At 42.5% G+C, this 57,671-nt stretch carries 49 protein-coding genes and 2 pseudogenes (1 of these 51 running past the window's edge); 7 read left to right on the forward strand and 44 right to left on the reverse strand.

Annotation, left to right across the window (positions count from 1 at the left end; all coding sequences use genetic code 11):
• Positions 1–199: 199 nt before the first annotated feature.
• On the reverse strand, positions 200–1,381 hold the full coding sequence (locus GFC28_RS04965) for a GNAT family N-acetyltransferase (protein ID WP_044745492.1): 1,182 nt from the start codon (positions 1,379–1,381) through the stop codon (positions 200–202).
• 501 nt (positions 1,382–1,882) lie between these two features.
• Here GFC28_RS04965 and GFC28_RS04970 point away from each other — a divergent pair.
• Complete coding sequence (locus tag GFC28_RS04970) at positions 1,883–3,016, forward strand: NAD(P)/FAD-dependent oxidoreductase (protein WP_044745473.1); 1,134 nt, start codon at positions 1,883–1,885, stop codon at positions 3,014–3,016.
• Between the two features lie 206 nt (positions 3,017–3,222).
• Here the strand turns inward: GFC28_RS04970 and GFC28_RS04975 are convergent, their stop codons facing one another.
• The 35 genes and pseudogenes from GFC28_RS04975 to GFC28_RS05145 all read right to left on the reverse strand — a co-directional run bounded on the left by GFC28_RS04975 (position 3,223) and on the right by GFC28_RS05145 (position 44,345).
• Positions 3,223–4,206, reverse strand: coding sequence for an MFS transporter (locus GFC28_RS04975; protein WP_052661015.1), 984 nt, complete (start codon positions 4,204–4,206; stop codon positions 3,223–3,225).
• Positions 4,207–4,223: 17 nt separating this feature from the next.
• Positions 4,224–4,334, reverse strand: a pseudogene (locus GFC28_RS18715) (MerR family DNA-binding transcriptional regulator); the annotation flags it as partial.
• A gap of 171 nt (positions 4,335–4,505) precedes the next feature.
• On the reverse strand, positions 4,506–5,501 hold the full coding sequence (locus GFC28_RS04980; protein ID WP_044745474.1) for a sugar kinase: 996 nt from the start codon (positions 5,499–5,501) through the stop codon (positions 4,506–4,508).
• Entirely contained in the window at positions 5,488–6,141 is a 654-nt protein-coding gene (locus GFC28_RS04985; protein WP_044745475.1) for a bifunctional 4-hydroxy-2-oxoglutarate aldolase/2-dehydro-3-deoxy-phosphogluconate aldolase, read from the reverse strand. The genes GFC28_RS04980 and GFC28_RS04985 overlap by 14 nt, the downstream gene beginning before the upstream one ends.
• Before the next feature lie 312 nt (positions 6,142–6,453).
• Entirely contained in the window at positions 6,454–7,422 is a 969-nt protein-coding gene (locus GFC28_RS04990) for a sugar phosphate isomerase/epimerase family protein (RefSeq protein WP_044745476.1), read from the reverse strand.
• Positions 7,419–8,477, reverse strand: coding sequence for a Gfo/Idh/MocA family protein (locus GFC28_RS04995; protein ID WP_044745477.1), 1,059 nt, complete (start codon positions 8,475–8,477; stop codon positions 7,419–7,421). Before GFC28_RS04995 ends, GFC28_RS04990 begins: the two co-directional genes overlap by 4 nt.
• 483 nt (positions 8,478–8,960) lie before the next feature.
• Positions 8,961–10,007 carry a Gfo/Idh/MocA family protein gene (locus GFC28_RS05005; protein WP_044745479.1) on the reverse strand — a complete coding sequence of 349 codons (1,047 nt, stop codon included), beginning with the start codon at positions 10,005–10,007 and terminating at the stop codon, positions 8,961–8,963.
• Entirely contained in the window at positions 9,961–10,434 is a 474-nt protein-coding gene (locus GFC28_RS05010; protein WP_044745480.1) for an LD-carboxypeptidase, read from the reverse strand. Before GFC28_RS05010 ends, GFC28_RS05005 begins: the two co-directional genes overlap by 47 nt.
• Before the next feature lie 230 nt (positions 10,435–10,664).
• Positions 10,665–10,991, reverse strand: coding sequence for a YnfA family protein (locus tag GFC28_RS05015; RefSeq protein ID WP_156487564.1), 327 nt, complete (start codon positions 10,989–10,991; stop codon positions 10,665–10,667).
• Between the two features lie 351 nt (positions 10,992–11,342).
• Positions 11,343–12,773 carry a sodium:solute symporter family protein gene (locus tag GFC28_RS05020; protein ID WP_044745482.1) on the reverse strand — a complete coding sequence of 477 codons (1,431 nt, stop codon included), beginning with the start codon at positions 12,771–12,773 and terminating at the stop codon, positions 11,343–11,345.
• A gap of 40 nt (positions 12,774–12,813) precedes the next feature.
• A complete protein-coding gene (locus GFC28_RS05025) occupies positions 12,814–14,160 on the reverse strand; it encodes an aspartate aminotransferase family protein (RefSeq protein WP_044745483.1) in 1,347 nt (448 codons plus the stop codon).
• A 296-nt stretch (positions 14,161–14,456) separates the two neighbouring features.
• Positions 14,457–15,410, reverse strand: coding sequence for an agmatinase (speB, locus tag GFC28_RS05030; protein ID WP_044745484.1), 954 nt, complete (start codon positions 15,408–15,410; stop codon positions 14,457–14,459).
• A 409-nt stretch (positions 15,411–15,819) separates the two neighbouring features.
• Positions 15,820–17,094: an IS110 family RNA-guided transposase gene (locus GFC28_RS05035; RefSeq protein ID WP_066329411.1), complete on the reverse strand. Its 1,275-nt coding sequence runs from the start codon at positions 17,092–17,094 to the stop codon at positions 15,820–15,822.
• A gap of 96 nt (positions 17,095–17,190) precedes the next feature.
• The gene (locus GFC28_RS05040; RefSeq protein WP_066329407.1) at positions 17,191–17,382 is read right to left on the reverse strand and encodes a hypothetical protein; all 192 of its coding nucleotides are present in this window, start codon (positions 17,380–17,382) and stop codon (positions 17,191–17,193) included.
• Between the two features lie 303 nt (positions 17,383–17,685).
• A complete protein-coding gene (locus GFC28_RS05045; RefSeq protein ID WP_044745233.1) occupies positions 17,686–18,906 on the reverse strand; it encodes an MFS transporter in 1,221 nt (406 codons plus the stop codon).
• A gap of 534 nt (positions 18,907–19,440) precedes the next feature.
• Positions 19,441–20,355 carry a proline dehydrogenase family protein gene (locus GFC28_RS05050; protein ID WP_044745234.1) on the reverse strand — a complete coding sequence of 305 codons (915 nt, stop codon included), beginning with the start codon at positions 20,353–20,355 and terminating at the stop codon, positions 19,441–19,443.
• Positions 20,356–20,366: 11 nt separating this feature from the next.
• Complete coding sequence (pruA, locus tag GFC28_RS05055) at positions 20,367–21,914, reverse strand: L-glutamate gamma-semialdehyde dehydrogenase (RefSeq protein ID WP_044745235.1); 1,548 nt, start codon at positions 21,912–21,914, stop codon at positions 20,367–20,369.
• A 91-nt stretch (positions 21,915–22,005) separates the two neighbouring features.
• Positions 22,006–23,265 (reverse strand): PucR family transcriptional regulator, encoded by a 1,260-nt coding sequence (locus GFC28_RS05060; RefSeq protein ID WP_044745236.1) that lies wholly within the window; start codon positions 23,263–23,265, stop codon positions 22,006–22,008.
• Positions 23,266–23,415: 150 nt separating this feature from the next.
• Complete coding sequence (locus tag GFC28_RS05065; protein WP_044745237.1) at positions 23,416–23,901, reverse strand: PaaI family thioesterase; 486 nt, start codon at positions 23,899–23,901, stop codon at positions 23,416–23,418.
• A gap of 281 nt (positions 23,902–24,182) precedes the next feature.
• Positions 24,183–25,445 (reverse strand): PTS ascorbate transporter subunit IIC, encoded by a 1,263-nt coding sequence (locus GFC28_RS05070; protein ID WP_044745238.1) that lies wholly within the window; start codon positions 25,443–25,445, stop codon positions 24,183–24,185.
• Positions 25,446–25,465: 20 nt separating this feature from the next.
• Positions 25,466–25,685, reverse strand: a pseudogene (locus GFC28_RS05075) (PTS lactose transporter subunit IIB).
• A 796-nt stretch (positions 25,686–26,481) separates the two neighbouring features.
• Positions 26,482–28,269, reverse strand: coding sequence for an oligopeptide ABC transporter substrate-binding protein (gene opp4A, locus GFC28_RS05080; RefSeq protein ID WP_044745239.1), 1,788 nt, complete (start codon positions 28,267–28,269; stop codon positions 26,482–26,484).
• Between the two features lie 15 nt (positions 28,270–28,284).
• Complete coding sequence (locus GFC28_RS05085) at positions 28,285–29,193, reverse strand: ABC transporter permease (RefSeq protein WP_044745240.1); 909 nt, start codon at positions 29,191–29,193, stop codon at positions 28,285–28,287.
• Positions 29,194–29,212: 19 nt separating this feature from the next.
• Positions 29,213–30,181 (reverse strand): oligopeptide ABC transporter permease, encoded by a 969-nt coding sequence (opp4B, locus tag GFC28_RS05090; protein ID WP_044745241.1) that lies wholly within the window; start codon positions 30,179–30,181, stop codon positions 29,213–29,215.
• A gap of 16 nt (positions 30,182–30,197) precedes the next feature.
• Positions 30,198–31,124, reverse strand: a complete 927-nt coding sequence (locus tag GFC28_RS05095; protein WP_044745242.1) for an ABC transporter ATP-binding protein — start codon at positions 31,122–31,124, stop codon at positions 30,198–30,200.
• Positions 31,111–32,133 carry an ABC transporter ATP-binding protein gene (locus tag GFC28_RS05100; protein ID WP_044745243.1) on the reverse strand — a complete coding sequence of 341 codons (1,023 nt, stop codon included), beginning with the start codon at positions 32,131–32,133 and terminating at the stop codon, positions 31,111–31,113. Before GFC28_RS05100 ends, GFC28_RS05095 begins: the two co-directional genes overlap by 14 nt.
• A gap of 168 nt (positions 32,134–32,301) precedes the next feature.
• The gene (locus tag GFC28_RS05105) at positions 32,302–32,487 is read right to left on the reverse strand and encodes a hypothetical protein (protein WP_066147452.1); all 186 of its coding nucleotides are present in this window, start codon (positions 32,485–32,487) and stop codon (positions 32,302–32,304) included.
• 119 nt (positions 32,488–32,606) lie between these two features.
• Entirely contained in the window at positions 32,607–34,712 is a 2,106-nt protein-coding gene (locus tag GFC28_RS05110) for a methyl-accepting chemotaxis protein (RefSeq protein WP_044745244.1), read from the reverse strand.
• A 480-nt stretch (positions 34,713–35,192) separates the two neighbouring features.
• A complete protein-coding gene (locus tag GFC28_RS05115) occupies positions 35,193–35,831 on the reverse strand; it encodes a hypothetical protein (protein ID WP_044745245.1) in 639 nt (212 codons plus the stop codon).
• A gap of 821 nt (positions 35,832–36,652) precedes the next feature.
• On the reverse strand, positions 36,653–37,837 hold the full coding sequence (locus GFC28_RS05120; RefSeq protein WP_044745246.1) for a sugar ABC transporter permease: 1,185 nt from the start codon (positions 37,835–37,837) through the stop codon (positions 36,653–36,655).
• A gap of 1 nt (position 37,838) precedes the next feature.
• Entirely contained in the window at positions 37,839–39,347 is a 1,509-nt protein-coding gene (locus tag GFC28_RS05125) for a xylose ABC transporter ATP-binding protein (RefSeq protein WP_044745247.1), read from the reverse strand.
• A gap of 78 nt (positions 39,348–39,425) precedes the next feature.
• Complete coding sequence (gene xylF / locus GFC28_RS05130) at positions 39,426–40,505, reverse strand: D-xylose ABC transporter substrate-binding protein (RefSeq protein ID WP_044745248.1); 1,080 nt, start codon at positions 40,503–40,505, stop codon at positions 39,426–39,428.
• A gap of 183 nt (positions 40,506–40,688) precedes the next feature.
• A complete protein-coding gene (locus tag GFC28_RS05135; RefSeq protein ID WP_044745249.1) occupies positions 40,689–41,933 on the reverse strand; it encodes a response regulator in 1,245 nt (414 codons plus the stop codon).
• A complete protein-coding gene (locus GFC28_RS05140; protein WP_044745250.1) occupies positions 41,911–43,362 on the reverse strand; it encodes a sensor histidine kinase in 1,452 nt (483 codons plus the stop codon). The genes GFC28_RS05135 and GFC28_RS05140 overlap by 23 nt, the downstream gene beginning before the upstream one ends.
• A complete protein-coding gene (locus tag GFC28_RS05145) occupies positions 43,359–44,345 on the reverse strand; it encodes a sugar-binding protein (RefSeq protein ID WP_044745251.1) in 987 nt (328 codons plus the stop codon). The genes GFC28_RS05140 and GFC28_RS05145 overlap by 4 nt, the downstream gene beginning before the upstream one ends.
• A 1,101-nt stretch (positions 44,346–45,446) precedes the next feature.
• Between GFC28_RS05145 and GFC28_RS05150 the strand changes: the two genes are divergently transcribed.
• On the forward strand, positions 45,447–48,011 hold the full coding sequence (locus tag GFC28_RS05150; protein WP_044745252.1) for an EAL domain-containing protein: 2,565 nt from the start codon (positions 45,447–45,449) through the stop codon (positions 48,009–48,011).
• A 424-nt stretch (positions 48,012–48,435) separates the two neighbouring features.
• Here GFC28_RS05150 and GFC28_RS05155 read toward each other — a convergent pair whose 3' ends face one another.
• Positions 48,436–48,834, reverse strand: coding sequence for a sporulation protein (locus tag GFC28_RS05155; protein WP_044745253.1), 399 nt, complete (start codon positions 48,832–48,834; stop codon positions 48,436–48,438).
• A gap of 754 nt (positions 48,835–49,588) precedes the next feature.
• Positions 49,589–49,840: a hypothetical protein gene (locus GFC28_RS05165; protein ID WP_044745255.1), complete on the reverse strand. Its 252-nt coding sequence runs from the start codon at positions 49,838–49,840 to the stop codon at positions 49,589–49,591.
• Between the two features lie 343 nt (positions 49,841–50,183).
• Here GFC28_RS05165 and cspD point away from each other — a divergent pair, with 343 nt between their 5' ends.
• Positions 50,184–50,384, forward strand: coding sequence for a cold-shock protein CspD (gene cspD / locus GFC28_RS05170; protein ID WP_044745256.1), 201 nt, complete (start codon positions 50,184–50,186; stop codon positions 50,382–50,384).
• A gap of 312 nt (positions 50,385–50,696) precedes the next feature.
• Here the strand turns inward: cspD and GFC28_RS05175 are convergent, their stop codons facing one another.
• Together GFC28_RS05175 and GFC28_RS05180 are read right to left on the reverse strand one after the other, a co-directional pair.
• A complete protein-coding gene (locus GFC28_RS05175; RefSeq protein WP_044745257.1) occupies positions 50,697–50,924 on the reverse strand; it encodes a zinc-finger domain-containing protein in 228 nt (75 codons plus the stop codon).
• Positions 50,917–51,597, reverse strand: coding sequence for a ribonuclease H family protein (locus GFC28_RS05180; protein ID WP_044745258.1), 681 nt, complete (start codon positions 51,595–51,597; stop codon positions 50,917–50,919). Before GFC28_RS05180 ends, GFC28_RS05175 begins: the two co-directional genes overlap by 8 nt.
• Before the next feature lie 342 nt (positions 51,598–51,939).
• Between GFC28_RS05180 and GFC28_RS05185 the strand changes: the two genes are divergently transcribed.
• Both GFC28_RS05185 and GFC28_RS05190 read left to right on the forward strand, forming a co-directional pair.
• A complete protein-coding gene (locus GFC28_RS05185) occupies positions 51,940–52,332 on the forward strand; it encodes an RNase H family protein (protein ID WP_044745259.1) in 393 nt (130 codons plus the stop codon).
• A gap of 16 nt (positions 52,333–52,348) precedes the next feature.
• Entirely contained in the window at positions 52,349–53,278 is a 930-nt protein-coding gene (locus GFC28_RS05190) for a DMT family transporter (protein ID WP_044745260.1), read from the forward strand.
• Positions 53,279–53,293: 15 nt separating this feature from the next.
• On the opposite strand, the gene GFC28_RS05195 is transcribed toward GFC28_RS05190, so the two are convergent.
• Entirely contained in the window at positions 53,294–53,566 is a 273-nt protein-coding gene (locus GFC28_RS05195) for a DUF6123 family protein (protein ID WP_044745261.1), read from the reverse strand.
• Between the two features lie 62 nt (positions 53,567–53,628).
• The gene (locus GFC28_RS05200) at positions 53,629–54,090 is read right to left on the reverse strand and encodes a divergent PAP2 family protein (RefSeq protein ID WP_044745262.1); all 462 of its coding nucleotides are present in this window, start codon (positions 54,088–54,090) and stop codon (positions 53,629–53,631) included.
• A 75-nt stretch (positions 54,091–54,165) separates the two neighbouring features.
• On the opposite strand from GFC28_RS05200, the gene sspL reads away from it, so the two are divergent.
• Entirely contained in the window at positions 54,166–54,303 is a 138-nt protein-coding gene (gene sspL, locus GFC28_RS05205; RefSeq protein WP_066329402.1) for a small, acid-soluble spore protein L, read from the forward strand.
• Between the two features lie 83 nt (positions 54,304–54,386).
• Here sspL and acnA read toward each other — a convergent pair whose 3' ends face one another.
• The gene (acnA, locus tag GFC28_RS05210; RefSeq protein ID WP_044745264.1) at positions 54,387–57,095 is read right to left on the reverse strand and encodes an aconitate hydratase AcnA; all 2,709 of its coding nucleotides are present in this window, start codon (positions 57,093–57,095) and stop codon (positions 54,387–54,389) included.
• A 206-nt stretch (positions 57,096–57,301) separates the two neighbouring features.
• Between acnA and sspO the strand changes: the two genes are divergently transcribed.
• Positions 57,302–57,451 carry a small acid-soluble spore protein SspO gene (sspO, locus tag GFC28_RS05215; RefSeq protein WP_044745265.1) on the forward strand — a complete coding sequence of 50 codons (150 nt, stop codon included), beginning with the start codon at positions 57,302–57,304 and terminating at the stop codon, positions 57,449–57,451.
• 64 nt (positions 57,452–57,515) lie between these two features.
• Here the strand turns inward: sspO and GFC28_RS05220 are convergent, their stop codons facing one another.
• Positions 57,516–57,671, reverse strand: the 3' portion of a protein-coding gene (locus GFC28_RS05220) for a hypothetical protein (RefSeq protein WP_044745266.1). 105 nt of this gene lie beyond the right edge of the window; the window shows 156 of its 261 coding nt (coding positions 106–261); the start codon falls outside the window, past its right edge; the stop codon is at positions 57,516–57,518.

Raw genomic sequence — 57,671 nt, forward strand, 5'->3', positions numbered from 1 at the left:
ATCGATGGAATTAGGGATAATTTTCCAAATAAAAAAGACATCCTTAAAGATGGCGCTCCCAATCAACGAAATTCTCTGTTCTCTTTATCAATGCTTTTCTGCTCACCTTCATTATTTTCAGGCGAGGAGGCTCCCACTTTAATGGCGAGCAAGCGGACATGGGGGAGAGTTGACATGATGGCGATGCAGCAATCCTCCCTTAAAAGAAATCAGCAAAAAACGTCGTTTTTGGCGAAATCATCGCCTCCAGCTGTTTGACTTCGGCTTCTGTTCCCTTCAGCTTGCCCATCTGATATAATGACCAAGGTCGCACATACCCCAGCAGCAGGGCAGCCGCCGTATTGATATCGAGCAAAAGCCCCCGTTTGGGTGGATGCAGACAAGCGGATTCTTCTTTTGTTGTCTTGCGAAATACCTTCACTCCCTTCTCATCCAGTTGGTAAATAGCTGAATTCCACGGCGCCACTTCATCATGCACATGCCAAAACAGCGGATTCTCTTGTTTCACAAAAGGATACGCTTGCAAAAAGCGTTCTAGATCAACGATTCGCGCCATAAAGTACGGATGAATTTCTTGGACGATTCTCGGCTCTTTCAACAAATAAGGAAGCGGATCGTCAACAGTGGTCACAATCGTCACCTGGTCTGCCATTGAATCATGCTGGCAAATAAAGTTCCATAGCCCTCTTTTTGCTTCTTCATGAACAGCCACCATTTCTTTCACATGCATTTGCCGGTTTTGCATGTCATACAACAAATACCCTGCTGCTTGATGCTCCTTATCTATGTACAATACCGCATGCTCTGCTTTGGAGAACACAAAATGCTCCCACCAAAAATGATCGCGCTTTAATCCGCCGTTATATGAACGAATATAGCCTTCATACACGCTGTTTAACAGATCCACATTCTGAAAGGAGGCTCTCACCATTCGTCCTGCTGCTTCTGGTAATGGGATGAGCTGCTTATTCTCAATGATTAATTTCTTATAAGAAGCAAAAAGCTCCCAGCCAAATCTTCTGTAAAAATTCACTTGAAACGGATGGAGGAATGATATACTTTTCCCGCTCTCCCTCATTCGTTCCAACGATTTTGTTAACAGCTTGGCCACCTTTCGCTTCCGGCGATGCTCAGGCCATGTCGCTACGCCGGCTACCCCTCCCATTTCCCATTCTTGTTCGTGAATAAAAACCGTAAATGGCAGCAAATGCACTTTTGCAGCAAGTTGGCCATTCTCAAAATCTCCCAAAATCTCTTGTTTATCCATCCATTGTTTGCGAACCATCTTTTGCTGCTCTGTAAGCTTATATTGAAAGGCATATTCTGATAGACGAAAAACCTCTTCATAATCAGCTTCCGTCAATAAACGGACAGATTCCATAATAGCTTCCTCCCTCTTCTCGATATCCTTTTCCCTTATTTCGCTTTTTTTTCTATAAAATCCTTTTTCCAGCAAAAATAAAAACCTTATAACGATAGATGCATTTTCTGGTTTGCTCGTTTTTTGGTCGACTTTCATCTCCTGTTGATGCCAGCTTTCTCATCAGAAGATTCAACTCACAGCAGATTTCCATTTTTTGTAATAAAGGGCCAGTAATCGACTGTCGAAATCGGTTATCACCTGTTCATTTGGAGACCACTGTTGATGCATCAGCAAGAAAGCCCTCTTAATCTCAATTGAATAGAGAGCTCAGCCAAACCTAGTTTTTTAATATCATCCACCGAGAAATCTCCCACCTCTAAGCGAAGTGGAGGTGGAGGAGGTTCATCGCGGAGAGCTTCTTAGGACGAAACTGCCCAGCATATAAAGGGAGTGTTACGAAAATCGTCTGATTTATGCTATTCTAATAGTGCGAAAAAATAAACAGAAAAGGTGTTTTTCATGAAATCATACATCGTTGTAGGAGCCGGCATTTTAGGAGCATCAACCGCCTACCATTTAGCAAGAGAGGGAGCAGCCGTCACCATCATCGATCGCGGCGACAAAGGCCAAGCCACCGCCGCAGCCGCCGGCATTGTCTGTCCATGGGTATCCCAGCGCCGCAACCAAGTTTGGTACCGCTTAGCCAGAGGCGGAGCCAAATTTTATCCTTCGTTCATTCAAGAACTTCAATCGCATGGAGAAACAGAAACAGGCTATGAACGAGTAGGGGCCCTTTGTTTGCATACAGATAAAGAAAAACTTGAAAAGATGATGGATCGCACACTGCAGCGCCGCCAAGAAGCGCCGGAAATCGGAGAAGTGACGAAGCTATCCTTTACACAAGCAAAACAGCTATTTCCAGCGCTGGCTGAAGGCTACGAGGCTGTTTACGTCAGCGGAGCAGCGCGCGTCAATGGCAAAGCATTACGCGATGCGTTAGTGAGAGCCGCCCAAAAGCTGGGGGCTACCTATATAAAAGGAAACGCCAAGATTGTTCATCAACACTCGCATGTGAACGGTGTGGAAGTCGCTGGCACTTATTATCAGGCTGACGCGGTCGTCATCACAGCCGGCGCATGGGCAAAAGAATTGCTGCTGCCACTCGGCATCGAATTTTTAGTCACGCCGCAACGCGCGCAAATCATTCATCTTGAAAAACCAGAACAAGATACAGATTTATGGCCTGTCGTCATGCCCCCAAGCAACCAATACTTGCTTGCTTTTCGAAACGGGCGAATCGTTGTCGGAGCGACCCATGAAGACGGTGTCGGTTTCGACTGTCGAGCAACCGCAGGGGGAGTGTATGAAATATTACATAAAGCGTTAGCAATCGCACCCGGATTATCGGATTGCACACATAGCGAAATAAGAGTCGGATTTCGCCCATATACCCCAGGGTTCCTTCCTGTCTTTGGAGCGCTTCCCGGCTTTACCGGCATTTATGTGGCCAACGGCTTAGGGGCGTCCGGTCTAACGGCCGGCCCTTATTTAGGATGTGAACTCGCCAAACTCGTCCTTGGGCAACCAACCGAATTAGATCCTTTTGATTACAATGTAGCCGGTGCGATTAAAAAAATAGAGGAGCGCGGTTAAAGCCTCCGCGCCCTCTAACCTAACCAATGGAAACACACAAGCTTTTTACAAATATGAACCTTTCCCACCTACACTCGATTTAGAGGTGAGGGACTTCTCAGTAAATATGTTAAATAGCAAAAACAAAAGTGTTCCTATCTTCTAACTTTGATGAACAAACACCCCCATTTTGCAATAAATTTTTCCTTATTGCACCGTGCTTTCTACTAACAACATTCTCTACCTTCTCGCTTTGCTATCGTAAAAATAGGGATCGTTAGGATCAACGCAATCATAAATAGCGATGCAGAAATAGAATAAATACTTGCAAGCGAAACTTGTGTTTTCCATTGTCCTGCTAATCCCATCATCACAACCATTGTGCCTGTCATAAGCAATGTGCGAACGCCCATTACTCGTCCAATCCACGCCTCTTCTGTACATTGCATGGTTAACGTAGTAATACCAATAAAAATACAAGGCTGCGTCAAACCAATTAAAAATTGCAGCAGCATCGTCAACACTAAATTTGTCGAATGGCCTACTCCCCAAATTCCAAATCCATTAACAAGAAGTCCGATTGCTAAAAGAAGTTGCGGGGAAAGCTGTGTCGCTGCAGCTATTGTTATAAATCCTCCTATAATTTCGCCCGCGCCGTACGGAATCGTCAGCCATTGCAGCTTTTCCGCCGCCAAGCCCAGCTTCTCCGTCACAACAAAAAGGCTAAGCGGCGAAATCAGTCCGACGCCGCAGCCAACTGCGGCAACGCAACCCGACAATAATGTCAATACTTTGTTAGAAAATATATGGCGAATCCCTGCCAGCATATCTTTCATTACGCTAGGAGACGCCATTTGCGGATGATGATTCTGATCAGCCGGAATAAACATAAGAGCAAAACTAGAAAATACAAACATTATAAAAGCAATAAAAAGCGTCATATAAATACCAAACGTCTGATAGACAAACGTTCCAATGCTCGGTCCTAAAACCGTAAAAATCGCGAATAAACTTTGCAGCAATGCCACACCACTCTGTGCTTGCTCGGAAGGAACATGCTTTTTGTATAATTTCATCCCTGCCGGCTGCGATAGTTGTGATAACATGGCGGAAAAGAATGTGGCCAAAAATATGATGTGCCACGTTCCCAGTAAAAGCGCGAGGTAAACTAATAAAAGAGAAGCAGCGCTTGCCCATTCACACCAAATCACCGTTTTTCTTGGAGCTAGCCTGTCTGCGCATCCACTTTGATCGGCTTTAACAGGCCAATTTCATCATAATAGCGCAAAGTTTGGACCGACACTTTATTTAACTTGGCAAATTCCCCTATTTTGAACATCGCCATCTTCCTCCTTCATGAACTTACTCATATCATAAAATCTCCTGTAACGATAGAGTCAATTCCTTAGCGATAATTTTGTTGCTATTTCCTCATTGTTGATTTTTTCCTTCGCTGTTGCTTCGCAAAAATAAAAGCGGAAGATTTTTACGCATCTTCCGCCGTTTCTTTTTATCTTGTGATTATTTCCTGTCCCTCTATATATTGTTCCACTTCACGAATAGAAGGCAGCCCTTCCCAGTCTCCTTTAAATTGTGTAGCTAGGGCGCCTAATAAATTCGCCCGCTTTAATGCTTTAGGTAAACAAATGTTTAAAACATCCTCATCGAGCGGCTGATCTTCATCTAACAGCACAGACAGCAAGCCCGCGGCAAACGCATCTCCGGCCCCTACTGGATCAACAACCTTATCCATACGAAAAGCGGGGGATTGGATCGCTTCATTTTGATAAAAGCCAATAGATCCCTCTTGTCCAAGCTTCATAACAACCAGCTTGGGGCCCATTTGCAAAAACTGCTTTCCATACTCTGCGACTGGTTGCTCACCAATTAAAAATTTTGCTTCTTCTAATCCAGGTAAAAAAATATCGCACAACGGCATTAATGACAATAAAACGCACCGCGCCTGCTCCTCGCTCCATAGCTTTCGGCGTAAGTTCGGGTCAAATGAGACAGTTAATCCTCTTGCTTTCGCTTGCTCCATCACTTTTTTAATAAAATCTGCCGTCCGTTCGCCTAGTGCGGGCGTAATTCCGGTTACATGCAGATGACGGGCGTTGGCCAACCACTCAGGTTGGATATCTGCTTCGGAAAATTTACTTGCTGCTGAATATTTTCTATAGTAATATATCATTGGGTCGCCGTAACCTTTAAATTCTTTAAAATAAATGGCGGTCGGCGCCTTCTTATCACGAATAACGCAGGAGACATCGACTCCCTCCCCGGCAAGCGTGCTAACAATCAAATCGCCGAACGGATCGCATCCAACACGGCTGATCCATCTTACTTTTTTGCCGAGCCGCGTAAGCCCGATGGCCACATTGGATTCAGCGCCTGCTATCGATTTGGTAAATAAAGGAGAGTACCTTAAGGAGCCGTCTGTCATTGGTTGAAAAAGAATCATACTTTCCCCAATTGTCACCACATCAACATCATTATTTTGCTGCATCGCTGCCAACCCCTTTAGCAAGCTCAACAAACATACGCGCCCGCTTTGTGAGTTCATCGTAGTTTTTTTGTTGCACAAGCTGTTTGTCGACTAAATTTCCTCCTAATCCGACGGCAATGGCCCCATTATTTAATATTGTCATCATATTTTTTGTATTGACGCCTCCTGTTGCAATCATTTCAATAAAAGGAAGAGGAGCTTTTACCTCTTTAATATAGTTCGCTCCTAAAGTTCCGATCGGAAACACTTTCACAGCGCTCGCCCCTAGCTGATAGGCCCTGTACATCTCGGAAGGTGTCATCGTACCAGGCCATACGTCGATCCCTTGTTCGACACAATAAGCAACTACTTGTTCATTTAGATGAGGAGAAATAATATATTGCGCTCCCGCCCGAACCGCTTCTTTCGCCATTTCAAGCTCCAGCACCGTCCCCGCACCAATATAAAGGCGGTTTTCATATGTTTCTCTTAGCTTCGCAATAGCGGCTAAAGCTCTATCGGTATTCATTGTGATTTCCAAAAATTTCATTCCTCCCGACCATAAAGCCTCGGCAATTGGTTGTATGGAATCTTGTGAAACTCCTCTAATGATCGCGATGATTTTTTCCTCTTTCAATAATGGGAGCAAACGAGACGTCATCAGTATCATGCCTCCATTCTTATCATTTTATAGTGTAATCCCTGTTTTCCAAATGGCCATGTCGTGAACATGATGATTTCTTATGATTGACTGCTTTGCCACTTGCTATTTCGATAATATACGATATAAAATCACGCAATACCTCTTCCCATGAATTTCCTTCTAGTAAACGTCCAGCAATGAACCTCTCCCACCTCTTAACGGAGTGGAGGTAGGAGAGGTTCATGAATTAGAAAATATTTGCTGCTCATTAAAGTATGCGCCATCCATTATTTTGCAAAAGCCTTCATAAAAGAGGTCCACCCTCCCCCATTACACCCACCACATATTGGTCGGTTGGTCTTCGATTAAGACTTGTTTTAAGTTGCTGACAGCGCGTTTAAATCCCTCTTCAATCGACATGAGTGGATCTTCGTGTTCGATGCTGACGACGTAATCATATCCGTATGTGCGAAGGGCACTCATCATATCAGACCATTCTTGAAGGTTATGACCGCATCCAACAGACCGGAATGTCCAGGCCCTTGTTTGAACATTACCGTATGGCTGCATGTCCGTTAAACCATACATATTGACATTGTCTGGATCAATATAGGTGTCTTTTGCATGAAAATGGTGAATAGCCTTTTCTTTTCCTAAAATTTTAATCGCAGCTACCGGGTCAATCCCTTGCCACCAAAGGTGACTTGGGTCAAGGTTTGCGCCTACTGCTTCACATGTTTCCTCACGAAGCTTTAACATCGTATATGGTGAATGAACTAAAAAGCCACCATGCAATTCTAGACCAATCTTGACGTTATGATCTTGAGCAAATTTCCCCCACTCTTTCCAATATGGAATAAGCTTTTCTTCCCATTGCCACTTTAAAATATCATTGTATTCATTGGGCCAAGGGGCAACCGGCCAGTTTGGATATTTCGCCTTTTCATGGTCACCACTAACGCCAGAGAAACAGTTCACAACAGGAACCTCCATCATCTCCGCAAGCTGAATGGTTTTAACAAACGTTTCATGGGATTGCTTCGCAAATTTTTGGTCGGGAGAAAGGGGATTTCCATGACAGCTAAATGCACTGATCATGAGCCCACGAGATGCTACTTCCTTAAGGTAGCGCTCGCGCTTTTCTTTGCTTTCTAATAATTCATCAAGGTTGCAGTGAGCAGAACCTGGATAGTTTCCTGTTCCAATTTCGACTGCGTGTAATCCTGCTTCTTTCACGTAATCGAGCATGTCTGTAAACGATTTATTAGAAAAAAGCACTGTAAATACGCCTAGTTTCATGACAAACTTCCTCCCATCTCCGTTCGTAATATGCTTTTACTTTTTTCACTACTTTCATAAATCACATCAATTATATGTGAAACTTGCATCGCTTCTTCTGGTTTCACTAAAGGTTCTTTTAATCCAAGACACGCCTCCACAAATGCTTTTGCCTGTAAAAACCCTTCCTCTTTTTCCTCGGGAATATAGACAGCCACACTATTAAACAGCATCCCATGTTTCGCATAGTTTAAGGTAAAAGGAAAAACGTCTAAGCCGCCTTTTTCGCCAGAAATGGAAAGAGTATCTTCATCTTTCGAAATGTTAGCAGACCATGATGTTTCAAAAAGGAGGCTTGTTCCATTTTGAAAACGAAGGTAGGCTGTCGCATGATCTTCAACATTGAATGTTTCATGATTAAAGCTGCCCCATTCATTTACTTGATTTGGTATTTTACTAAGTACGTTATAGGTGGCACCTGTGACTTCTTTCACTTTTGGATTTCCCATCAACCAAAGAGCAAGGTCTAATAGATGACATCCGTAATCGATGAGGCAACCTCCACCCTGCAAGTCCTTATTGGTAAAACCCCCCCATCCTGGAACCTTTCTCCGCCGTAATGCTTTGACACGGACAACAAGCGGATGACCAATTTCACCTTCATCGATCACTTTTTTTGCTGCTTGTGCTTCTTTCATAAAGCGATAGTGGTAGGCGATCCATAATATTTTCCCGGACTTTTCTTTCGCTTTTATCATTTCCGCACATTCACTCGCATTCATCGCCATTGGCTTTTCACAAAGAACATGAACGCCGGCTTCCAGTGCCGCAATAGTCATTTCCTTATGAAATTTATTCGGGGTACAAATGACAACGGCATCGACATGTGGCAGCATATCTTTATAATTCTCGTAAACTTGTGGAATATGAAATTGGTTTTGTACTTGTTTTGCTTTATCGATGTTTACATTGCAAACAGCCGTGACGGCTGCTTCATTTAATTGCTGAAATGCTGGAATATGGCGAAATGTAGCGATTCCCCCTGCTCCAATCATACCGACTCTTAATTTTTTCATGGTGACACCTCTTCGCCGTTGGTCTCGTTTCATGAATTGTTCGGTTAAGCTCGACAACTAAGCAAACAAACCTGTTCTCAAATAAAAAGGACAGCACTCATGTTTTATATGTTGGTGCTTTATTTCTAAGTTCATATCTTTTGGGGCTAGTTTGTATGAGGTTGAAGCGCTGCTATTCGGCTTCGAATTGACATTTTTTGATAATGAAGCTCCTTGACTACGGATCTGGACTTTCCTTTCAGCTTTGCGGCTTTGATCGCGGTTTAGCACTAGTTTTCGTGTTTTTAGCACCCTTTTTCACGATTTTCGAATAATGCTATCCGCCACTTTGAGTGCTTGATCCAAAGCTTGATCCCTTTTATTCGAGGGTGAGGTTCTTTTTTCCGCAGCTTCATGCCTTGATCCTGCTGTTTTGTGATTTCCCTCCTGAAATAAGTCCAACACATGGATTTTTCCCGCCCAAAGATTTAATCCCCACATCTTTTATTGTTTGACTCTTTCCAATGTTAGCGGTACGACTTTTTTTGCTTGGGCTGCTTCGAACGCAGCAAGAATGACTAGCAAAGATTTCATTCCTTCCTCTCCCGATATCGGCGGTTCTTGGTCGTTTAGAATGCTTTCAACAAATTGGTCAATGACGTGTGATGTTGTTTGCCCGCCTTCTTCATTGGATTGAATGGCACTAAGCTTGTAATTGACCACTTCTCCATTTTTGTATTGGACTACTAAAGAATAGTCTGGGTCGTCTTCTAAACGTAAAATTCCTTTTTCACCATAAATGATGGTTGAGTTGTCTTCTTTTCCGTTGTATGACCAGCTAGCAGCTAGGGTTTCGATAATGCCGCTCTCTGTTTTTAAGAGGCAAACGGCGTTGTCATCGACATCTGTTTGTTCCTTTGCTATTGTTTCGACAAATGCGGCTACCTCGATAATTTCTTCACCAAGTAAAAAGCGAATTAAGTCTGCTTTATGGACACCTAAATCGCCCATTGCTCCCATTGCCGCCTGCTCCTTTTTAAAGAACCAGCTGTCCCTTCCATCAGCGCTCCATCCTTCAGGTCCGGGGTGCCCGAAAGCTGTGCGGAAACTGTAGATTTTTCCGATTTCTCCTTTTTCAATTAACTCTTTGGCTTTCACATGGGAGCTTACAAAGCGTTGATTATGGGCAATCATTAATTTCTTTCCAGTTTGTTTGGAAGCTTCAATCATTTCCTCAGCTTCTTCTTTTGTTGTCGCCATTGGCTTTTCACATAGGACGTGTTTCCCTGCTTTTAGGGCAGCAATGGAGATAGGGGCATGTAAATAGTTGGGCGTACAGACACTAACGGCATCAATTTCTTCATTTGACAAAAGGTCCTCATAATTTGTATAAGGTGTTACATGATATTTTTTAGCTATTTCGACTGCGCGTTCTTTATTACTATCACATACAGCGACAATGTTTACGTGTTCATTTTCCGAAAATTCCGGCAAATAGCGGTGTTTAGCAATACTTCCACAACCAATTACTCCGACTTTCAATTTTTTCATCACAAATATTCCTCCTTAAAACATCGGTGTTGTTTAGGACCTCTTCCGTTAAGATTGGATTGTGCTTTATAAGAGTATAATCCAGCTCCTCAAGCAGTTGATGAGAGCAAGTGCCGCCAATAGTAGTCATAATGGCATGAATACGCGGATTGGCAAACATATCATGTAAATCTTCTAGACGCTCTTCCACTGTACCTGCCATATACTCATTTTGTTTTTGAGCATGCTTGCCAACGGCAGCGTTAAATCCTAGTCTCTCTAATTCGGCGATCCCTCTTTGCAACCGTCTTCGACATAAAGCCGCAACCCCCGATGAAGGGGAAATAATGCCAATGGTATCTCCAGGACGCAATCGGTTAGGACGCAACGCCATTTTTTTCTCCCTATTTGTAAAAATACACATACAAACAGATAAACTCCAATCCATTTTATCCAGCCTCATCTTGAGTGCTATGGGCAAAACCACTGGCTCTATCGAGATATTCTCCGTCTATGTTAATAGCACATTACCAAATGGCTTTGATTCTTGTTCTATTTCTATTATTTGTAAAAAATAACTAAATTGATAACAACACATAAAGCAGCTGATCTTTGAAGCTGTGCCTTTCACAAAGTGAGTTCGGCAAACAAAAACCGAGTAATGTCATCAAAAAACGGTCACTGTCTTGGTGCCCATAACATGACAGCTACGCCAGCTAAACAAAGAAGCATACCCATCCAGTCATAGGAATCAGGCACTTTTCGATCCATTCCCCATCCCCAAAGAACAGCAAGTACAACAAAAATGCCCCCATAAGCCGCATAAACTCTACCGAAATTCGGAAATTGCTGTAAGGTGGGAATAATCCCATAAAGAACAAGAAGTAGGCCTCCCAGCATTCCATGTATCATTGGCTTGTCTTCACGAAGCCACAGCCAAACTAAATATCCTCCGCCAATTTCCGCTAATCCTGCCAGAACAAATAGAACGATCGCTACAAATATATACATTTCCTTTATTTTCCATCCCTAAAATTCAAAAAGCACAGCGATATCTTCTCTCCCAAAGACAGCAAGATGCCCTGTTCTCTATTTTCTTTTTATAGACAATGTCTTCATTCCTCATTTATATCATTATAAACGATCAAACGTTTATTTATATGATCGCTTGATAAAATACAGAGAATCGACGATCGTCGATTTCCTTTGCCTCTCGAAAACATTTCCACTTTCTTTTGCCGATGATCAATATGGACAATAAAATAAAAAGATGCTAAATCTCAGCATCTTTTTTCAAACAGAGAGCCGGGCACATAGCTTCCATAAAAGCCGGCTTGTTTTATACGGTTTGCCTTCTCATAGCACTCTTTGCTCGTCTTCCCATTCTTCGATGACCATTTGATGATCGGACTGAAGATGAGAAGCCGGGCGCCAATAGGAAAATAGAATCATCGATACGATGCTGGCTACGATGCCATACATAATCGGTTTCGTCGAGCTGAGGCCTTCCAACGCTAAACCAGCAAATACGACAAGTGAGCTAATGACCATCGAATACAGCCCTGCTTTCGCTGTTGCCTTTTTCCAAAAGAAACCAAGAATAACAGGGACGAAAATGGCACCTGATAAAATCGCATAAGCCACGTCAAGAGCAACGAGCACATCTTGAATCCAAATGGCAAAGATTATGGCGATCACACCGACCACAAGGGTAATGATCCGCGATAATCGTACAACATGCTGGTCGCTCATATTTTTTAGCCAATATTGCTTCAAAATATCGTGTGAGATCAGTGTCGAGGAAGCGAGCAGCGTTCCTGAGGCGGTAGACATGAGCGCAGAACACACGCTTGCTAAAATGAGACCTAATAACCCATGTGGAAGAATAGCGAGCGACATGCTGGCAAATACGTTTTGCGGATCACTGATGGTTGGAAAGACAATCACTGCACACATGCCAATGATACTTAAAGCTAACGCATACGCAATGCTGTACACCCCGGCATACACCGCTCCGCCTCGAGCGATTTTCGTGGTTCGTGCTGTAAATACTCGCTGCCAAATATCTTGAGAAACGATCATTCCTAATGTATATAAGAGAAAGTATTGAAAAATGCTGGACCATCCGATAGAGGTAAAATCAAAATAAGAAGCCGAAAGCTGTTGAGAGAGCGCCTCCCATCCGCCGACGCGAGATAAGCTCATCGGCAGCATAATGAAAAAGATGCCGATAGTCATCACAAGAAACTGAATAATATCTGTCATCGTTACACTCCACATTCCGCCGAGGATCGTATAAAATAGGACGATGCCGCCTCCCACAAGCATGGAGGTCGTCATAGACCAACCGAGCACCGCGTGTATAATGCTGCCCATTCCGATCACCTGCGTAACAGAAACCATTAAGGTATAAATCGCCGCCACAATCGCGCTGATTAAACGAGCTTCTTGATTGTAGCGCCTTCCTAGCAATTCACTTATCGTCGTAACGTTCGCTCCGTAAATCTGCCTAATAAAAAACAAGCCTAATAGAGTGATGCCCAGACCAATCATAAAGACAAACCACATGCCTGAAAGCCCGAATTGATACCCCAATTTGGCCGTACCAATCGTTGAAGCGCCGCCAAGAATGACGGCGGATAAACAACCAAGGTAAATAAACAAACCAAGATTTCTGCCTGCAAGCGCGTAATCTTCCGCCGTTTTCGCTTTTTTCGCTCCTAAAATCCCCACGACGATTAAAAGGAGAAAATAAACCAAAATAACACCTGTATCAAGCACGCTCATCCCGATTCCCCCATTCTTGTTTTCATCAAGAAACCCGCCGCTATCTGCCTGTCATTTTAGCTTCAAATGAACGAAAGCCCATTTCGTTTTCATACTCCGCTAACGCCTCCGCCAGCATGCGCAAGCCATCATCAATCTGCTCCTTCGTCACAGTCAGCGGTGGAATCATGCGAATAACTTCTCCTTGATTTCCGCATAAATAGAAAAGAACCCCTTTTTGCAGACAGCGGTTTAAAATATTCATCACCCCCTCTCCATTTGGTTCCCCTGTCATTGGATCAATGATTTCAATGCCAATCATCAATCCGATCGAGCGCACCTCGCCAATCACAGCGTGTTTTTCTTTGAGCTCATCCAACCGTTCACGAGCATATAGGCCAACAGTCCGGCAATTTTCCAGCACGTTTTCTTCCTTGAATACTTCTAATGTCGCCAGCGCTGCCGCGCAGGCAATCGGATTGCCGCCAAATGTTGTTCCGTGACTTCCTAGCGGCCATTGCTGCATCAGCTCTTTAGAAGCCACCGTTGCACTTAGCGGAAGACCTGAAGCGATTCCTTTCGCAATAGCCATAATATCTGGAACAACGTCAAATGTTTGTGCGGCAAACCATTCCCCCGTGCGTCCAAATCCTGTTTGCACTTCGTCAAAAATAAGCAACATTCCATGTCGGTCACAAATTTCTCTTACTTTATGCAGCCATCCTTTTGGGGGAACAATATATCCTCCCTCTCCCAATACCGGTTCTAAAATCATGCACGCTACTTCTTCCGGGGTCACTTGATGAGCAAATAAAGCCGAAGCTTCTTTTTCTAGTTGATGAGCAAAATAAACATCCGGATCTTCACCGTCTGGACACGTTTTCGGATTCGCGTATGGCAGCTGATACGTCAATCCGTTTGGCTGCAAATATTGGCGATATTTGCTTTTGGAGGTGCTGACGCTAAGCGATCCTAAGGAACGCCCGTGGAAACAGCCCGTAAACGATATCACATACGGACGTCTCGTAACATGCTTGGCCAGCTTCATCGCTCCTTCAATCGCTTCCGTTCCGCTATTAGCAAAAAAGAAACAGTTTAATCCTTCAGGCATAATCGGTGTGAGCTCTTTGGCCAAACGAAGAATGGACTCATACATGATGACCCCGCTCGGTCCATGCAGCAGACGGTCTGCCGCATCTTTAATCGCCTGTACTACTTTCGGGTGACGGTGACCAATGTTTGTTACGGCGATCCCGGAAGTAAAATCAAGATATTTTTTTCCATCCACCCCGTAATAATAGCAGCCTTCCTCCTTTACAACTGGCAAATTCGGATGATCTTTTGCCATCGTTGGCGCAAGCAAATCCGGCATTTGTTGAAATAGATGAATCCAATTGCTTTCTCTCATCTTTTTTCTCCCCTTGTGCGAATGAAATTTGTTTATTCATACCCCGCTATGATGATACCAGTACACAGCGCGGAAAGAATGTTCTCAGCCACATTTGCAGGATGCTGATCCACCCTGCTGCTTTCAAGCGAAAAGGCCGATGATCCGCCATCCCTTCAACCGTTCACTTTAGATGTTGGCTGAATACACGTTTTTCCTAGGTTTCAAGCTCATTTTTGCCGACCACTCAAAATCAGGCGCCCCAGCTAAAGGTCTGTTTTCTGTTCCGCATCCTTTCATTGTCTAGCAACGCCAGATCACCTCTCTTGATATGACCGCCTTTTCTTTAAAGCGATGAGTGTGATCATTTCATAAATAATGGCGGAGGCCAGCACAGCCGTAATTTCACCCGGATCGTATGAAGGCAATACTTCAACTAGATCAAAACCAACGATGTTTAAACCATCAAGTCCTCTCACATATTCGAGCGCTTCATAACTTGTAGGCCCTCCTACCTCCGGTGTACCGGTTCCAGGAGCAAATGCCGGATCAACAAAATCAATGTCATAAGAAACAAAAACAGGCCGATCTCCCACTCGTTGATGAATGCGATCCATCACTTCAGAAAAGCCTGTTTTCCGAACCTCCTTCATCGGAATCACTTCAAAGCCGAGACGGCGTGCATCCTCGATATCATCTGCGCTATAGAGCGGTCCGCGCATACCGACTTGAATGGAGTGATCCACATCGAGCAATCCCTCTTCTACAGCCCGGCGAAACGGCGTACCATGCATATACTTCTCTCCATAGTAATGGTCCCATGTGTCTCCATGCGAATCAAAATGAACAAGCGCGATCGGCCCAAAACGTTCATAAAATGCCCGCAAATGTCCTAATGTGATGGAATGATCTCCGCCCATCATAATGGGAATAATATTTTTTTGCAAAAGAGGACGCAATTCCTTGACAATCCGATCATATGTCTGCAGCGCATTTCCAGGAACAACATCTATATCACCATAATCGATTCCAGAGCAGTATTGAAAAATATCAATCTCCATATCTGGATTATACGGACGAAGCAGTACTGAGAAATTTCGAATGTGTTGCGGACCGTATCGCTGTCCCGTTCGATTAGAAGCAGCCGTATCAAACGGAACACCAAGTACCGCAAAATCAACGTTATCCGTTGTGCGAATATGCTCTAGCCGCATAAATGTGCGAACGCCACAAAAGCGTGGCGATTGCGATGAATCTTTTGGTTGATACACACAAACCCCTCCCTCTATAAAATATCAATTTTCTCGTTTTTTCTTTGAATTTCTTCGATTTTCATGAACATAGACGTTTCGTAGACATCAGAAATAAGGATAGATATTGAATATCTATAAATTTTTGGATAGATAGAATGTAGGGGGACAAGCTCCATCATCCAATTTTTTAAAAATGGAGGTCATTTCCTTATGATCGCACCAATGGATCTCCACTTGTCTCATGGCGGTGTACCCTCCCATGTCTCACGGAGTCCTTCGCTCCTACATTCCTTCGTTCAACCTATCCATGAGGTGGAGGTCGGAATATGCTCACTTGCTGGGTCTATGCCCGAATGGGGATTTACGACCGACTTCTCCGTGCTTCTAATGTCTATCTTCGATACATTGTTTGAGATTAGGCGATTTCCTATAATGTCTTTAAGTGTGGAATATCTTGTATCATTTTCTCTTCACTGAACGAAATTTGACGTCGACCAATGACGAATAAGATTCGAATGAGTTTACTACATAAAGCGACAAGAGACTGCTTACCGGTTAATGGATTATGAGTCCGTGTGCGATAGTATTCATGTAAGGCTTTAAACCCTTTGTTTTTCGTTGATAAAGGCATCACCACTCGGAATAAGAGGGCGCGCAGTCGTTTTCGTCCTCGCTTACTAATCGTTGTTTTTCCTCGATGTTTCCCTGATTCATTCTTTTTTAAGTTCAGCCCCGCCAATTTAATGATTTGGCGTGGATGCTGATATTGGTGGAGGTTGCCCACTTCAGCGAAAAAACCAACCACGGTCATTTCTCCGATGCCTTTGATCTCACACATCTCTTTGGCCCCCGGAATCGTTTGAACCATTTCACTTAACTGCTTTTCCAATTCGTCTAGACGATGGGTTAAATACTCGTATTTCTCGAGTAAATAACGTAACTCTTCTTTGGCCATTTGAGTGCCCGGTTGAAGTCCAATGGAGACTTTGGCAGCCTCTTTGAACTGTTCCATTCGCTTCATTCCAACAGCTCGTTTCGCCACTTTCTTGACTTCTACAAGAAGCCGTTCGGATGGAATCTTTGCGATTTCGTTTGGCAGATATCCCAATTTCAAAAGCTGTAGCGCTGCTTTTCCTGTCCAATCTTTAAACACCGTAAGAAACTCAGGAAAATATCGATCCAGCCAATTGTGTACTTGAGCTTGAACCGCATATAGATCCTGTGTCATCATATCGTGAAGTTTCACGCCTTCACGTAATTCTGCGTAGATTCCCTCTGGAAGAATCGGGATGGAATATCGGCCATCCTTGACGAGTTGGGCAATGACCTTCGCATCTTTCACGTCGTTTTTCGTAGGAGAGTTGTCATCCAGCTCTTTACTTCGTTTCACATGCATCGGATTGACTGTCACACATAGGATGTCATGTGAAGTTAAAAAATAAGCGAGATTCAACCAGTAGTGTCCGGTTGGCTCCATTCCTACGATGACATCTCTTTTTTCATGTTGGTTCATCAAGGTGTGTACCCAATTTAAAAACGTTTGAAACCCTATTCTTGAGTTTTCAAATACAACGGCCTTTGATAAGTCCATTCCCCGATAATCTTGAGCTCTTGCCACATGTTTGTGTTTTGCGATATCAACGCCAATGATTAACGTTTGTTCAGTGATTTGTCTAATTTTCGAATTTCGGTTATAATTCATATCGAGTCCTCCTTGGTTTATTAGTTAGGGGTCATGGCCATGACACCCTGTATCATACCAAGGGGACTTTTTTGTTTCAAACCTCATTTTTCCTCATTACAGGAATGCTCCCTTTATAAAAATATATAAATGCAGCTTGGAAATAGAACGAACGAGCTGTGGAAAATGGACGGTCGCGGCAAGGCTAATGGAAATATTTTGACCCGCTACCCTCATTTTGTTATCGTTATAGACAAACGTTACAAAATCAAGCGGGGGGATAATCGATGCCACTTGATATGTAAGCATTTGCATCCATATGAAGCTTGGCCTTTTTCAACGTCTTTTGTCACACCCATGCTCAGTCTTTTGGTTGTAGACATGATTCGTTCCGTCTTGCCATGACGTTTAGATACCATGGGCATTCGATCGAGATTTGTGAATAATTAAAATCAGCCATACTGGATTTGCGCCGCTAAAACGGAAAGAGCGAAAGATGGCATGAAACGAGCAGCAAACAGCAAAAGGCGGCTCGCAAGCAGAAGCTTACGAACCGCCTTTATTGACTATGATTCTTCCTCACCCTTCAGCTTTTTCACAACTTTCCTGCTCTTAATGCCCCAAAGCTGCCGACCGGTCTTTATCTTTCGGCAGCCAATAAGTCAACACTCCGAGCAGTGGTAAAAAGCTGCACATCCACATCAACGATTTAAGCGTGTATGTATCGGCAATTTTACCAAGTACGACCGCGCCTAACGCTCCCATTCCAAACGCAAGACCAACAATTAATCCAGAGGCCATTCCGACATTTCCTGGAAGCAGCTCTTGTGCATACACGACAAAAGTTGAGAAGCTAAGCGATAAAATAAAACCAGCTAAAAAGAGCACAGGCAGCGCCCATCCGAGCGGAAGATGCGGAAGCAACAAGGCGAACGGAGCGGTACCGACTGTAGAAAACAGCATTAAATTCTTCTTTCCAAATCGATCGGCAAGCGGGCCGCCAACAAACGTGCCAATCGCTCCAGCGATCATAAAAATAAATAAGTACAGCTGCGCTTCTCGTATTGAAATATGGTAATATTGAGTCAAATAAAACTGATAATAGTTGGAAATACCGGCCGAATACCAAGAGCGAGTAAACACTAAAAAGATTAATAGAATTAAAGCAAAGAGAACGCGTTGCCGCCTTTGCCCTTCCAATTTTACCGCTGTTTTTTGGGCACGGTCTTTCTCTCGCTGTTCTAGTTTATGAGAATACCACCGTGATACGCGAGATAATATCATAATGCCCAGCAGTGCCACCACTGTAAACCATCCAGCCCCTTTTTGGCCAAACGGTACAAAAACAAGAGCCGTAAACAACGGAGCAAGAGCATTTCCTGTATTTCCTCCTACCTGATAAATCGATTGGGCAAACCCTCGTCTCTCTCCTGCTGCAAAATAAACCACCCTTGCTCCCTCCGGATGGAACACGGCAGAACCAAGCCCTACTAATAATACCGATAATAAAACAAAGAGAAAGCTAGGCGCCAGCGCCAAACCGACCATTCCCAACAGGCTCGCAGCCATTCCCAGCGGCAGAAAGCATGGGGAAGGACGCCGATCCGTAAATAAGCCAACAACAGGCTGAAGAACCGAAGAGGTCATATTCAAGGTAAACGCAATCCAACCAATTTGCATATACGATAAATTCATCGATGATTCCAAAATCGGAAACAGCGCAGGGACAACGGCCTGCATGGCATCATTAAGCAAATGGCCCATGCTGATGGCAAACAAAATAGGATAGACTGTCATCCGAACAGAAGCAGCCTGCTGAGCACCTGTATACATCTTTTCTCTCCCTTTCTATTAACTTTAAGCATTTCCCTAAGAAGTCTCCCTGACCAATGGCAGAGAGGCATCAGCTACCATTATACCCCTTTTAACAAAAGTTTCAATTATTTAGCATTTCCTTTCCAAATTAACATCTAGGCATGAAGCTTTAGAAACCTTCTATGATGTTCCTCTCGTCATTATCGTGATGATATACATATACAAAAATGCTTATGTATACAAAATGATAGCTGGCACTACTTCTTTGAAGAAGCATACCATGCTTAAGTGCCGCCGCTGCGCTTAGCTTGTTTGGGAAAGGGATCGCTTTTTTGTCATTCCCTGAGAAATGACAGGCAAAATGGTGTGAACAGCGATCGAACACATGCAACAGCCAGTGTGAGAAAAAGCAAGGATGCTCTAGCTGAGTCTCATGAAATCCATGTTAACTAAATACCATACACAAAAAACGGCTGTCATCCGCCATGACTAGGCATGGCGCAGCAGCCGTTTTTTGGATTTTCCCTGTTTCGAAAAGCGATGATTCACGATTTACTTGCCAAAAAACCCTTTTAACGCAAACGCGACATTTTGTGGTCGTTCCGCTAGGCGGCGCATAAAGTAGCCGAACCAGTCGTTGCCAAACGGAATATACACACGCATTTTATATCCTTCAGCCGCAAGCTGTTGCTGCATGTCGGTGCGGAATCCGTACAACATTTGAAATTCGAATTGGTCGCGCGGAATATTGTTCTCTTTAGCAAATTGCTTCACTTTCGCAATAATGTTATGGTCATGTGAAGCAATGGCCGTGTAGCTTCCGCTTAATAAATGCTGTTGAATAATGTTCATGTAATTGGCATCTACTTCCTGTTTATCCTGATAAGCCACCTCAGGTGGTTCTTTGTAAGCGCCTTTTACTAAGCGAAGAGAGACTCCTTTTAAATCTTTGACATCTTGCTCCGCGCGATATAAATAGGCTTGAATGACTGTCCCTACATTGTCATACGTTTTGCGCAATTCATGCAAAATATCTAATGTTGCCTGACAATGGGCGGAATCTTCCATGTCAATGCGCACAAAGTTATTGCACCGCTTAGCGGTTTCCATAATTTTTTTCATATTGTCAAGGCAAAAATGCCAATCAATATCAAGCCCCAGTTGTGTCAGTTTAACAGAGAGATTGCTGTTGACCCCCGCTTTATGAATGGCCTCTAGCGTTCTCACATTATATTCTGTCGCCTCAATCGCCTCTTCCCGGCTCGAAACAAACTCGCCTAAATGGTCAAGCGTACAAACAAGCCCTTTTTCATTCAGCTCTTTCACTTTAGCAATAGCGCTTTCAATCGTCTCACCAGCGACAACCTGGGAAGCTCCAAACCGGAGCCCCCATTTTTTAGCTGCTTTATTTAATGCTTTGCTTTGCGAAGCATATAGAAACATATTTTTTGAGATTTGTGCTAACATCGTCTGTCCTCCTAAAACGCCTCACTTACGGTTTTTGCTTGCATATGAAGAATTAAATAATCAGGGCCCCCTGCTTTTGAATCGGTTCCTGACATATTAAAGCCGCCAAACGGCTGATAACCGACAATCGCACCTGTACAGCCGCGATTAAAGTAAAGATTGCCAACATGGAACTCCTCATGAGCTTTTTCAAGATGGGCACGATTTCTCGAGATGACAGCTCCTGTTAATCCATATTCCGTATGATTTGCCATTTCAAGCGCATGGTCAAAGTCCTTTGCCTTCGTAAAAGCGACAACTGGACCGAAAATTTCTTCCTGCATAATCCGTGCGCTTGGATGGACATCGGCAAAAATCGTTGGCTGGATAAAAAATCCTGTTGAATCGTCTCCTTCTCCTCCAGCCATCAGTCTGCCTTCTTGCTTGCCAATCTCGATATATCCCATAATTTTGTCAAATGACGCTTGATCGATAACCGGCCCCATAAATGTGCTCCGTTCTTCTGGATTCCCCACCTTTAGCTGTTTTGTCAGCTCGACGACGCGGTTTAACACTTGTTCGTACACATCTTCAACGATAATCGCCCGTGAACAGGCTGAACATTTTTGTCCAGAAAAGCCAAAAGCCGATGCAACAATAGATTGTGCCGCTAATTCAAGATCGGCTTCTCGATCCACAATGATCGCATCTTTTCCACCCATCTCGGCAATCACTCGCTTAAGCCATTTCTGTCCAGGCTGAACGATCGCTGCTCGTTCGTAAATGCGGCAACCAACAGCTCGTGAACCAGTAAACGAAATAAAACGCATCTTTGGATGCTCGACTAAATATTCGCCAACCTCCGCTTCGCCGCCTGGCAAATAGTTTAGTACCCCAGCTGGCAGCCCTGCTTCCTCCATCATTTCGACAAATTTCGCAGCCACGACAGGCGCACGGTCCGACGGGCGCAAAATAACCGTATTTCCTGTTACGATAGCCGCTACAGTCGTGCCAGCCATAATCGCCAACGGGAAATTAAATGGAGAGATAATAAGCCCGACCCCTAACGGAATATAATGAAACGTATTGTGCTCACCAGGACGACTCTCCACAGGGATGCCGCGCTGTAAATTCATCATTTGGCGCGCGTAATACTCGAGAAAATCAATCGCTTCTGCCGTATCAGCATCCGCCTCTTTCCAAGGCTTTCCCACTTCTTTTACTAAAAGTGCGGAAAACTCATGCTTTCTTCTGCGTAAAATAGCCGCTGCTCGAAATAAAATGTGCGCACGTGCTTCAACAGGTTCATTTCGCCATGTTTCAAACGCTTGGAGCGCTGCTTCCATCGCTTCATCCGCCCATTGCTTCGTCGCCTTTGATACCATGCCGACAATCTCTGCCTTGTTCGCCGGATTGCGCGAAATCATTTTTTCTTCTGTAGTTACGCGTTGCGTCCCAATCACAAGCGGATATTCTTGTCCAAGCTTCGATTGAACATCGGTTAATGCTGCTTGAAATGCTTGCCGATTTTGCTCAACAGAAAAATCGGTAAACGGCTCATGCTTATACGGTACAGCCATTCTCATCGTCCCCTTCTTGATCAGCTTATATGATTCATTATAATGGATACATTCAGAAGATTCTTTGTTTCTCCGGTATAATGATCAAGCCTTATATTTGTGTGTCGAACACAATATCATCCTTATATTGGAGAAGGAGGAGATCAATGTATAACATCATTCGTTGTTCAAAATCAGCAAAATCAATGCCAGTAATCGCTTGAATGCGCTTGATTCGATAATGCAATGTGTTAGGATGTATGTATAAGTCCTCTGCTGTTTCTTTAATTTTTCCATCATTTTTAAGATACTGCTTCAATGTTTCGACAAGCGTCGTTTGATTTTCCATATCATATCTTTTCAATTTCTGCAATTGTTCGTTTTGATAGCGCTGCCGCTTATGCTGCGCATATATGGCCGGAAGCAGCCGATAAATCCCTAACTCCTCATAAAAATGGCCAAGCGGTTCATGAAGTCGCGTTTTAATATGTATCACCTCAGTTGCTTCTGTATAGCTTTGTCTCAGATCCTTTAATCTGCGATACTCTTTACCGATTCCTACAAGGACATCCCGCTGTAAATCACAGTGAAACTCCTTCTCTAATTTTTCAAGCAGCAGCCGAGCTTGGTCCAAAGCGGTATGAGAGGAAACAGAGGAATTTCCAATGATGCAAATCAACTGCTCATGATTTTCGATCAAAAAGGTGGAGCCACTTAACGCATTCATGCTAAAAATAATATAATGGCGAATGATTTCTTTCCTATCGGACCGCAAAACCCGAAACAGAACGACAGCAAACTCCTTTGGCAGTTTGATTCCTCTCAGTTCTGCTTCAATCTTTACAGCTTGGTCACTTGGGGCTCCTTCTCGAATGAAGCTCATCAATATCCGTTCCATTTCCTTCTGCCGCTTACGAGTCACACTCATTTGTTGTTCAAACCATTCCGCCGCTTTCTTCGCCGCCTTCAACAAAAAAGATTGATGTTCCTCCGCAAATGCGTCACTGGCTTCCTGAACCCATAAATATCCATAAATTTTTTTTCCGCTTTTGATGCAGGCGACCGTGCGAGGGCCAAGTCCAATTTCTGTCAATGTTGGGATTTTAACGACTCCACTCGCCTCTTCAATGCGCTGAAGCCAACCACTTTCATGCAAATAATGGACAACATGAGCCGCTGCCCGTTTGCTTAAAATGGTATTCATGCGCACCGCATCCGGTTCGTTGTGATTTCCGCTATAAGCCATCAGTTCCAAATCACGTGATTCAATGGTCACTGGACATTGAACATGCGCGGAGACAAAATCAGCTAATTCATGAAGAGAAGCAAACTCTTTTTCATTCCATTGTGACTCTTGTTTGGATCCATCCATACAGACGATTCTCCCTTCATTAAAACCCCTTTTGATAGTATGTACACTTTCATTGATTTACAATATACACTTGCATGCTTGCGACATTTGTGTTAGCAGTAAAAAACGCCTGTTCTAGTGAAACAGCAGGCGTTTTTGCATTCGTTGGCATCACGAAGACGGCAAAAATGTCTTTGGCATGACGACCGCAATCACTTCTCCTTGCGCGCAAAGAACATCATTTGCATAAACTTCTGTCTGCACTCTCCATTTTTTCGGATGTATTTCCTCCACCGTGCCAATCGCTTTGAGCGGTACCCCCTGTGGAGTGGGCTTCAGAAATTGCACATTTAAAGAAGCGGTTACAAACCGCGGCGGGGCTGTGCCATCTCCGGGCTCATAGCCATTTTTACGATGCAGGGCCAATGCTGCTGAACCGGTCCCGTGGCAATCAATTAAGGACGCGAGCAGCCCGCCATATACAAATCCCGGAATTGCTGTATGCTCTGGACGCGGTGTATAAATAGTCACTGTTTGCTCCCCTTGCCATCCCGTCCGAAAATGATGGCCTTTTTCATTAAGACGACCGCAGCCATAACACCAAGCAAAATCATCCGGATATTCATCTTGAATCGCGTTTACAACCTTTTCTTCCATCTTCTCTCCCCCTTTCCATTAAGTATAGCCGAGCGGCTATAGACAGAGCAATCTCCATTCATCTTTAGACGTACATTTTTCGTTTGTCAGCTGCTCCTATGGGAAGTCATCTTCTTTGTTCCCAAAAATGGGCCCATTCTGCTCACGTTGAATGAAATCTGCTACACGCATTTTTTATCAAAGTTCACAAAGTTGTAAGTCTTGCAGAGCAAACGGCTAATAAAAGGGCTGGCTTACGTTGATACATAACGTAAGCCAGCCCTTTAACCGATTGATATTTTTTACGAAAACCATTTAATCAAATAGCTCAATAAAATACCAACAATACCAAAGTCTGAATCACCAAATGTCGTGTTTTCAAACCCTAGCGACCCAAGAACTGGCAAAAGAAGGGCCGGCAAGAACGAAATGAGAAGTCCGTTGACAAAAGCCCCCAAAATAGCTCCGCGTCTGCCTCCTGTAGCATTTCCGAAGACACCTGCTGCTGCTCCTGTGAAAAAGTGCGGAATCAGTCCCGGCACGATTACCTTTAAACCGACAGCCGGCAAAATAAGCATGGAAACCATTCCAGCAACAAAGCTTGATAAAAAGCCAATAATGACGGCATTGGGTGCATAAGGAAATACAGTCGGACAATCGAGAGCAGGCTTGGCATTGTTCACGACTTTATCGGCAATCCCTTTAAAAGCGGGAACAATCTCGGCAATTAACATCCGCACTCCAGCAAGCACCACATATACGCCAGCAGCAAATGTAATTCCTTGCATTAACGAGAAAACAAGAAAATTGACACCGCCGCTTAACTGTGTTTCAACGAACTCTTTGCCCGCCAATGGTGCAACAATCAGAAATAAGATCGTCATCGTCAGCGACATCGCTACGGACGTATCACGCAAAAAGCTCAACGATCTTGGTACGCGCAAATCCTCAGTAGAGCGCGCTTTATTGCCAAAGCGCTTGCCGATCCATGCAGACGCAAAATATCCGACAGATCCAAAATGCCCTAAAGCAACTTGATCTGTCCCGGTCACTTGACGCATATATGGCTGAAGCAGGGCCGGCATGAATACCATCAAGGCGCCGAGAATAATCGAACCGGTCACGACAAGAGGAGCTCCAGCAACACCGCTTGTTGCCAACACTGCTGAAATTAAGCAAGCCATAAATAACGTATGATGTCCAGTTAAAAAAATGTATTTAAAACGGGTAAACCGTGCAAGAAGCAGGTTGACAATCATCCCAAACAGCATAATGAGCGCCGTTTCTTTGCCAAATGTTTGCTGGGCAATTGCGACAATCGCTTCATTATTCGGAATGACCCCTTGAATCGCAAAAGCTTTTTCAAATAATTTGCCAAACGCATCAAGTGATTGGATCAGAATCGCGGCACCGCCGTTGAGAAGAATAAATCCCATAATGGTTTTTAACGTTCCTGAAATAATGTCAGGAACACGCTTTTTTTGCAGCACAAGTCCCAAAAACGCGAACAACCCCACTAAAATGGCTGGTGATCCCAAAATATCCTTCATTAATAAATCTAACATCCGCCTCTCCCCCTTGTTGTTTATACATACTGCTGTAAGACGGATTTCAACTCTTGCATGTCGAAAATATTGGCTAGTTTAGCGACTGCCCTTGTTCCGTCGTCAAGGACATCCATTAAATCCTTCGCACCGACGTACAGATCCGCTTTTTCGATTTTGCTTGCAGCTAAATCTGTATGGGACACATCGACCTCAATTCCCAGATCCTGTAAAGTGTTTTTTCACATTTAACTCGATCATAAAGCTGCTGCCAAGCCTATTGCCGCAGACCACCAAAATTTTTTTTCATCCTTTTCACCTCCTTTCGTCTGCTAAAGACGCAACGGGACTTCGCCTTTTCACATTCGAAACTGAAACTCGATGGTTAGGGTTAAGCGTTTCATTGATCGATTGCTAGAAGCGGCGGTTGTTCAGACCTGGCCGCATAAACGGGCCATAAAGCAAGCTGCAAACTGCTGACCTTCCCAAAATTATTCTTGTATTTTATCTACCATACATTTCAAAAGTCACATACCTAGTGCGCGTGATCCACTGCAAATAAACGGATAAGATCGCCTTTATTTCCTAACAGCGCCGCCTATTATGAAAGCGCTTTTAAATAGAGACGGGAAGTTACTGCTGCTCAAATGATGACCTTACGTACGTGATGTTTTTGTTAGATCCCCCGGCCGATTGCTTTTTTTGATGATGGTTTGTCATGTAACCGTTATGCAATTACATGCAGCCATATCCATCGTCGCTTTTCAATATGCAACACAATCCATAAAATGAATGTGGGTTAAAGAAAGCGAGTCAGTCAGCAGAGAACGCTCTTCTCCTCTTGCCTAAGAAAACAGAAAGAGGGACATGCCATAAAAATCGGCTTGAGCTATTTTCTTATTTTCATATGTATGACATGATGGTGAAAATATTAATCTTAATAGAAATCCCCTTCGTATCCACAGCATTTTATATCCATACAGAAGCCGAAAACCCAAACAGAAAAAGGGCGTTCCCACAAAATTATGGGCCCCCCTTTTCCTTCAGCGGTTCTATTTTATTCGGTTTCCGGTTTTTCCGCTGTTACTCCTACTTCTTTCCATTTCCAGTTGAATGGATCGATATCAGCCGTAAAGTTTTTCACGCGATTATTCACAGCAAATATTTGTGAACGATATAAGGTTGGAATCACCGGCACTTCTTCATTCATTAATTCTTGCCATTGGTTATAAATATCTTTCCGGTATTGTTTATCGAAGGCTTGTTCAGAATGGCCTTTTTCAAGCAATTCATCATTTTTTTCGTTCACCCACCGAGAATAGTTGAACATAACATTGCGGCCGTATAGCCCGTACGGGTCGACATCGGTCCCTGTTCCCCATGCCGCTGCAAAGATATCCACTTTTGGATCGTCTTTTTCAACCATATCGTAAAATGAATTAAACTCTGCTAAACGGCCATCCACAAGCTGCACATCCAAACCGACATCCTTCCAGCATTGGATATAAAACTTAGCAAGCGGTTCCGCAATATCTCCTCCACTCATTGAAAGGAAATTGATTGTAAATTTCTTTCCATCTGGATCTTCGCGAAGACCATCGCCATCTTTATCTTTATAGCCCGCTTCATCTAACAGTTTTTTCGCTTTCTCAGGATTATATGAATATCCTTTTGCATTTTCGTCATGATAGCCTGGAAATGATGGCGGAATGAGTGTAGTGGCCGGGAAGCGGAGCCCATGATATAGTTTGTCGGCAACCGCCTGATTGTCAATGGCGTACGCCATTGCTTGGCGCAACTTTTTATTTTGGAATTTCGGATTATCCATGACATTTTCTTGTTTTTCTGCATCCCAATGCCCCAGCTTAAATCCAATATAATTATAGGCTAACTCAATGTTGCCAACGAATTGAATATTTTTTGTTCCTTTTGCGCTGACATATTGATCAGTTGGAAATTGCGCAACATCGATTTCTCCTTTTTTTAATGCCTGCAGCACAACTTTTGGATTGACAACTTTAACGATAACGCCTTTTAAGTTCGGCTTTCCGCCGTAATAATCATCATTGCGCACAAGTTCAACCGACTCACCCGGAACGATCTTTTTCACTTTGAATGGCCCGAAACCGATCGGGTTTTTGCGGATTTTATCGGATTGCGCCATTTGTTTGATTGGAATATCTTTTAAATAATGCTTGGGCAATGGATATGCCCAAATGCCTGTTAAGATGGACGGGTTTGCATGCTTATATGTGATGGATAATGTTTTGTCATCGATCACTTTAATTCCGGAAATATTTGCTGCTTTTCCCGCATGATATTCATCCATGCCAACAATGTCTTGAATGAGTGCGTCTCCGTAGCGGACACCTGTATAATCCTTATGGCCAATGACTAAATAGGCATACTCTAAATCTTCTGCTTTAACAGGTTCTCCATCATGCCAGTTGACATTGTCTTTAATTTTAATCGTGATCGTTTTTTTATCATCAGAAAGCTCATACGTTGCGGCACCGTCATTCGTAATTTCATAATCCCCGTTTGCGTGGAACAGTGACTCATCAAAAAAATGTAAAATTTCCGCATCTGGCTGGCCTTGATAAAATGCATAATTCAGCGTTCCTTCAAAAGGCGTGTCGTAAACAAGCCCATACGTCAACACCCCGTCAACAATCTTGCCATCGTTTTTGACCGCCATCGGGAAGTTTCCGATCGTTTCTTTTTGCGCTGTCTGCGTGTTTTTGCTATTCTTTCCATCGCTGCTTGTTGTGCTGTTTGTGCAAGCCGCTAGCAAAATCGAAAAACCGACTAACAAGCTTAAAAGCTTCCCATACCTTTTTTTCAATGTTCATTTCCCCCTTTATCCTAGCCGCTGTCTCGCGTCAGCTGCTCTTTTTAATGCTTGACCAATAAAATTTATGCACAGCATGATCACTAAGATTAGCAATGATGCCGGAAGCCATACCCACCATTTATTTTGTAAAACATCCGGATTTGTCGCATAGCTTACTAACGTGCCAAGGCTCGGTGTGCTTTCGGGCAGCCCAAATCCTAAGTAGCTCAATCCGGATTCGATGCCAATATTCCCAGCGAGATTTAGCGTTAAATTCACAATGATGATCGAACTTAAATTGGGCAAGATTTCGCGTATCATAATTTTCCAATCCGGAGTGCCGAGTGTTTTTGAAGCACTGACATAATCCAGCTCCCTTTCAGCCAATGTTTTAGCTCTAATCAACCGCGCTTTCCCAGTCCACAAAAAAGCGCTCATGATTAAAATAAATGTAAAGACATTATACTTTGGTACAATCGCTACAAAAACGATGACAAGCATTAAAAAAGGCAAAACCAAAATAAAATCAATGATACGCATAATCACATTGTCAATGATCCCGCCATAGTATCCAGCAATTAACCCTATGGTAAGGCCAATGAAGCCGGTCAAAAGTGTAATGAGCAAACCAATTGTAAAGGAATTTCGGGCGCCAATAATCAATTGGCCCAAAATATCTCGTCCTCCATAATCGGTGCCTAACCAATGTTCCGCAGAAGGCGGTGCGTAGATAGACAGTAAATCCACTTTCACAATTTTGTCTTGATCTAAAAAAAGCGCAGATCCATAGACGATAAGAAGAATGCACGAAAGAACAACGAGAGAAATAAGCGCTAGCTTATCCTTTATCATTTCGCGCCATAATATGAAGAGGCTTGAAGGACTTTGGCTAACATCCTTCGCTATTTGCTGAGAATCATTCAAATTTGCCCTCATAATCGTTCCTCCATTTGTACTATTCAATTCTAATGCGCGGATCTACAGCACTTAAAATGATGTCGGATAACAAAGTTCCTATTAATGTCGCCAAACCTGAAATCATGACAAGTGCTGTGACTACGCTATAATCGCGCTGCATAATGGATTGAAGGAACAGCTGTCCTAGCCCCGGATAGCTATAAATAGATTCTAAAAATATGGAACCGCCAATAAGCCCCGTAATTTCATACCCTAAAAAAGCGGCAATCGGTAAAAATGAATTGCGTAAAATATGATGAGAGTAAATTTTCGATTCCGGTATTCCTTTGGCTCGCGCTGTTTTCACAAAATCTTTAACCTTCGTGTCGATAATCTCACTTCGCAAATATTGAATAATACCAACCGTGCCAATAAGAGCACCAGACAAAGCTGGCAGAAGGAGATGATAAAATTTATTGATATAATAGTCCAATGTCCCCTTCTCTACTTGAATATCGACACTTCCTCCCGTTGGAAACCACCCTAGCTTAAATCCAAATACAAACAGCATAACTAAGGCAAAAATAAATAATGGCGTAGCAAAACTAACATAGCTATAACCAACAATGAGCTTGTCCGCCCAAGAATCTTGCCAACGCCCGGAAACCAATCCTAATGGTATGGCAATAAGATAGGTAAGCAATAGAACGCACGCGGATAATAAAAGAGTATTGGCCAATCTGCCGGATAGAAGATCTGTTACGGGCTGTTGATGAATATACGAAAGACCAAGATCTCCATGCAAAAGATTTTTCACCCATCTTACGTATTGAATATGGACAGGATCGTTTAATCCGAGCTTTTCCCGCATTTCCATTAACGTATTGGCATCCATCTTTGGAGATTGGGCCAACTGTCCAGTAAGCGCGTCACCCGGCATTGCTTTAGCTAATGCAAAAACAAGAATACTCAAAATCAATAATTGAGGAATCATCATCATGATTCGTCGCAATATAAACTTCAGCATGTTTCGACTTCCTCTCTCACAAAATAGCAACAGAATGTGTGTCCGAGATGCGCTTTAACGGATAAGCCTTCCCTTCCGCATTAAAATAGCGCTGCCAAGAAAGCTTATATTCTTTTTCAACGTGCTGGCGAAGCTTTATTTGTTCTTGTCTTTTTCGAGGATCGACATTAGGAATCGCCGAAATCAGCCGTTTTGTGTAAATATGCTGCGGATTGTTGAATATCTCCTGGCTTGCGCCTTCTTCAACAAATTGTCCTCTATACATAATCCCGATACGGTCACACATGTGACGGATAATCCCTAAATCATGACTAATAAACAAATATGTCAGCTGAAATTCTGTTTGAATGTCTTTCATAAAATTTAACACTTGAGCTTGTACAGATACATCTAAAGCTGACACAGGTTCATCTGCAATAATCAGTTTGGGATGAAGTGTTAAAGCGCGCGCAATGCCGATGCGCTGCCGCTGTCCTCCAGAAAACTCATGCGGATATTTATAGATAGAATCTGGATGAAGGCCTACCCTCTCGATTAGATACTGGACTTTTCGTTTTTCTTCTTGAGGAGATAGCTTTTCAAAATTGCGTATCGGTTCGGCAATAATATCAAGAACTCGTTTTTTAGGGTTAAGCGATGAATATGGATCCTGAAAAATCATTTGAATGTCTTTGCGATGATATGACCGTTCACGGCGATTCAGTTTTGCAAGATCCTTGCCCTCTAGTAAAATCTCCCCCGCTGTTGCTTTGATTAAGCCAATTAACGTTCGCCCTGTTGTCGTTTTGCCACATCCCGATTCGCCGACTAATCCGTATGTCTCTCCTCGGTTCAATTGAAAGCTTATATCATCGACCGCTTTTACATGGTCGACTACTCTGCGAAAAAAACCACTACGAATCGGATAATATACTTTTAAATGATTGACTTTAAGAAATTCCATATTTCATGTCCCCTATATGGTCATGTGGAAAGTGAAAGTTTTTATAGCAAATGCAACGTACAAAATGCCCCGGTTCCACTTCTCGCAAAATCGGCTGCTCTTCATGATCTGATTCATCGATCCATCCAATTCTTGAGCGAAATCGGCATCCCGTTCTTGGCAATTTTTGAAGCGGCGGAACGATGCCTTGGATGACATGAAGCCTTTCTTTTGGATGTTGGGCAGATGGGATGGACTGGAGCAATGAACGTGTATACGGGTGCAAAGGACGATCAAATAGCGTATAAACATCCGCCATTTCAACAATTTCACCTGCATACATCACCGCTACACGATCCGCCATTTCCGCTACCACTCCTAAATCATGCGTAATTAAAACAATGCCTGTATTCATCTGCTGCTGGAGTTCTCTTAATAGATCCATAATCTGTGACTGAATCGTGACATCTAATGCTGTTGTCGGCTCATCCGCAATGATTAATGAAGGGTGACAAGCAATCGCCATCGCAATGACAATTCTCTGTCTCATTCCCCCCGACAGCTCATGCGGGTACCGATGATATACTTGATTTGGATTAGGAATGCCAACACGTTCTAACAACTCTATCGTACGGCCTCTTTTTTCTAGCGAAGAAAGAGACAGATGAAAATCCATTCCTTCTTCAATTTGTCTTCCTACCGTCATGAGCGGATTGAGAGCGGTAAGCGGATCTTGAAAAATCATCCCTATATCCTTTCCGCGAATTTTATTTAGTTCATGGACAGATAATGATAACAAATCGGTTCCATGAAACAGAATCTTTCCTTCTAATTTCGTTTTTGCAGGCGGATGCAACCCCATAATGGATAGAGCCAAGGCACTTTTGCCGCAGCCTGACTCGCCCACAACAGCAAGCACCTCATTTTTGTGAACATTGAGCGATACCCCATCAACTGCAGCATAATAGGCATCATGAACCCGAAAGGAAACTCGTAAGTTTTCGATTTGTAAAACTGGCTGGTTAGACAAATCATCACCTCCATATCAGAGATTAAAAAGTCTTTTTTTTCTGAATATTTTTATTGATATATTATTACATTAATATAAAAAATCAAATATTTTTTAGTAAATATTCCTTAATTTCTCAATATATCTAAATATAATCTATTTCATTGCACCTAAATCCCTGTTTATTTCTCAACATGTTAAAAGATGACGTCCTCCATAAAAGCGAACTTCGATATAGATACAAGCGGCTCTCCAAGCATCTGTAAATGTTTTTCGTCGTTCTTTCCGTTCATAAGCCGGATGACTAAACCACACCTCTTCACAAAACAAAATCAGAAATAGAGCTGAAAGTGGCGTTGCTCCAACCTTGTTCACGCAGCTGCATCCCCAAAAAAGATCAGTCACTAAGATTCTTCTGAACGTGGAATTCGTTTCATTTTTAATGATGTAAATAAAGCAACAATCCCCCTTTCGTGATCGAAAGGGGGAACAGGTTATAAATGAAACCGCTCAATGGTTTCAAATAAGTCTTGTGCTTTGCTATTCAGCGACTGGACCGATGAGGAGATTTCCTGCATGGAAGCGAGAAGCTGTTCGGCCGCGGCTGCCACCATTTGTGTTTGCTGTCCGGATTCTTTAGAGATATGCTCCGTCTCTTGAATCGTTTCTGAGAGCTGCTGCAGTGATGACTCCATCATGGAAAGCTTGGCAGACACCCCGTTAATTTGTTCAGTCACAGCATCGGTTGAGGATAAAATCTTTTCAAAAATGGTTCCTGTGCGATTGGCTACTTCTACTCCTTTTTCCGCTTCTCGCAGCACATGTTCCATAGCTTTCATCGATTGGGACGTATCATCCTGAATCTCACTCAGCAGTTCATGAATTTGCTTAGCCGATTGCGAGGACTGTTCAGCGAGCTTGCGAACTTCCTCGGCCACGACAGCAAAGCCTCTTCCCTGCTCTCCAGCACGCGCCGCTTCAATCGCTGCATTGAGGGCCAGCAAATTCGTTTGCTCAGCAATAGCTGTGATCATTTGTGTCATCTGTCCAATATTATTTGAACGCTCATAAAGTGTTTGAATGAACCGCGAAGATTGCGAGACTAGTTCGTTGACGCTGGACATTTGCTGCATCATTTGCCGAACGGATTCACTTCCGCTCTTTGCCTCGTTTGTCATTTCAAATGAAGAAGTTGCTACTTGCTTTGCCCGATCCGCGATAAAGTGCGTATCGCGTAAAAGCTCATGAATCGAGTGCGTATTTTGTTCCGCATATTTCAATTGCTGTTCAGCACCCACAGCAACATTTTCAATCGTTGTCGCCACTTGTCCTGCCGCTTGTGCCGTCTCCTCGGTAATGGCTGTCAATTCTTCTGATGCAGCAGATACCTCTTCCGTCATTTGCTGGTTGACAGAAATGATCGAACGAAATGAATCGACTAATTCATTAAACGAATGGGCGATATGAGAAAACTCATCATTTGTTCGAATATTCATTCGTCCTGTCAAATCTCCAGTAGCCGCCTGTTTAATCGCCATCTCTGTTGCTGAAATATGATAACGAACAGAAAAATAAAAAGCGATAAACAGATAAATCATAATAATCGATGCAGCTAACATGACGGAAATAGTCAGCCATTTATTCATATTTACCGATTGAGAGCGTTCATGAATTCGATCTTCCAAGAGTTTGACGCTGAATGTGGATAACTCATATAGCCGCTCATTCGCCTGGCTTGTCTTTTCATATATTTCCTTCGGTTGAATAGACACTTGTCCAACCATTAAAAAATCCTTATCCATCATTCCTGACATGCTGATGACTTCGGTCATAGCCATGTCTTTATGTTGGTCAAACTGATTCTGCAACGCTTTATGATTAGCAAACATCAGCGAAGCAGATCGGTTCAGCGCATTTAACGAATTATCAATGGCATTTAAAAAATAAGTCATTTTCGATTGATCGATCTCATATATTTGCGTGCTGAGCGACATTTTCACCCCAAGTGCCTGCGCCGAGCTAATGAGCTCCGTTAAAGTAGGAATTTTTTCAACGATGACATCGGCAAGATAGTTATTATCAATATCATCATCCAACGCTAAATTAGAACGGTCTGTCACATTCATCATCATATCTATAAAATTATTAATCATAATGTTATGGCGTGAAACCGTTTCGTCCATTGTATAGGATGTCCACCCTTTTTTCATTTGTTCCCAGGATTCATAAATTTCCTTCCATTGCTTGTCTACTTTGAATACATCCTCATATGTTTTTTGCATAGCCTGTATTCTCTTAAAAACTTGATCCAGCTTGTTTTCATCGGCTTGAATGCTTTGTTCGCTTGATTGATCCCCAGATAGGTAAAGGGTGGTATGCTCGCGGTGGTCTTGGAGCGCTCTTAGCCCGGTTAAAAAGTCTTGGACATACAACAGGCCCATCTTTTCTTTTTCTATAAAATTCGATTTCGTTTCTAGTTCACGAATGTAAAATATTCCAATCGTTGCAAGCGAAAAAATAAAAACAATAAATAAGAGCATAAATTTTTTTCCAAATTTTAATTGGTTTAACAATTGCGCTCCTGGCTGAAATAGTTGCATCTTCGTCCGTCACTCCTTGTTTGAAAAAATATTATTTAGAAAATTATGATTAATTTTTATTTTATCAAAAAAGCAACAAAATGAAAAAGATTATTTGAACGGAATCTAGGGCTTTTTTCTCACTGACCGCATAGCTTTATCACATTTTTTATTTCCAAATTCATAGATGCCATTTCACCGGTCGAGCGACCGAACAACTCCCATACTAACAAATGAATTTGTCTGTAAGCGTCGATTGTCCCATGCTCTCTCTGCCATCTTTCCATATGTATAGAGGAAAATGATCAGGACGTGCTTAAGGGAGTCTATCGTTCCCTTCGCTCTGTTTTCAAACCGTTATATTTAAGAAATTTGCCAAAGAAGGAAAAGAGGAATCTCATACTTATAAGAATGTTAAGGAGAGACTTCTCGGTAGGTAGGTTAAATAAAAATCACAGGGAACCCTCAAAGGGTTTCCCTGTTTTGTTAAATTAAAAACCGTTAATCATCATATGATTCTACGTTATGGTTGTATCGTTTATTTTGCAAAACCTCTTTGTTTTTTGATATTACTTCAATTTCATACGTTTCATCGTTTTTAAGAAGAGAAGGTAGATTTTGAGAAACAATAACGTTATTCGTTAACTCCATCCAATCTTTTATTTCTTTCTCAGCAAAATCGGACTCAGAATAAGAGGATTTTAGAATGTATGTAATGGATTGGGGATTAAAGCCAATGGCAATGCCTATATATTTGTTACTTTCTCTTTTTAATTTCTTATCAATTTTCGATACGACGGACATCCATTTTCTTTCCCTTTCTGCTTGTTCAACATCGATTATTTTCACTTGAATGGATACATTGTGATCTTCCAACTCATTTTGGATGTAATTTTTTATAGCTTCTTTTGTATGGGACAGATTAGGCTCTTTGTTTGATAATTGTACGATCATTTCTTTATTTCTGGGGCTATACGAAATCACTCCAATATGATAGCCTTTCCTATCTAATTCTTGTGAGAGCTTAGCTAGATCAATATCTTCCTGCTCATTTTGATGTAAGCGAGATAAAAGATAGATTATTCCGACAATAAATAATAGAGATAATGCAGTAAAGCCAAATAATTGCTTTTTATTCATCTTATGTCTCTCCGTTTCTCATCACAAGTGTTGGTGATCCATTTTTTACTAAAAATACGGAATGATATCGCTAGGCATCAAGCAATATCCATTAGTTTTTATTGGATCATCAACACACCTGTTTTCTCATAATAAAAATTCTCGTAGCGCTAGAAAAAATAGATTCACTGATGACCCTCGTAATGAATGGTATCTGTCAAAACTCACGGTTAGAAGCGGATCATTGCTCACATGAAGACCAATATTGGGGGATCGAATTTTCGATCATGATGGCAAGCGCCACCGGTTAAAAATTCCCTCGCCCCATTGCCAAAGCCAATCAATCGTTACCTGCACAACTAATGAGAAGAAGGAAAAGCTGCATGGCTTTATTTACATTTCATTTTCGTTTTTTCTTACAACAAAGATCGCTACAGCCTTGCCCCCATCCAAATCCAAGAAAGCACTTGCACAGATTCGTACCGCTTCATATAGGTTTTATTTTAACGATATTTCCATGCATCAACATTGTACCCTAACAGAACTATTCTAACAAGAGAGATTTATAAATTTACGCATATATGGAACAAACATCCTTTTTCATTGTTGTATAGCCGAGCAAAACCACTTTACGAACCATGAAGGGGCTCAATTGCGTTCCGACCGTGAGTTTTTACAGACATCGTTCGTTCCATCTTTATAAACATACTATAATCCCCTCGGCTATTGGGCACGAGAACCGCTTTGATCGCCGAGGGGAAGCTAAAAACGTGATATTTATCATTCCATTCTACCAAAAGGTTTGTTTTCCCAATTGTTGAAGATTGATGATCTGGCTCATTTTATGAACGAGCCTGTTTTTTTCGGCTAGCAATATCAATCCATACCGCGAGAACAAGAATGCTTCCTTTCACTATATACTGCCAAAATGTTTCCATTCCTAATAACGACATGCCATTATCAAGCGAGGTCATGACCATCGCCCCAATAATTGCTCCAATGATCGTACCTGATCCACCAACAAGCGAGGTTCCACCGATGACACACGCAGCAATGGCGTCAAGCTCATACATTTGCCCTGCTGAAATGGTGGCTGATGAAAGACGAGCAGTGAGTACGATAGCAGCAATGGCTGACAGCAAACCCGTAAAAACAAATAGAATCATCGTATGACGTTGAATATGAATTCCGGATAAACGCGCCGCCTCCGCATTGCCGCCAATCGCGTACACATGGCGGCCAAACGTTGTTTTATTCGCAATAAACGAAAAAATAAGCGCCAAGCCAATAACAAAGATAATCGGAAACGGAATACCTTTATAGCTGTTCATTGTGAATACAAATGCTACAATAAGGGCACTGATCGCCATTACTTTTGCCATTTCAAGAGAGAGGGGAGCTACAGAAAAACCGTAACGCTGCCGCGACCGCCGTTTTTGTATCGTTGAAATCACAAGAGCTGCAATCGCCACCACTGCTAAAACGACTCCAAAGCCATTGGTGAAATAAGCGCTCCCTAACGCAATAAAATTAGCGTCTGAAATAGGAACAGTCGTCGATTTCGTAATTCCCATGAGCACACCACGAAACACCATCATTCCACCCAGTGTTACAATAAAGGCTGGAATCGCTCGGTAGGCAACGAGCCATCCTTGCAGCATTCCAATCAACGCACCGGCTACGAGTGTACCTAAAATGACGACACTTGTGGGCATGCCCATCCAGTTGCTCAAAATAGCGGCAAGTCCTCCTGTTAAACCGACAATGGAACCAACGGAAAGATCAATATGTCCCGCCACAATGACAAATACCATACCAATCGCTAAAATGGCAGTAACAGACATTTGCGTAAATAAGTTAGAAAGATTTCGCGCACTTAAAAACGTATCATTTAAAAAGCCAAAAAAAATCCAAATCACCACTAACGCGCCAATCATCGTATAGGCGCGAATGTCTATTTTCCCCCATATCGGATCCCGTTTCTTTTCCACTGTATGTTCGTTATGGATGACCGTTTTTGCTTCCATACTATTTCCCTCCTGTCGCTGCCATCATAATATTTTCTTGCGTTGCTTCCTCGTGAGTAAACTGCTTAACGATCCGGCCTTCGCGCATAACGAGAATACGATCGCTCATTCCCAGGATTTCCGGGAGCTCTGATGAAATCATGATAATGGCTACACCTTCCTCAGCAAGCTTGTTCATTAAATGATAAATTTCATATTTAGCTCCAACATCAATCCCCCGCGTCGGTTCATCCAAAATCAAGATCTTCGGTTTAGCCATCAGCCATTTCGCCAAAACGACCTTTTGCTGGTTTCCTCCTGACAGCGTTCCGACTGGTGTTTCCAATGAAGTGGTTTTTGTTCTAAGCTCCTGGACATAATTTTGGCTCCACTTTAATTCTTCATTTTGATTAATGACGCCGAATTTACTCATATTTTTTAAGCTTGCAAGAGTTGTATTAGCTTTGACATCCATCCCGAGCACAAGTCCGAGACGTTTTCGATCCTCGGTAACAAGCGCGATCCCTTCACGAATCGCATCCTGCACAGTACGGATGCGCACTTTCTTTCCTTCAATCCATACTTCTCCTTCTACTTTTCCTTCATAAGCGCCAAATAAACTCATTGCCAGTTCTGTACGACCGGCTCCCATCAGCCCTGCAATACCGACAATTTCCCCTTTCCTTACGGATAAATCAATATCGTGATTGACTTTCATTGGCTTGTCTTTATGCCAAACTGAATAATGTTTAACTTCTAATACCACTTCTTGGGGATTCCGTTTCATATATGGATAACGCTCCGTCAATTCACGGCCAACCATTAATGAAACGATTTGATCCTCATTCGTTTTTGTTCTAGATAATGTGGCGATGGATTTGCCATCGCGCAAAACGGTAATCGAATCGGCTAAGCGAAACACTTCCGGCATTTTATGAGAAATATAAATGCAAGCGACCCCTTGACTCCGCAACTGTTCCAAAATGCCTAACAAAATTTCGACTTCGCTTTCTGTAAGCGCCGCTGTCGGCTCATCTAAAATCAAAATTTTCGCTTGCTTGGCCAGCGCTTTAGCAATTTCGACCAGCTGTTGCTGGCCAATCCCTAATGACTGCATTTTGGTTTGCGGGGCAATGTCTAAACCTACCTTTTTCAGCCATTTTTCCGCTTCATAATACAGTTCATCCCATTGGACTATGCCAAATTTTTTAGGTTCACGTCCAAGAAACAGATTTTCACCGACGGTCATTTCTTTGACAAGGGCAAGCTCTTGATGGATAATAGCAATTCCTGCTTTCTCAGCATCAACAATATGGCGAAACATGACTTCCTGGCCATCAATGCGGATGGTTCCGGAATATGTTCCAACTGGATAAAGCCCGCTCAATACTTTCATTAAGGTGGATTTACCCGCACCATTTTCACCACAAAGAGCATGAATCTCTCCTTTTTTCACTTTAAAGCTGACACGATCAAGCGCTTTTACGCCGGGAAATTCTTTGGTAATATCCATCATTTCTAACGCATACATGTGCCTCACTCCCGTGCTATCAATCTCCTTTAAAAAGAAGGGGCTGGCCCTATAAGCCAATTCCCCTCCTCTGCGGCTTTATTGCTTCGGCCATTGATCCTTTGGAACATTTTTAAATACATCTTCAAGCTTTTGATATCCATCTTTAATGACCGTCTCCACAATATTATCTTTTGTGACTGCAATTGGATCTAACAGCACAGATGGAACATCAATTTTACCATTAGAAACGGTTTGGTTCGTGTCAATTTTTTCCCCTTTTGCAACCGCTACTGCCATTTCCGCCGCTTTTGTCGCAATTTCTTTAATTGGTTTGTATACCGTCATGGTTTGTGTTCCTTCTACGATACGCTGAAGCGCTGCCAGCTCTGCATCCTGACCGGAAACTGGTACTTTTCCTGCCAGCCCTTGAGCAGCGAGAGCTTGAATCGCACCACCGGCTGTTCCATCGTTCGCCGCAATAACGGCTTGAATATTATTATTGTTTGCTGTCAACGCATTTTCCATATTTTTGAGAGCTTCTTCAGGCTTCCAATCTTTAGAGAACTGATCGTAGACAATCTTGATATCTCCTTTTTCCGCCAGTGGTTTTAATACATTCATCGCCCCTTCGCGGAATAAATGAGCATTGTTGTCTGTATCTGCACCGCCGATGTATACATAATTTCCTTTTGGCGCTTTTTCCACAATCGCTTTTGCTTGCATTTCGCCAACACGCACATTATCAAAAGAGATATAGTAGTCGACATTTGAATTTTTAATTAGTCGGTCATACGAAATCACTTTAATTCCTTCTTTATGCGCTTTTTCTACAATCGCAGCGGATGCTTCTGCGTTATGCGGCACTACCACAAGAACGTCGACGCCTTCGGAAATCAGCTGTTCAGCTTGGCTTAACTGGGCTGCATCGTCGCTGTTGGCCGCAAGCGTTTTTACCTCTGCACCAAGCTCTTTCGCTTTTGCTTCAAACATTTCTTTATCGTGCTGCCACCGTTCTTCTTTCAATGTATCGAGCGAAAAGCCGATCACAATCTTATCATCTTTTTTCTTTGCATTGTCAGCGGTTTCATTTCCCGATGAAACGACGCCGCATGCCGTGAGCGCGGATGCCAGCACAAACACCGCTGCCCCTTTTGCCGCCTGTTTCCACCATTTCACTCTGTATTCCCCCTTTAAAAGTTTCCCTAATTTTCAAATTAATCATAGCATGATCAAAGAAAGCGTTTTCTTCTAGCATTCTTCATTTCTTTGTCCGATCATCGCACAAATGCCATACTTTATTTCCGTGATTGGCGGAATGGATAGCATTTTTTTGTCATGAGACAAAAAAATACAGACAATCTATGATGATCGTCTGTCAATGTGCTCCCGATATTGCTTTGGAGTCATATTCGTTATTTTTTTAAAGACGCGGCTAAAATAGTTGGGATCTTTATAGCCGACATCATAACATATTTCTTTTATATTCAAGCTTGCGTCACGCAAAAGCTGCTTCGCTTTTTCAATGCGCAATCCTGTCACATAGTCGCTAAAGGTTTGGCCGGTTTGTTTTTTAAACAGCTTGCTGAAATAATGCGGAGTCAAATGGACTGATTGTGCCACCTCTTCAAGCGAAAGGTCCCGATCGTAATTTTCCTGCAAAAATTCTTCTACCTGTTCGATTACCGATTGCTGTTTGTCTACTGCCAGCGGCTTCCATTCCTCTGCGCTTGCAGTCAATGGTACATCAGCAATATGCTGAACCCGTCCAAACACCGGCAAATAATAAAGAGCGGCGGCGGCTTCTTGATACGATTGCTTCAAACCTATGATCCCTTTTTGAATGGTGCCAATTCCTATTTTAATTCTTATTTGCAGTATTTTTTCAAGCTGTTTCATAAGTTTTTGCGCAAACGAAACGGTTTTTCCCTCCCAATGATCATCAGATTTGAAAAAAATAGAAAACTGACGGTCTATAAGTGGGCTGCATAAGCAATACCCCACCCCGTGAACATGGTGCTTCATGGCTTCCAGCGCTTCGGGGCGTTCAGGCAGCGATTCTAATTGAACAGCTAAAGCAAAACCAGACTCTATTTCCATTGGAATCATTTGTTTTTCATCAAAATCGGCAATATGCCCCATCAAAAAAAGAGTAAAGGTGGACTCGCTGAGAGCATATAGCTTTGCCAGCTTTTCTTTTGTATCAAGCTCCGCTTCGCGCGCTTTTCTTTCAGCGTCAATTTCCGCTGTCAATTTTTTGAGCACCGAAACAATTTGCTCTTTTTTGACCGGCTTTAGTAAATATTCGCTAACCCCCAGCGAAATTGCTTCTTTTGCGTATGCAAAATAATCATAGGCGGTGACGATCACGATTTTCATCATCGCGTGTGTTTTGCGAATTTCGGCAATGGCCTCCAGTCCATGAATTCCCGGCATTTTAATATCCATAAATACAATATCAGGCTTGTGCTGTTCCACTTGTTGAATGGCACTGCGCCCATGCTCAGCATGAAAAATAACAAATTGATGGGGCAGCAGCCGTTCAATCATTAATTGCAGTCCCTCCCTTTCAAGTGGCTCATCATCAGCGATTAGCAGCTTGTACATCCTTCTCTCCCCCTTCTCGTTTTGGCAACATCAAAATAATGGATGTGCCTTTATTGGGCGCGCTACAAATATCGACAATGTCTTCTGTGCCATAAAATAATCGAAGTCTGCGCAAAACGTTAGCCATTCCGAGCCCCGTCGAATGTCCCTTTTTAGAAAATGAATAAGATGACGATTGCAAAATCGCTTGGCGAACTTCTTCTTCCATCCCGGTTCCATTGTCACTTATTACAACATGGATGCGATCTCGCTTCTGACGAACAGATAAGCGAATCACTGCACCAGCCTCCATTCCTTCAATGCCATGAACAAAGGCATTTTCCAAAAGCGGCTGCAGCGTCAAGCAAGGGATGACTTGTCCAAGACATTCTTCAGCAATGTCGAGCTGAAACATAATTCGGTCGCGAAATCTCGCTTTTTGAATCGCAAAATATTCTTTAGCATGAGCCACCTCGTCTCGCAATGTAACAGGCTCATCAAGCTTGCGCAGATTGTAACGCAATAAATTCGAAGTGGAGATGGTCAGTTCGCTCGTTTGCTCTGCCCCTTCGATATAAGCGAGCTTGGAAATCACATTCAATGTATTGAATAAAAAATGCGGATTAATTTGGCTTTGCAGAGCCTTCAGTTCTAATTCTCGGACCAGCTTTTCTTTTTCTAATATTTCCATATTTTTCGAGATTAACGTACGCAAGTTTTCCATCATTTGCTGGAAGGTTTGCCCTAGAAGTCCGATTTCGTCGTTCCCATCCATTTGCGGAATATGCGCATCCAGCTTTCCAGCCGAAATTTGCTTGGCGGCAAAGACGAGCCGATGAATTGGAATCACGATTGTTCGCGATAACCAGATGGCAAAAACGATGCTTAAAAGCGTTGTTAAAACAAATAATATTCTGCCAAGCTCATTCATTTTCCCAATATTGATTAACATCTGCTTATAAACAGGCTGATAGGCGCTTAATTCTAAATCAACAAGCGCCTGGCTATCCTCGCGAATAAACGTTGATACCTTTTCAATTTCATTATAGGGTTCTGCATAATCTGACAGCTGTTTGTTTACCATCATCTGTACAATGGATTCCTCTAACTCGATAAACACTCCTATCATGTGTTTATAGTTTTCTAGAGTTAAAGCATCATTTCCCTGCAGTTTGCGATGGCTAAGCTGCTGCTGCAAATCTTCGAGCCGCTGCCGATGCTTCACAAGCAGGCGATAGTTTTTTTCGTCCTGATGAATCATATAACCGCTTAAAAAGCGCAAATTTTCTTGCATTTCAGACGAAACCTGTTTATATAAAAAAATGCGCTGCATCATAACATCGTAGCTTTCCTGCACTTTTTTGCCGCTTTGAAAAATAAAAAAGGCGATCACATTTAAAAGCAGTACAAGCAGAGGGATAAAAATAAACAGTTTCATGCGTATTTTCATTCCGTTCCCTCCTGCTGAACATTTGTTTTGTCCACGATTTTTATCGCTGTAAAATGCTCTTTTTCAATGTGCTGGCCTGATAAATGCTTAACCATTAACTCAACAGCAGAATACCCCATATCATATGGCTGCTGGATAATCGTGGCCACAATTTGTCCTTGGCGGATCGCTTGCAGCGTTTCTGTGACATTATCAAACCCAAAAATTTGAACATCCTTGCGATTTAAATTTTTCGTCGCCATTAGAATTCCAATAGCATCTAAGGCACTCGTTCCAACCATTACCGAGATATCAGGGTGCGCTCGCAGCATTTTTTCTGTTTGAATCGAGGCTTGGATTCGCGAAATATTGGAGGAAGCAATCGCTGCAATCGACAATGATGGATTTTGGGCAATGACTGAGCGAAAGCCTTCGAGACGAAGGTTCTGATTCGCTGACATATCACTTCCAATAATGACCCCAATTTTCTTTTTACCATTCACTCTAGAAATCACTGCTTGACCAAGCAACTTTCCCGCTTCAAGATTGTTTGTGCCGACATAAGAAAGGCGGCGACTGAGAGGGGCATCTGTATCAATTGTAATAACTGGGATTCCTTGTGCCATCGCTTTGTTAATTAACGGGGTAAACCGCACATCGTTTAAGCTTTGGACAATAATGCCGTCAACGCGGGACGCAATCGCTTTTTCTAACAGCTTCATTTGTTCATCCAGGTTGGTCCTCAATGGGCCAATATATTCCACATTGACATGATAATGTTTGGCTGCTTCTTTTGCCCCGCGTTCAACCTCTCGCCAATATAAATTATCAAATTCTTGGGAAATCAAAACGAAATGAGGAAGGGCCGGTGAAGAACGAACCGTTTGCCGCAATTGCTCAACCGTTTTTTCGATTTTTTGCGTCGAAACCACAAATTGAATCAAAACATAGAGAAATAGAAAAAACAAAACGGCTAAGCTAATCGTCCATTTTTTATTTGTCATACTATTCACCCAATTTTACTATAATCCGTTTCGAAAGCGGTTACAAGCAAAAAAGTAGGATTTGATTCACTTTTGTTGACATGGATGGAAGTTATATATTGATTATTTAGAACATAGTTTGATTTGATATTATTAGTTGTTATATGAGGTTTGTGTCCCTTTCTTTTTCGGAGCTAACTCGTTTCATCTTAAATTTTTATTCATATAACTGAATTTTTTGATTTTAAGCGTTTTCCTTCTTTATTTTTCGACAAAATCGAAAAAAAACATGGTAATATGTAATTAGATGCGATTTGAAATAGGCTAAACGGCATGATGTCTAGCCTTTTTTCCAATCTAGCAAATGAGTTTTTCGGCATTTACGACATGGAATTGGCTCAATTGCTATCGCTAAAAAGCAAAAGGCTCTCCATTCTTCTCGATGAAAACGGTCTGGTCCTCGCTTTTCTGTTCGCTGTTGAAGCATTGACACGTGCAGTATAGCAGAGTCCTTCCTTTCATTTCCGCATACTCATATGCATGGACATATCCTCAAGCCATCATTTGTTCAGCTTGGGGATTGAAGAGATGGAAGCTGATTCATTTTAGCTATCCATTTTCCGAATCGCTGAACGTTTTGCAGGCAAAAGAAGGAGTCTAAAAGCAGCTTATATTAAGGGCTTAATAGGGTTTTCCAGCCATTATACAATTCGGGGAACGAATCGATTCACAGCCTGTTAATAGGTCTTAAAGCGGTGTTGTTCAGCTGCGACCTTTATCTCATTCGCGTACCGAAGGCAAGTCCACACCAACTTGCCCTTAGATCGTCGATTTTCCAGTGACTATTCCATCTTTCAGTTGCATTTCTATCATTTTGTCTTATGTCACGTCATCTCTAGGCTCGCTGAAAAATCGACCTCTCAGGTGTACATAAACTAACGGGGACTGGGGAAACTCTCGTTTTTATCATTCTCTAAACCAACGGCTGCGCAGCTAAGAATCGCTTGCTTTCATCTTTTCGTTATTTACGCAATGACACCATTTCGATTCATTGCTTGGCAGTCTATGAAAATGAAGTGAACAAATACACATACACTTACACAGATTGGGGTTGCTTTGTTTATGGAGATCCGCTCATACGATTCGTCCTATATGCGATTCTATTTTTTTATGCCTGCCATGCAATTCATTTTAGATGAAAACGGGGATATCGTAGATGTCAACGAATTTGCTGCGCGCTACTTAGGGTATATGCGCACGGAGTTGATTGGAACATCGCCGTTTGCGCTCGTTCATCCGGAAGACCGGAAAAGGGTAAGGCACCATGCTAAATGGCTGTTCCTTCATCAGCCAAATAACATTCATTCCCTTGAATTTAGAGCATTAAAAAAGAATGGCGAAATCATATTGATTCAACAAAATATGTCTCAGATGACCGGCGAAGACGGAAAAACGCTTTTTCTTATTTCGTGCCATCACATCCCGTCAGAAAAAAAAGCAAGGCAGCTGCTTACCGGACAAAAGAAGGTGCTGGAATTGATTGCGAAAGAACTTCCTTTGCCCGATATATTAACTGAAATCTCCCGTACCGTCGAAGAAATCCGTCCCAACATTCTTTGTTCTATCCTATTAATAAATGATGAAACGAAAAAACTTTATCATGCCGCTGCGCCAAGCCTGCCTGCTGACTATGTTGAAGCGATCAATGGAATGGAGGTAAAAATGAACGCCGGTTCTTGCGGCACAGCAGCATACCAGCGTGATCTTGTGATCGTTTCTGATGTTCAAACAAGCCCGCTCTGGCAACGTTATCAAGCGTTAGCTCGATCGCATGGATTGCGAGCTTGCTGGTCCATTCCCATTTTTTCATCAACAAAAAAAGTGCTTGGAACTTTCGCTATGTATCATCGCGAGCCTTGTGAGCCCGATACTGAAGATATGGATCTCATCTATACATTTTCATCCTTAGCAGGCCTAGCCATCGAACAAGCTCGAATGCGGGAGGAGCTTCAAGAAAGCCGCCAGCATTATCAATCATTATTTGAATACAATCAAGATGCTGTATTTTCACTCCATTTAGATGGAACATTTTTTGCGGCTAATGGCGCGGCTGCGCAAATTACCGGATACTCTCGTCATGAATTGCTCAGCATGACATTGCATGATTTAGTCATAGGAGAGGATTGGCCGAAAACCATTGAAGCATTTGCCAACACAGCAGAAGGCTACTCCCGCCATGTCGATTTTCGTATTCAGCATAAAACAGGAACGATTTTATATTTAAACGCCACCTCGATTCCGATTTTTATTAATAAAAAAATTATCGGCGTTTCTGTGATTGCAAAAGATGTGACAGAGCGTGAGGAACGGGAAAAACGCATCCAGCAAATGGCTTATTACGATCCGTTAACTGGTTTGCCCAATCGGCGATTGTTCCCTGAACTCGTTCTCGCTGCCGTTAAGAAAGCCAGGGAAAACGGAAAAATGGCGGCCGTTTTATATATGGATATCGATCGCTTTAAATATGTCAACGACTCTCTTGGCCATAGCTTTGGCGATCAAGTATTGCAAAAAACAGCGGATTTAATTAAAAAATGTGTGGCTAATAGCGGCACAGTAGCAAGAATGGGCGGCGATGAATTTACCGTTATTTTGCCCAACCTCGATCATCAAGAGCAGGCAATCGACATAGCACAGCGTATTTTGCGAATGTTTCAAGATCCTGTCCAAATTGACGATTTAGAATTATTTCTGACGCTTAGCATCGGCATTTCCCTTTATCCGCAACATAGTGAAAACGTAGATGCATTAATTCAATATGCCGATATTGCGATGTATGAAGTAAAACAAAAGGGCAAAAACGATTACTATGTTTTCCAAGATGATCACTTAAAGAAAAAATTGCCGGACCTCATTTTGCTAGGAGATTTACATAAATCCATTCGAAATCGCGAGTTATTTATTGTGTATCAGCCCATTATTGATGTAAAAACGACAAAAATTCGCGCAATGGAAACACTTGTCCGTTGGTATCATCCCGTTCACGGTACGGTTCCTCCAAGTGAATTTATCCCTTTAGCAGAAGAAACCGGCTTTATTGTCTCCATTGGCGAATGGGTCATTCGCCAGGCGTGTGAACAGCATGAAAAATGGAAAAAGATTGGATTGCCGCCCGTTCGAATTGCCGTCAATATTTCTGTGAAAGAACTGCAAGACCAGCATTTTGCCAAAAGAGTGGAAGCCATTCTCTCACAAAAGCAGATATCGCCAGAATATTTAGAGCTTGAGATTACCGAAAGCCTTATGATTTATAATGAACCGATCATCTTAAATAACTTAATGCGGATGAAAGAGATTGGCGTGCGGCTTTCCATTGATGATTTTGGGACAGGCTACTCATCGCTGGCATACTTAAAGCGGCTGGATGTGGATACGGTTAAAATCGACCAATCTTTTATCGCCGATTGTCCCCGCTCTTACTACGGAAGCGTGATTACAACGACCATTATTTCGCTGGCACACCACCTTGGAATGAACGTGATCGCTGAAGGGGTCGAGCATCTCGATCAATTTCGTTACTTAGAAGAAAAAGGTTGCCAAGAAGCGCAAGGGTACTTGTTCAGCAGACCGCTGCATCCAAAAGAAGCGACTAAGCTATTATTTCAAGGAATTCGCCATCTTTATTAGCAACCGATCAACGGATGATCGCCATTCCTGTATATATTAAACGTTTTCCTGTCTATCTGTCGTTGTTTTCGACGGCTATCTCCCTAAACACCAAACCGATTCTTGGGACTGATGTGTGGATCTTGGAAAAGACAAAGAGTCACCCATTTTATGACCAAGTCAGCCAGAGTCGTTTTGCTCATCATTTTTGACAATGGAGTGTGTGCTGGAGTCAAAAAGACGTTTGCGCACAATGCTGGCTAGATCGTGATTACAAAGGGATGAAGGATGGCAATCCATTTGCCCTATCTCTTACTCTATGCTTCTTTGCATAATTGATAAACCAAAAAACAAAAACCCACACATTCCTCGATCCATTCGAGATGTATGTGTGGGTTTCCGAATTGATATAAGGCAGCAAATCATGTAAGCGTTGTCAACACTTTTATTTTTTCACAATTTGAATGTAATCAAAATCTAATGTATCAATCGCGTCTTCGATGTGCAAACGTGTGATAAAGCGATATGAAACCCCCAGCTGCGAAGGAAGAATATCTTCAGGGATTTGATAGGCAAAAGGCAAAAATTTTTTTTGTTCCTCTTTAATGATAAACTCCCCAGCAATTGGAATGGTCGCAATGACCGTATCTTCTTCCTTTCCATCTCGCAGCATTTTGCAAACAAAATCGACATCAAGCTTCTTAATTTTCTGCTCCACTGTGCCGCCGCGAATATACAGCTGCCCTTCAATCACATCTCCGGGATGAAGTATATTTTTATTTAAAAGCAGATCCACATATGCTGAACCAACACCTAGTTTGGACATCATTTTCCGCAATAGCATCCTCTTGTCACCTCTTACATTATCTTTTATACTCTTTCTTTATTAATGTGAACGATATAACATACGTTTGTCACTCCGATCTTGTTTCATTTTCTTGTCTATATAGCAAAAAAAAGATAAAAGACCCATGCCATTTAAGCAAAGGTCTGAGCGCTTATCGAGAAAATGACAGCGCTTCCATCACTTTCTATTTTCTAATTTATTCCACAAAAACCATTTTGTCAATATAAAATTTATCCGCCAACATGCAATTGGCAGATAGTGAGAATCATCTTCAGAAAATCGACGATCAAAGACAAACCACGGCGTCCCTCTATGAGGTAAATGCATGACAAAACTCCAAACAAATCCCGCTCGTTTCATCCCGTCCATCGGTCTAAGAAACGAGCGGATGGTCGAGCCACGCCGCTTCACAGAACCATTGATGGGGACTGTTCTAGCCTTTATCAAGCCGATTCATAACGAAAAGGCAAGTGGTTGTACTTGCCTTCCGATCGTGTGTTTGATGGATATCGCCCGTTTCATCTTTCCATTACATGATTGATCTAGCGCAAAGGCAACATGGAGCGAGACAAAACCCCGCATCCCCACCCCGTTATGAGCTGAGAGACCTCTCGGTGGATGATGTTAAATAAACATGCTAAACGACAGCCAATATTCACCTTCGTTCACAGCTTTTTCTTCCATTGCTCCCACATATGATGTTCGCCATCCTTTGGCGCGTCCGATTAGAAAGATTGTATACACTTTGGAATTACTCGTAAACATTTTGGTTTTCAATAACATAATCCACCCGAATAACAGGAACATCATGCTGCTCCAGTTCAGCGACGATCATCCCTACATGATCATTGTAAATACAAAACGTCTGCTGTCCTTTTTGAAAAGCTGTTTCGCCATATGAAAGAACGGTATGATAAAGCTTACGCACATCAACATTCTGTGTCTTCACTCGTCTTCCTAAATGGATAATCACTTCTTTTCCAGCGATTTTTCCACGATACATACGCAATATCCCCCTTTGCACTTGTATTCTCAATATATGATAAGTGCTATATATTCATACGCGCTTCTTTTTATGTCTTAATCAAGTAATTCGCCAGTCACACGGCATTCCCCTTTTGGATTAGAATATTACCAAAAAATTTGCAAATTTTTTCTGAATTTCACTCTCTTTTCCTTGACGATGACGTTGCATTAGTGTATAGTAAAAACATCATTTAACAGAATATATTTCAACCCAAGCAGCACGCACGTTCACCTTAGACCGCTGTGGAGTATATTCCGTTATTTGATAAAATTTTTTAATTAGCCATAGGTGCTAAAGGTATTAGGAGGAATTAAGTATTATGCAAAACGGTAAAGTAAAATGGTTCAACAATGAAAAGGGTTATGGGTTCATTGAAGTGGAAGGTGGAGCTGATGTATTCGTTCACTTCACAGCAATCCAAGGTGACGGCTACAAAACATTAGAAGAAGGCCAAGAAGTTTCCTTTGAAATCGTACAAGGAAACCGCGGACCTCAAGCAGCTAACGTTGTAAAATTATAATCAAGCGCTCGTTGACATAGAAGTAAGACGAAAGCGAAAGCCAAGGGCTGACCTAACAGCGGTAGGTTAGCCCTTTTTTGCTGCTACCAACGCAGACAACAGGTGATTCGTTCATATGAACAGATCAAGCTGAAAAAGAATGTCCGATCCTGCGCTGCCCATGATTCAAACAACTGTTCGCTCTGTCATCATCAAGCTGCAGTGCATGATATCTTGTTATCTCGGCCATTTCCTTTTTCATTGCTTTCTTTCCAGCGAATTCACCCTTTAAATACAAGCATCGAACTAAGATAATCTCTAAAAGGGTAACGCCTATCTCTCCTGATAAGAGCTTGAGGAAACCGTGAGCAGCATCTCCCCATATTGCTTAATTTGCTCTCCCACCGTACAACAGGTAATACAAAAAGACTGCGCTGATCTTTTTCCTTCTTCCTTACGCAGTGTGTTTTTTATAAAACAGCCATCACAATATGTAGAATGAAGATCGTTTAGTTTCGCCAGTATCTCTTTTCGTTTCGCTAATTTTTTCTCCCTATTCATCTGCATTAGTTCCTTTCTTTGTAAGTTCAATTGTGCTTTCAATTATTTTTCCTTCAAGCGCCTGACGCGCCAGCTGATCCGCTTCCTTATTTTGCTTTCGGGAAATTGGTTCATAAATCGGATGAATACCGAGCTCCTTCAGTTTGGCTTCAATTCGGTCAAGCCACGCACTATAGTCCTTTTCAAAGCAAGGCCATGCACCAGACAGCTGATTCAGCACAACATGAGAATCGCCGCGGAAGACAACCGGCAAATGATGGACTCCCATTTCTTCAAGAGTTTGTACAACCGACCAAAAAGCAGCGTATTCCGCCTCGTTATTTGATTTTAATTCATAAAGACGGCGATTCATACGAAATCGATATGGCTGATGATTTTGATGGTAATAGATCACCGCCCCGATTCCCGCTTCTGATGTTTCGTTATCAAAGCCCCCATCAAAATAAGCAATAATATCATGAGGTTCGCTTTCCACTTCTTGCAATAGCTTAACGAGCTCTTTTTTCGTCCATGACGTATTTTGCCGATCAATAAACACTAAGTCCTTCACACGTCCCGTTTTCTCAAAATCCTCCGCCATCCATAACGCCTTCTCCGCTTCAAGAAGCTCCGAAGTTAATATAATTTCTTGTTTTTTAGGAGTTATATATGTCCATTGAATGATTACATCCATTTTTGTCATCCTTCCGCCATTGTTCTTCTTTTATTATATATCAAACAAACGTACGAAATAACTGCTTATGGTTAACAAAAAAAGATAGAAATTTCCTAAAAATGATGATAAAGTAGCAATAGTTCTTCATATGCGCTTCACTCGTAACCGATATAAGTTCAGGTTAAGAAATCGATATTTTGGTGAATACAGAAGAAAAGGCTGCCTCTATTTAGCTAGATGGCTATTTTTCGGCTTCGGTAAGCTAAAAACCAGCTTGCGGCATATGCGACTTCTCATGGATGATGCCGCGCACCGACCTGTATTTAGCGAGGCTATTTCACACGACGGAGGGATGAACACTTGATTGAAGTATATATTGATGGAGCAAGCGCCGGCAATCCTGGGCCTTCAGGTGCCGGAATTTTCATTAAAGGAAATGGAACAGTAGAACAATATTCGATTCCGCTTGGTATCATGTCAAATCACGAGGCAGAGCTCTATTCTTTCATTAAAGCACTTGAAATTTGTGTGGAAAAAGGTTATCGCGTCGTTTCCTTTCGCACAGACTCTCAGCTCATTGATGATGCAGTCGAGAAGGAATATATAAAAAATCGGCAATACGCCCCGCTTTTACAGCAAGCCCTCCTATTAACGAAAAAATTGGATTTATTTTTTTTAAAATGGATTCCGAGCAAGGACAATCATGTCGCTGATGAACTGGCTCGACAAGCAATTCATAAAAATAAATCCTAGTTAAGGGGGAGAAACATTGAAAAAGCAATGGATCGCCGATGCTAGCCTACTGGCTGTTACGTTTATATGGGGAGCGACATTTGTTGTTGTTCAAAATGCGATCTCCTTTCTTGAACCGCTTTCCTTTAACGCTGTACGCTTTTGGATCGCAGGCATTTGTTTGCTCATTTGGCTGCTTCTATTTCAACGATCTTCGTTACAACATTTTAATCGCTCGCTTTTATATGCCGGATTTTGGATGGGGCTGTGGCTGTTTAGCGGTTATGCGTTGCAGACAATAGGGCTCTTATATACAACATCTTCAAAGGCCGGTTTTATTACCGGTCTTAGCGTTGTATTAGTGCCGCTATTCTCTTTCTTTTTTTTAAAACAAAAGCCAACCGCTAATGCCGTATTTGGCTCGATTATCGCTGCATTCGGCTTATATTTTTTAACGATGGAACGAGCCGAATTGTCGATTAATCAGGGCGATGTGTTCGTTTTCTTTTGCGCTGTTTCATTCGCCATGCATATTATTATCACAGGAAAATACTCCGCGCATTATCCAACGCTTTTGCTGACGATTATGCAAATTTTTACTGTCGCTGTCATGTGCTCCATTGGCGCCTTTTTGTTTGAAGATGCCCCCAATATGTGGAATGGCGCTATTTTAGCGAAGCGGCAAGTATGGACAGCTCTGCTGATTACATCGCTGTTCGCCACAGCTGCTGCTTTCCTCATTCAGACCAACTTTCAAAAATACACAACAGCTGCCCGTGTAGCGCTTATCTTTGCAATGGAGCCCGTATTCGCCGCTGTAACCGCCTATATTGGGGCAGGAGAACGGCTTTCCGTTTCTTCTATCATCGGATGCATTGGCATTTTGTGCGGTATGATCGTGTCAGAAATTCCGATTTTTTCATGGTTCTCCAAACGAACGCTTACACAAGGAAATCCTCGAACCTAACCTTCGAGGATTTTTTTAGTCAATCAATCCTTTTTCTTTCATGAATAACTGTACCTGCTGGCGCGTTTCCAGCCTCTGTTGGCAAAACTCTTCAAGCAGCGAAAGAAAAAAGCTGCCGTCAAACTGCTTTTGAATTTTTAGCGTCCACTCTAGAGCCATAATGGTTAGTTCATCACTTGCTTGCACATATTGCTTTCCGAACTGAACAAAACGAAAAACATCTTCATGGAAACGGAAGCCCTTGCTCTCTAAAAAAAGAAAATATTGTTCGATTGTTTGCTTTCTCATACGCGGATCTCCCTATGGTAGATTCGCTTTCATCTTAACTCATTTTGCTCATTATGGCTAGCTTATTTTTTATTTGTTCGTTGATATGAAAAACAGCCTGTGGCTATTCCAAGCAAAGCGCCAGCCATCACTTCGACTGGCTGATGCCCAAGACGCTCGCGGATCCATTCTTTTTTCTGCTCATACCATTTTTGCTTTGGGCTTTGTTCAAGCCGCATGACTTCCTCGGCCAAATCATTCAACCGAATCGCTAGCTCCCCCGCCTGCCGCCGCACGCCCTGAGCATCATACATGACAATAAGACCAAACAACGCAGCCAAAGCAAAATCAATGGTTCGCATTCCTTTTTTTAATGCAATAAATGTAGCAAGCGAAGTAACACCGGCAGAATGAGAGCTGGGCATTCCCCCTGTCTCAAAAAAATACTTCCAATCCCACTGTCCAGTCTCTCTTTTTTTTAGCGGAATTTTTAGGAATTGGGCAAAAGCGATTGCTGACAAAGCAGTCTTTAATGCTTGATTCATCTTTTTTCCCCTTTCATGTGTCCTAAACATATTTTTTTCATAACTAGGCAACACTATCCGCGGAGGTGACGGAAAATGGCGAAAAACGAAGGAACAAACCGCGGGACAAAGGCTCCTGGCGTAAATCCCCAAGGATACGGGCAAGATGCCACATTTTCTCCAGATCCAAAGAGTGAACTTGAAAACGCAGCAATACGAAGCAATACAAAATAGCGCATTAAAAGCTTGAGATGGAAGGGATGCGTAAAATGGCTGGAGACAAAGTCCATTCGACTTTGTCTCCAGCCATTCTCTTATTATTTATGCAATTTTTCACGCAAGACCATTTGCAAGATTCCGCCATGGCGATAGTAGTCGATTTCCACTTCGCTGTCAAAGCGCACAAGCACTTCGAATTCCTTCTTGTTTCCAGCTTCATCTGTCGCAGTTACTTTTACATAATCACGCGGTTTCACATTTTCATCAATGTGAATTTCAAATGTTTCTTTTCCGGTAAGCCCCAATGTTTCAGCATTTTCTCCCTCTTTAAATTGAAGCGGCAATACTCCCATGAGGACGAGGTTGGAGCGATGAATGCGCTCAAAGCTTTCAGCAATCACCGTTTTAATTCCTAACAAGAATGTACCTTTCGCCGCCCAGTCACGAGAGCTTCCCATTCCGTAATCTTTACCAGCAATAACAACAAGACCCGTGCCGTCTTGTTTATATTTCATGCAGGCATCGTAAATTGACATGACTTCACCAGTTGGCCAATATGTTGTGTAGCCCCCTTCTGTACCAGGAGCAATCTGGTTGCGGATGCGAATATTCGCAAACGTACCGCGCATCATCACCTCATGGTTACCGCGCCGTGAACCGTAAGAATTGAAATCTTTCGGCTCGACGCCTTTAGAAATCAGATACTGGCCTGCTGGAGTGTTTTTGCCGATCGATCCGGCCGGAGAAATATGGTCAGTTGTGACAGAATCGCCAAACTTGCCAACTACGCGCAAGCCTGTGAGCGGTTGTACTTGGCGAACGTCTGGAGACAACCCTTCAAAGAACGGAGGATTTTGAATATATGTGGAATCCTCGTCCCATTGATAGAGCGGTTCATCCGTTGTCTCGATTTCATTCCAGCGTTGATTATCATCGAACACACGCTCATACTCCTTGCGGAACAATTCTGGTGTTACGGTTTGCTTCACTACTTCTTTTATTTCTTCCGTTGTTGGCCAAATATCGCTAAAGTACACATCGTTTCCATCTTTATCCTTGCCAATTGGATCGTTAAGAAGATCGATATCAACTGTACCTGCTAGCGCATAAGCTACTACAAGCGGAGGAGATGCTAGATAATTCCCTTTAACAAGCGGATGAATCCGGCCTTCAAAGTTACGGTTTCCGGAAAGAACGCTTGTCACTAACAAATCATTTTCCGCAATAGCTTTCTCAAGCTCTGGAGCTAGCGGACCAGAGTTACCGATACACGTTGTACAACCGTATCCAACAATATTAAAACCAAGTTGCTCAAGGTATGGAAGCAAACCAGAATCTTTTAAGTATCCAGTAACAACCTTCGAACCAGGAGCTAACGATGTTTTGACATATTTCGGAACCGTCATTCCTTTTTCAACTGCTTTTTTCGCTACTAATCCGGCACCAACTAACACATACGGGTTTGACGTATTCGTACAGCTTGTAATCGCAGCGATGACGATCGCACCTGTTTTCATTTTAACTTCTTCGCCGTTTAATGCGACCGTTATTTCTTTCTCAAGATCTGCCTCTGTTAATCCAAAGCCTTGGTTTCCTTGCGGAGCTTTTACTGCTTCACGGAACGAGCTTTGCATTTTAGAAAGCGGAATCAAATCTTGTGGACGCTTTGGTCCGGAAAGATTGGCTTCAATTTCAGATAGGTTGAGTTCAACCACATCTGTGAATGTCGGTTCTTCTGCATCTGGTGTATAGAAGAGACCGTTTGCTTTACAATACGCTTCCACCACTTGAATATGATGCTCATCTCGTCCTGTTAACCGCAAATAATCAAGCGCTTCCGCATCTACAGGGAAAAAGCCGCATGTCGCTCCATACTCTGGCGCCATATTCGCAATGGTCGCACGGTCAGCGAGAGGCAGAGTAGCCACACCAGGACCGAAAAATTCCACAAATTTGCCGACTACGCCTTTTTTACGAAGCACTTGTGTTACTTTTAAAGCAAGATCCGTAGCTGTTGTCCCATTTGGTAATTTTCCTGTCAAACGAACGCCGATAACCTCAGGAACAGGGAAATAAGAAGGCTGTCCAAGCATTCCCGCTTCCGCTTCAATTCCGCCGACGCCCCATCCAAGGACACCGATACCGTTAATCATCGTTGTATGGGAGTCAGTTCCAACAAGCGTATCAGGAAATGCTTCATATTCGCCGTTTTCCCCTTCTACTGCATGAACGACGTTCGCCAAATATTCTAAGTTCACTTGGTGAACGATTCCTGTTGCTGGTGGCACCGCACGATAGTTATTAAACGCCTTTTGAGCCCATTTTAAAAATTTATAGCGCTCAGCGTTTCGTTCAAATTCTAGATTCATATTGTATTGAAGAGCATCATCACTGCCTGCTCTGTCCACTTGAACAGAGTGGTCGATCACAAGATCCACCGGAATTTCAGGATTGATTTCATATGGATCTCCGCCGATATCCGCCATCGCTTTGCGCATAGATGCCAAATCAACAACAGCAGGAACACCAGTAAAGTCTTGCAAAATAACACGAGACGGCTTAAACGGGACATCGATCTCCTTTAATTCGTCCGTTCCCCATTTTGCTAAATTTTCCACATGCTCTTTTGTAATGACACGCCCGTCTACTTGCCGAAGCACTGATTCTAATAAAACTTTGATGGAATAAGGTAAACGGGAGATGTTGCCGATTCCCGCTTCTTCAAGCGCTTGTAAACGATAGTAGTTATATTTTTTACCGTTTACCTCAAATGAAGTGCGGGCTTGAAATACATCTTGTTTTGCCATATGTATTACCCCCTCAATCAATACTATACTATTTTTTCACATAAATGTCGAAAAAATAGTACGAATTCTCCCAAAACCCGTAAAATTGGTACGCTTTTATCTTATTATAAGCACTATGAATTGTAAATAATTATTCCCTCGTTTCTCCTTTTCAGAGAATAAATTTCCCTCTCCTTCGCAAACTATAGTAGGGAGGTGAAAGGAGAATGGGAAAGCGGAAGGCCCATCATGTCATTCCGGACATGAACGCAGCAAAGGCGCAAGGAATGGGAGCTGGCTACGAAGAGGAATTTGCCAATGAACCATTAACGGAAGCAGAACGCCAAAACAATAAAAAGAGAAAAAAGAATCAATAACCCTTCTTCGCCGCTGCGGAGTGAGCAGCAGAATAAAAGGGAATGCTGCGGTGCACATTCCCTTTTATTGAATCTCGTTTACCTCGTCTACAATCGTTTGCAAATCCGTACGAAATTGTTCAAGACGCATTCGCTGCGTTTCTGAAGCGACTTCCATTGCATGATTGATTTGTTCAAATGCTTCATTGACTTCCTGCTTTAAATGCTTTAACTGGCTTCC

The organism is Anoxybacillus sp. B2M1, from assembly GCF_001634265.1.
Lineage (GTDB): Bacteria > Bacillota > Bacilli > Bacillales > Anoxybacillaceae > Anoxybacteroides > Anoxybacteroides rupiense.

Excerpts from the sequence above, each read along its gene's own strand:
- GFC28_RS05135 (WP_044745249.1), bottom strand. The coding sequence starts at position 41,933 with ATGTACAAGCTGCTAATCGCTGATGATGAGCCACTTGAAAGGGAGGGA.
- GFC28_RS05005 (WP_044745479.1), bottom strand. The coding sequence starts at position 10,007 with ATGAAAAAATTGAAAGTCGGAGTAATTGGTTGTGGAAGTATTGCTAAA.
- sspL (WP_066329402.1), top strand. The coding sequence starts at position 54,166 with ATGGCGAAAAACGAAGGAACAAACCGCGGGACAAAGGCTCCTGGCGTA.
- GFC28_RS05145 (WP_044745251.1), bottom strand. The coding sequence starts at position 44,345 with ATGACAAATAAAAAATGGACGATTAGCTTAGCCGTTTTGTTTTTTCTA.
- GFC28_RS05065 (WP_044745237.1), bottom strand. The coding sequence starts at position 23,901 with ATGGAAGAAAAGGTTGTAAACGCGATTCAAGATGAATATCCGGATGAT.
- GFC28_RS05115 (WP_044745245.1), bottom strand. The coding sequence starts at position 35,831 with ATGAATAAAAAGCAATTATTTGGCTTTACTGCATTATCTCTATTATTT.
- GFC28_RS05010 (WP_044745480.1), bottom strand. The coding sequence starts at position 10,434 with ATGGATTGGAGTTTATCTGTTTGTATGTGTATTTTTACAAATAGGGAG.
- GFC28_RS04970 (WP_044745473.1), top strand. The coding sequence starts at position 1,883 with ATGAAATCATACATCGTTGTAGGAGCCGGCATTTTAGGAGCATCAACC.
- GFC28_RS05070 (WP_044745238.1), bottom strand. The coding sequence starts at position 25,445 with ATGTTAGATTTATTAATGAAGGATATTTTGGGATCACCAGCCATTTTA.
- GFC28_RS05150 (WP_044745252.1), top strand. The coding sequence starts at position 45,447 with ATGGAGATCCGCTCATACGATTCGTCCTATATGCGATTCTATTTTTTT.
- opp4B (WP_044745241.1), bottom strand. The coding sequence starts at position 30,181 with ATGCTGAAGTTTATATTGCGACGAATCATGATGATGATTCCTCAATTA.
- GFC28_RS05040 (WP_066329407.1), bottom strand. The coding sequence starts at position 17,382 with ATGCTTACATATCAAGTGGCATCGATTATCCCCCCGCTTGATTTTGTA.
- GFC28_RS05155 (WP_044745253.1), bottom strand. The coding sequence starts at position 48,834 with ATGCTATTGCGGAAAATGATGTCCAAACTAGGTGTTGGTTCAGCATAT.
- sspO (WP_044745265.1), top strand. The coding sequence starts at position 57,302 with ATGGGAAAGCGGAAGGCCCATCATGTCATTCCGGACATGAACGCAGCA.
- GFC28_RS05050 (WP_044745234.1), bottom strand. The coding sequence starts at position 20,355 with ATGTTAGCACAAATCTCAAAAAATATGTTTCTATATGCTTCGCAAAGC.
- acnA (WP_044745264.1), bottom strand. The coding sequence starts at position 57,095 with ATGGCAAAACAAGATGTATTTCAAGCCCGCACTTCATTTGAGGTAAAC.
- GFC28_RS04965 (WP_044745492.1), bottom strand. The coding sequence starts at position 1,381 with ATGGAATCTGTCCGTTTATTGACGGAAGCTGATTATGAAGAGGTTTTT.
- GFC28_RS05195 (WP_044745261.1), bottom strand. The coding sequence starts at position 53,566 with ATGAGAAAGCAAACAATCGAACAATATTTTCTTTTTTTAGAGAGCAAG.
- GFC28_RS04985 (WP_044745475.1), bottom strand. The coding sequence starts at position 6,141 with ATGACGTCTCGTTTGCTCCCATTATTGAAAGAGGAAAAAATCATCGCG.
- GFC28_RS05125 (WP_044745247.1), bottom strand. The coding sequence starts at position 39,347 with ATGTATGCGTTAGAAATGATGGATATTACCAAAGAATTTCCCGGCGTA.
- GFC28_RS05140 (WP_044745250.1), bottom strand. The coding sequence starts at position 43,362 with ATGAAAATACGCATGAAACTGTTTATTTTTATCCCTCTGCTTGTACTG.
- GFC28_RS05060 (WP_044745236.1), bottom strand. The coding sequence starts at position 23,265 with ATGGATGGATCCAAACAAGAGTCACAATGGAATGAAAAAGAGTTTGCT.
- pruA (WP_044745235.1), bottom strand. The coding sequence starts at position 21,914 with ATGGCTGTACCGTATAAGCATGAGCCGTTTACCGATTTTTCTGTTGAG.
- GFC28_RS05095 (WP_044745242.1), bottom strand. The coding sequence starts at position 31,124 with ATGGAATTTCTTAAAGTCAATCATTTAAAAGTATATTATCCGATTCGT.
- GFC28_RS05180 (WP_044745258.1), bottom strand. The coding sequence starts at position 51,597 with ATGGATGTAATCATTCAATGGACATATATAACTCCTAAAAAACAAGAA.
- GFC28_RS05025 (WP_044745483.1), bottom strand. The coding sequence starts at position 14,160 with ATGAGAGAAAGCAATTGGATTCATCTATTTCAACAAATGCCGGATTTG.
- GFC28_RS05020 (WP_044745482.1), bottom strand. The coding sequence starts at position 12,773 with ATGAGCGTGCTTGATACAGGTGTTATTTTGGTTTATTTTCTCCTTTTA.
- cspD (WP_044745256.1), top strand. The coding sequence starts at position 50,184 with ATGCAAAACGGTAAAGTAAAATGGTTCAACAATGAAAAGGGTTATGGG.
- GFC28_RS05165 (WP_044745255.1), bottom strand. The coding sequence starts at position 49,840 with ATGTATCGTGGAAAAATCGCTGGAAAAGAAGTGATTATCCATTTAGGA.
- GFC28_RS05035 (WP_066329411.1), bottom strand. The coding sequence starts at position 17,094 with ATGAATTATAACCGAAATTCGAAAATTAGACAAATCACTGAACAAACG.
- GFC28_RS05200 (WP_044745262.1), bottom strand. The coding sequence starts at position 54,090 with ATGAATCAAGCATTAAAGACTGCTTTGTCAGCAATCGCTTTTGCCCAA.
- GFC28_RS05045 (WP_044745233.1), bottom strand. The coding sequence starts at position 18,906 with ATGTATACAGGTGCTCAGCAGGCTGCTTCTGTTCGGATGACAGTCTAT.
- GFC28_RS05085 (WP_044745240.1), bottom strand. The coding sequence starts at position 29,193 with ATGAGGGCAAATTTGAATGATTCTCAGCAAATAGCGAAGGATGTTAGC.
- GFC28_RS04995 (WP_044745477.1), bottom strand. The coding sequence starts at position 8,477 with ATGAAAAAATTAAGAGTCGGTATGATTGGAGCAGGGGGAATCGCTACA.
- GFC28_RS05175 (WP_044745257.1), bottom strand. The coding sequence starts at position 50,924 with ATGAATAGGGAGAAAAAATTAGCGAAACGAAAAGAGATACTGGCGAAA.
- GFC28_RS04990 (WP_044745476.1), bottom strand. The coding sequence starts at position 7,422 with ATGAAACTAGGCGTATTTACAGTGCTTTTTTCTAATAAATCGTTTACA.
- GFC28_RS05120 (WP_044745246.1), bottom strand. The coding sequence starts at position 37,837 with ATGGAAGCAAAAACGGTCATCCATAACGAACATACAGTGGAAAAGAAA.
- GFC28_RS05110 (WP_044745244.1), bottom strand. The coding sequence starts at position 34,712 with ATGCAACTATTTCAGCCAGGAGCGCAATTGTTAAACCAATTAAAATTT.
- GFC28_RS04980 (WP_044745474.1), bottom strand. The coding sequence starts at position 5,501 with ATGCAGCAAAATAATGATGTTGATGTGGTGACAATTGGGGAAAGTATG.